48 protein-coding genes and 1 pseudogene (1 of these 49 running past the window's edge) are annotated in these 57671 nt (G+C 39.8%); 24 read left to right on the plus strand and 25 right to left on the minus strand.

Annotation, left to right across the window (positions count from 1 at the left end):
* The 4 genes from N483_RS27280 to N483_RS14310 form a co-directional block, all read left to right on the plus strand.
* Window positions 1-969 (plus strand): hypothetical protein (locus N483_RS27280; protein WP_196764408.1); only part of this gene is annotated, 969 nt, incomplete at its 5' end.
* Window positions 963-1535, plus strand: a complete 573-nt coding sequence (locus tag N483_RS14300; RefSeq protein ID WP_023397482.1) for a hypothetical protein — start codon at window positions 963-965, stop codon at window positions 1533-1535. The genes N483_RS27280 and N483_RS14300, both read left to right, overlap by 7 nt.
* Before the next feature lie 211 nt (window positions 1536-1746).
* Window positions 1747-2718, plus strand: coding sequence for a transposase (locus tag N483_RS14305; RefSeq protein WP_023397483.1), 972 nt, complete (start codon window positions 1747-1749; stop codon window positions 2716-2718).
* Between the two features lie 199 nt (window positions 2719-2917).
* Entirely contained in the window at window positions 2918-3376 is a 459-nt protein-coding gene (locus tag N483_RS14310) for a hypothetical protein (RefSeq protein ID WP_023397484.1), read from the plus strand.
* An 817-nt stretch (window positions 3377-4193) separates the two neighbouring features.
* Here the strand turns inward: N483_RS14310 and N483_RS14320 are convergent.
* The gene (locus tag N483_RS14320) at window positions 4194-6143 is read right to left on the minus strand and encodes a discoidin domain-containing protein (protein WP_023397486.1); all 1950 of its coding nucleotides are present in this window, start codon (window positions 6141-6143) and stop codon (window positions 4194-4196) included.
* A gap of 547 nt (window positions 6144-6690) precedes the next feature.
* Between N483_RS14320 and N483_RS14325 the strand changes: the two genes are divergently transcribed.
* The gene (locus tag N483_RS14325; RefSeq protein ID WP_023397487.1) at window positions 6691-7317 is read left to right on the plus strand and encodes a hypothetical protein; all 627 of its coding nucleotides are present in this window, start codon (window positions 6691-6693) and stop codon (window positions 7315-7317) included.
* Between the two features lie 74 nt (window positions 7318-7391).
* On the opposite strand, the gene N483_RS14330 is transcribed toward N483_RS14325, so the two are convergent.
* Complete coding sequence (locus N483_RS14330) at window positions 7392-7715, minus strand: hypothetical protein (protein WP_023397488.1); 324 nt, start codon at window positions 7713-7715, stop codon at window positions 7392-7394.
* A gap of 260 nt (window positions 7716-7975) precedes the next feature.
* Here N483_RS14330 and N483_RS14335 point away from each other — a divergent pair.
* Window positions 7976-8152, plus strand: a pseudogene (locus tag N483_RS14335) (transposase); the annotation flags it as partial.
* A gap of 450 nt (window positions 8153-8602) precedes the next feature.
* On the plus strand, window positions 8603-9712 hold the full coding sequence (locus N483_RS14340; RefSeq protein WP_023397489.1) for a hypothetical protein: 1110 nt from the start codon (window positions 8603-8605) through the stop codon (window positions 9710-9712).
* Window positions 9713-9788: 76 nt separating this feature from the next.
* Here the strand turns inward: N483_RS14340 and N483_RS14345 are convergent, their stop codons facing one another.
* From N483_RS14345 to N483_RS14355, 3 genes are all read right to left on the minus strand, one after another.
* Window positions 9789-12212 (minus strand): hypothetical protein, encoded by a 2424-nt coding sequence (locus N483_RS14345; RefSeq protein ID WP_023397490.1) that lies wholly within the window; start codon window positions 12210-12212, stop codon window positions 9789-9791.
* A gap of 163 nt (window positions 12213-12375) precedes the next feature.
* The gene (locus N483_RS14350; RefSeq protein WP_155250706.1) at window positions 12376-13602 is read right to left on the minus strand and encodes a hypothetical protein; all 1227 of its coding nucleotides are present in this window, start codon (window positions 13600-13602) and stop codon (window positions 12376-12378) included.
* A 247-nt stretch (window positions 13603-13849) separates the two neighbouring features.
* Window positions 13850-14053, minus strand: a complete 204-nt coding sequence (locus N483_RS14355; RefSeq protein ID WP_023397492.1) for a hypothetical protein — start codon at window positions 14051-14053, stop codon at window positions 13850-13852.
* Window positions 14054-14454: 401 nt separating this feature from the next.
* On the opposite strand from N483_RS14355, the gene N483_RS14360 reads away from it, so the two are divergent.
* Both N483_RS14360 and N483_RS14365 read left to right on the plus strand, forming a co-directional pair.
* Window positions 14455-15333 (plus strand): hypothetical protein, encoded by an 879-nt coding sequence (locus N483_RS14360; RefSeq protein ID WP_023397493.1) that lies wholly within the window; start codon window positions 14455-14457, stop codon window positions 15331-15333.
* A gap of 66 nt (window positions 15334-15399) precedes the next feature.
* Window positions 15400-15645: a hypothetical protein gene (locus tag N483_RS14365; RefSeq protein WP_036975012.1), complete on the plus strand. Its 246-nt coding sequence runs from the start codon at window positions 15400-15402 to the stop codon at window positions 15643-15645.
* A 274-nt stretch (window positions 15646-15919) separates the two neighbouring features.
* Here the strand turns inward: N483_RS14365 and N483_RS27005 are convergent, their stop codons facing one another.
* Window positions 15920-16096 carry a hypothetical protein gene (locus N483_RS27005; protein ID WP_023397494.1) on the minus strand — a complete coding sequence of 59 codons (177 nt, stop codon included), beginning with the start codon at window positions 16094-16096 and terminating at the stop codon, window positions 15920-15922.
* Between the two features lie 507 nt (window positions 16097-16603).
* Between N483_RS27005 and N483_RS14370 the strand changes: the two genes are divergently transcribed.
* Complete coding sequence (locus N483_RS14370) at window positions 16604-16834, plus strand: hypothetical protein (RefSeq protein ID WP_023397495.1); 231 nt, start codon at window positions 16604-16606, stop codon at window positions 16832-16834.
* Window positions 16835-17388: 554 nt separating this feature from the next.
* Here N483_RS14370 and N483_RS14375 read toward each other — a convergent pair.
* Window positions 17389-18327, minus strand: a complete 939-nt coding sequence (locus N483_RS14375) for a hypothetical protein (protein WP_023397496.1) — start codon at window positions 18325-18327, stop codon at window positions 17389-17391.
* Window positions 18328-18622: 295 nt separating this feature from the next.
* Here N483_RS14375 and N483_RS14380 point away from each other — a divergent pair, with 295 nt between their 5' ends.
* Entirely contained in the window at window positions 18623-19312 is a 690-nt protein-coding gene (locus tag N483_RS14380) for a sel1 repeat family protein (RefSeq protein WP_023397497.1), read from the plus strand.
* Window positions 19313-19416: 104 nt separating this feature from the next.
* On the opposite strand, the gene N483_RS14385 is transcribed toward N483_RS14380, so the two are convergent.
* Window positions 19417-20205 carry a hypothetical protein gene (locus N483_RS14385; RefSeq protein ID WP_196764409.1) on the minus strand — a complete coding sequence of 263 codons (789 nt, stop codon included), beginning with the start codon at window positions 20203-20205 and terminating at the stop codon, window positions 19417-19419.
* Between the two features lie 1235 nt (window positions 20206-21440).
* Here N483_RS14385 and N483_RS14395 point away from each other — a divergent pair.
* Window positions 21441-23600 (plus strand): alkaline phosphatase family protein, encoded by a 2160-nt coding sequence (locus tag N483_RS14395; RefSeq protein ID WP_023397501.1) that lies wholly within the window; start codon window positions 21441-21443, stop codon window positions 23598-23600.
* Window positions 23601-23697: 97 nt separating this feature from the next.
* On the opposite strand, the gene N483_RS14400 is transcribed toward N483_RS14395, so the two are convergent.
* From N483_RS14400 to N483_RS14415, 4 genes are read right to left on the minus strand one after another with little or no spacing between them, the layout of a single operon-like run.
* Window positions 23698-26259 carry a hypothetical protein gene (locus N483_RS14400; protein ID WP_023397502.1) on the minus strand — a complete coding sequence of 854 codons (2562 nt, stop codon included), beginning with the start codon at window positions 26257-26259 and terminating at the stop codon, window positions 23698-23700.
* Window positions 26252-26731 (minus strand): response regulator, encoded by a 480-nt coding sequence (locus tag N483_RS14405; protein ID WP_023397503.1) that lies wholly within the window; start codon window positions 26729-26731, stop codon window positions 26252-26254. Before N483_RS14405 ends, N483_RS14400 begins: the two co-directional genes overlap by 8 nt.
* Window positions 26732-26749: 18 nt before the next feature.
* Window positions 26750-29590, minus strand: a complete 2841-nt coding sequence (locus N483_RS14410) for a sensor histidine kinase (RefSeq protein WP_023397504.1) — start codon at window positions 29588-29590, stop codon at window positions 26750-26752.
* Complete coding sequence (locus tag N483_RS14415) at window positions 29591-30892, minus strand: KAP family P-loop NTPase fold protein (RefSeq protein ID WP_023397505.1); 1302 nt, start codon at window positions 30890-30892, stop codon at window positions 29591-29593.
* A 219-nt stretch (window positions 30893-31111) separates the two neighbouring features.
* On the opposite strand from N483_RS14415, the gene N483_RS14420 reads away from it, so the two are divergent.
* The 3 genes from N483_RS14420 (at window position 31112) to N483_RS14430 (ending at window position 35683) form a co-directional block, all read left to right on the plus strand.
* A complete protein-coding gene (locus N483_RS14420; RefSeq protein ID WP_023397506.1) occupies window positions 31112-31558 on the plus strand; it encodes a hypothetical protein in 447 nt (148 codons plus the stop codon).
* A 254-nt stretch (window positions 31559-31812) separates the two neighbouring features.
* Entirely contained in the window at window positions 31813-33963 is a 2151-nt protein-coding gene (locus N483_RS14425) for a PQQ-dependent sugar dehydrogenase (RefSeq protein ID WP_023397507.1), read from the plus strand.
* Window positions 33964-34597: 634 nt separating this feature from the next.
* Entirely contained in the window at window positions 34598-35683 is a 1086-nt protein-coding gene (locus N483_RS14430; protein WP_023397508.1) for a GGDEF domain-containing protein, read from the plus strand.
* Window positions 35684-35847: 164 nt separating this feature from the next.
* Here the strand turns inward: N483_RS14430 and N483_RS14435 are convergent, their stop codons facing one another.
* The 4 genes from N483_RS14435 to N483_RS14450 all read right to left on the minus strand — a co-directional run bounded on the left by N483_RS14435 (window position 35848) and on the right by N483_RS14450 (window position 40703).
* Complete coding sequence (locus N483_RS14435) at window positions 35848-36195, minus strand: response regulator transcription factor (RefSeq protein WP_023397509.1); 348 nt, start codon at window positions 36193-36195, stop codon at window positions 35848-35850.
* An 85-nt stretch (window positions 36196-36280) separates the two neighbouring features.
* On the minus strand, window positions 36281-38434 hold the full coding sequence (locus N483_RS14440; RefSeq protein WP_023397510.1) for a putative bifunctional diguanylate cyclase/phosphodiesterase: 2154 nt from the start codon (window positions 38432-38434) through the stop codon (window positions 36281-36283).
* Window positions 38434-39039, minus strand: a complete 606-nt coding sequence (locus N483_RS14445) for a hypothetical protein (RefSeq protein ID WP_023397511.1) — start codon at window positions 39037-39039, stop codon at window positions 38434-38436. Before N483_RS14445 ends, N483_RS14440 begins: the two co-directional genes overlap by 1 nt.
* A 299-nt stretch (window positions 39040-39338) precedes the next feature.
* Window positions 39339-40703 (minus strand): hypothetical protein, encoded by a 1365-nt coding sequence (locus N483_RS14450; RefSeq protein ID WP_023397512.1) that lies wholly within the window; start codon window positions 40701-40703, stop codon window positions 39339-39341.
* Window positions 40704-41238: 535 nt separating this feature from the next.
* Here N483_RS14450 and N483_RS14455 point away from each other — a divergent pair.
* Complete coding sequence (locus N483_RS14455; RefSeq protein WP_023397514.1) at window positions 41239-41547, plus strand: hypothetical protein; 309 nt, start codon at window positions 41239-41241, stop codon at window positions 41545-41547.
* Between the two features lie 100 nt (window positions 41548-41647).
* On the opposite strand, the gene N483_RS14460 is transcribed toward N483_RS14455, so the two are convergent.
* Window positions 41648-41833 carry a hypothetical protein gene (locus N483_RS14460; protein ID WP_023397515.1) on the minus strand — a complete coding sequence of 62 codons (186 nt, stop codon included), beginning with the start codon at window positions 41831-41833 and terminating at the stop codon, window positions 41648-41650.
* A gap of 300 nt (window positions 41834-42133) precedes the next feature.
* On the opposite strand from N483_RS14460, the gene N483_RS14465 reads away from it, so the two are divergent.
* A complete protein-coding gene (locus N483_RS14465; protein WP_023397516.1) occupies window positions 42134-43093 on the plus strand; it encodes an ABC transporter substrate-binding protein in 960 nt (319 codons plus the stop codon).
* A gap of 20 nt (window positions 43094-43113) precedes the next feature.
* Window positions 43114-43857: a substrate-binding periplasmic protein gene (locus N483_RS14470; protein WP_023397517.1), complete on the plus strand. Its 744-nt coding sequence runs from the start codon at window positions 43114-43116 to the stop codon at window positions 43855-43857.
* A gap of 120 nt (window positions 43858-43977) precedes the next feature.
* Here the strand turns inward: N483_RS14470 and N483_RS14475 are convergent, their stop codons facing one another.
* The 3 genes from N483_RS14475 to N483_RS27285 form a co-directional block, all read right to left on the minus strand.
* On the minus strand, window positions 43978-44184 hold the full coding sequence (locus N483_RS14475) for a hypothetical protein (protein ID WP_023397518.1): 207 nt from the start codon (window positions 44182-44184) through the stop codon (window positions 43978-43980).
* A gap of 428 nt (window positions 44185-44612) precedes the next feature.
* Window positions 44613-45410: a dermatopontin-like protein gene (locus N483_RS14480; protein ID WP_023397519.1), complete on the minus strand. Its 798-nt coding sequence runs from the start codon at window positions 45408-45410 to the stop codon at window positions 44613-44615.
* 514 nt (window positions 45411-45924) lie between these two features.
* On the minus strand, window positions 45925-46062 hold the full coding sequence (locus tag N483_RS27285) for a hypothetical protein (RefSeq protein WP_196764410.1): 138 nt from the start codon (window positions 46060-46062) through the stop codon (window positions 45925-45927).
* 341 nt (window positions 46063-46403) lie between these two features.
* Here N483_RS27285 and N483_RS14485 point away from each other — a divergent pair, with 341 nt between their 5' ends.
* The 6 genes from N483_RS14485 to N483_RS14510 all read left to right on the plus strand — a co-directional run bounded on the left by N483_RS14485 (window position 46404) and on the right by N483_RS14510 (window position 52697).
* Window positions 46404-47378: a DUF1852 domain-containing protein gene (locus N483_RS14485; RefSeq protein ID WP_023397520.1), complete on the plus strand. Its 975-nt coding sequence runs from the start codon at window positions 46404-46406 to the stop codon at window positions 47376-47378.
* A 284-nt stretch (window positions 47379-47662) separates the two neighbouring features.
* Window positions 47663-48871 (plus strand): N-acyl amino acid synthase FeeM domain-containing protein, encoded by a 1209-nt coding sequence (locus N483_RS14490; protein ID WP_023397521.1) that lies wholly within the window; start codon window positions 47663-47665, stop codon window positions 48869-48871.
* Window positions 48868-49752 carry a class I SAM-dependent methyltransferase gene (locus N483_RS14495; RefSeq protein ID WP_023397522.1) on the plus strand — a complete coding sequence of 295 codons (885 nt, stop codon included), beginning with the start codon at window positions 48868-48870 and terminating at the stop codon, window positions 49750-49752. The genes N483_RS14490 and N483_RS14495 overlap by 4 nt, the downstream gene beginning before the upstream one ends.
* A 235-nt stretch (window positions 49753-49987) precedes the next feature.
* Window positions 49988-50437, plus strand: coding sequence for an Lrp/AsnC family transcriptional regulator (locus tag N483_RS14500; RefSeq protein ID WP_023397523.1), 450 nt, complete (start codon window positions 49988-49990; stop codon window positions 50435-50437).
* A 124-nt stretch (window positions 50438-50561) separates the two neighbouring features.
* Window positions 50562-52094 carry a serine hydrolase domain-containing protein gene (locus N483_RS14505; RefSeq protein ID WP_023397524.1) on the plus strand — a complete coding sequence of 511 codons (1533 nt, stop codon included), beginning with the start codon at window positions 50562-50564 and terminating at the stop codon, window positions 52092-52094.
* 270 nt (window positions 52095-52364) lie between these two features.
* Window positions 52365-52697 (plus strand): hypothetical protein, encoded by a 333-nt coding sequence (locus N483_RS14510; protein WP_155250708.1) that lies wholly within the window; start codon window positions 52365-52367, stop codon window positions 52695-52697.
* Between the two features lie 82 nt (window positions 52698-52779).
* On the opposite strand, the gene N483_RS14515 is transcribed toward N483_RS14510, so the two are convergent.
* From N483_RS14515 to N483_RS14535, 5 genes are all read right to left on the minus strand, one after another.
* On the minus strand, window positions 52780-53253 hold the full coding sequence (locus tag N483_RS14515; RefSeq protein WP_023397526.1) for a peroxiredoxin: 474 nt from the start codon (window positions 53251-53253) through the stop codon (window positions 52780-52782).
* A 147-nt stretch (window positions 53254-53400) separates the two neighbouring features.
* Complete coding sequence (asnB, locus tag N483_RS14520; protein ID WP_023397527.1) at window positions 53401-55071, minus strand: asparagine synthase B; 1671 nt, start codon at window positions 55069-55071, stop codon at window positions 53401-53403.
* A 201-nt stretch (window positions 55072-55272) separates the two neighbouring features.
* The gene (gene pcp / locus N483_RS14525) at window positions 55273-55935 is read right to left on the minus strand and encodes a pyroglutamyl-peptidase I (protein ID WP_036975014.1); all 663 of its coding nucleotides are present in this window, start codon (window positions 55933-55935) and stop codon (window positions 55273-55275) included.
* Window positions 55928-56950, minus strand: coding sequence for a DUF979 domain-containing protein (locus tag N483_RS14530; protein WP_023397529.1), 1023 nt, complete (start codon window positions 56948-56950; stop codon window positions 55928-55930). The genes pcp and N483_RS14530 overlap by 8 nt, the downstream gene beginning before the upstream one ends.
* A protein-coding gene (locus N483_RS14535) for a DUF969 domain-containing protein (RefSeq protein WP_023397530.1) crosses the window boundary here: on the minus strand, window positions 56947-57671 show its 3' portion. It continues 7 nt past the right edge of the window; only the last 725 of its 732 coding nucleotides appear in the window; its start codon lies off the right edge, out of view — the gene reads right to left on this strand; its stop codon occupies window positions 56947-56949. The genes N483_RS14530 and N483_RS14535 overlap by 4 nt, the downstream gene beginning before the upstream one ends.

The following is a 57671-nucleotide window of genomic DNA, read 5'->3' on the forward strand; positions in this document are numbered from 1 at the left end:
GTCCTTAATGCCGCTGTTCAGGTTGGGATTGGGATAGCATGTAATGCAGCGGCGCCGGCTTGTTTGGGGATATACAATACTGCGCAAAGCTATGCTGTGACGGGGGATGTTGGTTCTGCGTTAAAGAGTGGTGCTATTGCGGCGGTCTCTGCTTACGCATTCCAGCAGGTAGGACAGCATTTTAAAGCCGAGTTTGGCATTAAGCCAGGGTCTGATTTATCATTCGGAGACTTGGAACTGGGCCAGCAATTGCAATGGGCTGGAAGTCATGCAGTTGTGGGTGGAGTATCTAGTGTCCTGTCAGGTGGTAAATTCGGCCATGGATTTATTTCGGCTGGTTTTACCAAGATGGCTATGGGTAATGCCGGGTTTAATTTGAATAACCGTGCATGGCCAGCAATTGCAGGGCGGACAGCGATAGCAGCGATTGTTGGTGGTACAGCGAGTGCGCTTACTGGTGGTAAGTTCTCAAATGGCGCAAGGACTGCGGCGATGATGCACGTGTTGAATGGGGAGATGCCGAATAGTTTTGTAAATAAACTATCAGAAGAACAAAAGTATACAATTTTTAAGCTGAAAAAAAGGTTAGAAGTTGAATATAGTAGTAAGGATGGTTTTATTGCCAACGTGGGTGATAAGATCGTAATTCAAATTAAAGAAAGTGGACTACAGTTTTCGTGGGAGAATGGACGGCTAGAGCCACTTATTGGCTCTGATTTTGCCAATGAAATAACTGCGTTGGGTTTAAAAAATGGTATTGGCGAGATAGCGCTAGAAGTAGGAAGAAACAGCATCGATTTTAAAGCTAAAGTACAAGTTCCAGGTTTTTTGTTTTTTAACAAAAAAACTGTGGAAGTGTATAGTGCTGATGTTGTAGATAGCCTCTTAAACTCACCGGTCAGAAGAATTTATGATTATGCTAGTGGGCATCCAGAAGTAACTTGCAAGAGGTTAGGAACAGAATGTTAGTGTTAAAAAGTAAAATTATAATTAATAAGGGAATTTTATTAAACGCGGTTTTTATTATATTTTCTCACTTAAGCTTCGCAGTTAATGCTTTTAATTGTGATAATGATGAGTATTCTGTCTTTTCAGAGTTCATTGAAGATTCCAAGTCAATGAACAAATCTATTGTATCAGCAAAAAAGATACTAGATTACTTTTCATATGATGAAGAACTATTTTCTAGATATAAAAAGTATGAAGAACGTGAAAGCATGATGAGTTATCACTTAATTAAATATAGAATTACATTGATTCCATTTGTTTCTTCAGTCAAGAGCGTAAAATCTTGGGGAGTATTAGAGGAAGATGGTGAAAAAAAACAAATAGTCTATAAAGTGGATATGGTAGATAATTTTTCTGGAAATTATAAGTGGATAAAGTTCATAGTGCTTACATTTAACAAGGCTGATTTAAAAATATTAGATATTGGATTTTTAAGAGAAGAAAGTAAAGCTTTAAAGAAAGTGAAGGTTTTTTTTGAATGTAAGAAAAAAAATATAGGTGACACCCATTCTAATTTGAAGAAATAAAAGACACCAATCCAAAGCCCCGGCACTTGCTGGGGTTTTTTCATGTTTGGTCACATACTGCTGGGAATTTCACTTTTGTAAGTTTGTGCAACAGGCTGTTGCACAAATAACAATTCTAGGGCTGAAATACATGTGACACCCAACCAAATTTGGGAATAGTCTAATAAGCCGTCTATGCTTTACTGAACGTTAAAGTATGGATGGCTTTTTTATGGCAATAGCAAGGAAGAGACAAATAAGCTTGGTGGATACCAAGTATTATCACTGTATATCACGATGCGTAAGGCGCGCATTTTTATGCGGAGAGGATAAAGTAACGGGCAAGTCATATGAGCACCGAAGAGGCTGGGTTGAAGAGAAGCTGTTACAACTAGCCAAGGTGTTTTGTATTGATATTTGCGCATATGCAGTGATGAGTAACCATACCCATATTGTTTTGTATGTTGATGATAAAAAAGCAAAACGTCTAAATGATAAAGCTATTTTGATTCGTTGGCATAAACAATTTAAAGGGACTTGGCTGACTCATAAGTTTATCGATGGTGAGACATTAACTAACTCAGAGCGTTGTTTGTTGTCAGAGCTGATAGATAAACATAGAAAGCGCCTAGCTGATATAAGCTGGTTTATGCGCACGCTCAATGAAGATATCGCACGTAAAGCCAATAAAGAAGATGGCTGCACAGGCCGTTTTTGGGAGGGGCGTTTTAAGTCACAAGCCTTGTTAGATGAAGCCGCGTTGGCAGCGTGCTTGGCATATGTTGATTTAAATCCAGTCAGAGCAAAAATGGCAGAGACACCAGAAGAGTCAGACCACACCAGTATTAAAAAGCGTATTGAGACAGCTAAAGAGGGAAAACAACCTAAGGCACTCCTACGATTTGCGGGAAATCCACGAAAACACATGCCAAAAGGCTTACCATTTGAATTTAAATATTATTTAGAACTCGTTGACTTAACGGGGCGATGTATCCGCGAAGACAAACGCGGATTTATCACGGACTCTCAGCCCATTTTAGCGAGGCTTAATATCCAACCAGAGAATTGGTTAAAACTCACTACCAAATTTACCAAGGTGTTTAAAGGCTCAGTAGGGCGGCCTGACGCTAAGCAAAAATACTGCGAGCATTTAAAGTTGAAACGGCGAGGCAGTTTGTCGCAGTGTAGTGAGTTGCTTGCTTAGTCTTTAACACGTATTAAATACCACAAACCAATTGTAACTTTTTAAAAGTTAGGTGGTTAGTCACGTCTTAAATCCCTATAAAAATATAAATCTAAGTAAAATACCGGAGTAATCGACGCGAATTGAGCATTTTTTAGAGGTTTATTTCTGATTTGAAACTAGCAGGGATGTAGTTGTGGTATAAATAGGATTGGGTGTCATGTTAATGTTCAAGGAAACTGAAGGAGGGTTAAAAAGGTTTTATGACGGTGCCAAGTCATTCGGGGAGGATATATGGGTAGTCACAAAACATGCGGGTAAATTTTATTACTATGGAGGGTGTGCAGCAGTTAGCGGTTCAGAGTCATGTATAGCTAACTTCAATTCGGTATATAATGATGCGGGGCGTATTGGAACTGCGCTTTATGAGTATTACAATGACCCTGAACTATATGATTCCACCAACCTTACTATTTCTGCGGGGTTAAATTATGCTGTTAATTCAAGCGGTGCTAAGTTTCAAATATGGGGGAGGTTATCTGCTTCAGGCACGGCATCTCTTTTGGTTAACCCGCTAATGGCTCCTCTTGGCTTGGTAGGCTCTTCTCTCCAAGCATCTCATACATATGGGAGTGAATTGTCGGTAGATAAAATGTTAGATAGTTATTTAGGTCGTTAGATGAATAAAAATTGTAATAATTGTGGAAGTGATCTTGGGTGGTATTCCGCCTTTGCAACTATTTCATTTCCTTGTAGATGTAATAATTGTAACTCACTTAACTATCGTCGATTTCTGATTAGTAAGTGGGTTATTGGAATATTAATATTTTTTGTTCCGATTGGACTGGTTCTTATAGCTACTGGAATCTTTAGTTTATCCATAATGCTGTGGGGTTCTATAATAATTTTTATTTTGTCGTTCTTTACAGAGCTGTTGTTATGTAAGTTTACTTCTGTAAGCGAGATTGAGCGAAAAAAGATTTTTAATTTGAAAAATAAAAATAAAATTGTCGCTTTAGTTGCGCTTGTTCTATTTGTTGTATTAGCGAATATATTGTAACGGAATACATGTGACACCCAACCAAATTTGGGAATAGTCTAATAAGCCGTCTATGCTTTACTGAACGTTAAAGTATGGATGGCTTTTTTTATGGCAATAGCAAGGAAGAGACAAGTTAGCTTGGTGGATACCAAGTATTACGGCCCGAATTCAAGTTCCAAGTGCACCACTCATATTTTCAAGTGAAAGAAAAGTGCCTGTCCAATTTTTTCTTAACTTATTTTTTCTTAACTTTAACCATAACTAACTAAGAGTTATTGGGTTACTCATGTCTAAAATCCTTCGAAAGCTCAAATTTAAGCAACGCCAGAAGCAAATAAAAGCTAATCCAACATGTTTGTGTGATTTGTTTCTGCTTTGAAGTTTGCGGAATGTTACTCATCGCCTATTGATACAGAAATAGAAGGCCGACTCCATTAGCGAGTCGGCCCAATGCTTATTTAACGTAGTACAGTAAAGAGTTTTGTTCCGCACCACTGTATACGCCGTTGTTATATGGCCAGAGGTCAAACTTAACATTATGCTGATAGAGCGATGCGCCATTGCGCGTGTAACCATCACCGCGGCTTGTTGGCTTTGTACTTAAACTGATAAATGAGTAATCAAGACCGGATAGGCTACATCCAGTTCCTTCATGTTGCCATAGTACAGCTGTATCATAGGGGACTTTGGGCTGGCTTAAATCGGCATTTTGTTGCAAAGAAACACAGTTAGCGTTGGTTAATTTAGCTTTACTGATTTGTGAAACCTGATTGTTCTCATCTACAAACATCATACCTGAAGTCATCTGCTTTTGAATATTCTGCCATTGTGCTGCTGGTAATACGCCGCTAGTCGCTTCCGTTACCGGTGAAGTCACAACCAGTTCATTTAGCCCATCCGAGTGGTTTGCTACCAGTGTCCAGCCCCCCCCATTAAGTGTCATTTCACAATGGGCATAGAATGCAGGCTCACCGCCATTTCCATCTGGGTCTATCTGATAAATCCCGGTGGTTGCATTTGGTGTTTGCTGTTTTATTGAAGCGCATGTGGTGCCTTCAATCGGTGTTGGGTCTTCAGGTTCTATGACGGTATCATGTGTTACAAAGCCGCCATAATACTCTAATTCGCCTATGACACGCATGGAGCTCGCACTATTATGTGTAGAGTGAATTTTTAGTCTGATATTCTTCCCGATAGCAGGCTCTGTTAAAGTAATAAGTTGGTTAAGGCCCATTGGGATTGTGAACGTCTCGTGGTCTCTAAAGTGCACATTGTCTTGCGAAACTTGCAGGGTAACTTCTTTTGGTCCCATAGTTTTAGCTCCTTCATAAAGCATAACTCTAAAAGAAGTGATATACGCATTACGCTCAAACGCGACTTGTAGCCAGTGTTCTTGCTCGATTGTAGAGACCCATATCCCACGCCTGATGCGTTTTTGAGCGTCAATGTTTACTTGTTGACCGTTGTTAAAGCCATCAAATGCGCCTGAAGGGCTATCTTTTGAATAAGAGTTACTAGCGGTGTAAGAGGCCTCAGTTAGCCCATTGCTGCCTAGCAATGCAATGTTGCCATATTGCCCAGTTGCTTCTCCAGGGTCAATGGCAAATTGACTACCAGTATCTAGACGAAGGGCCATCGTATCTTTGCCATAGTGAGTAATATCCTGAGCAAACAGCTTATTCTTAACAGTTAGGATATTTATAATTTCAAGTAGATGGTCGGTTTCGGTGTCACGTGATTGCTCCTCTTGTACGAGCAGCTTTCCATTGACGGTTTGAAACCCTTCTTGGTTAATGGCTTGGTGCGTCAACTCATAAGCTTCATTATTGTGTGTGATCCCTGCATTGGTAGGACTATAAACGGCAAGGTAGCCAATCGACTCTTCAGCATGATTGTTTCCCGCCTCTTGCTCATCGAGTGCAACACCGAAGGTTAGCGCTGATGCGCTTGAAACACGTAATGAATAGGCATCGGGGTCATTTTGTGTTTGACCACTGAGTAAAATATGCGGTGTATGGGCAAAGCTTTCGTTAAAAAATTGATGAGTGGAACCGCCAGTCATGGTGAATTCACCAATTTCCCAAAAACTCCCATCTTGAAGCTGGTGGCGTCCTTTTTCCGCAACTAAAAAGGCAACACGCTCTTCACCATGTAGGCCATCTAAATACGGCCACTCTTTAAATTGAACATCAAAGCTTGAATCGGTCACGTTTGAAATTGATACAACACCCGCTTGCGGATCATTCAGAGTGGGTATGGAAGCAAATACAACCGGATCGTTAAATCCATTGACCGGTATAGTAATTTTTTGGTCTGTTATTTTGACGTCTTCGATGAGGGTGAATGGTTGAGCACTAGCGGCTGAGGCAAAAGCCAAAGAGCAAATACCAAGAAGTTTAAACATAGTCATCCTTATTTTTTGTCTTAAGATATTTTCTATTTTTCAGTGCGAATAGTATCGAATAAAGAAGTTTTTTTGAATAGGAAATAATAACTTAACAGGTTGTTTTATATGAATAAATATATTCATATAAAAAGTAATAAAGATGACGCCCAATTCAACTGGGGAATAGTGTAATAAGCCGTCTATGCTTTACTGAACGTTAAAGTATGGATGGCTTTTTTTATAGCAAATAGAGGCAAATTGACTTGAACGAAACCAAGTACTGTCACTGCATTTTAATCAAACCATAACTAATTAAAAGTTATGCGGTTAGCCCTATCTGAAATCCTTCTATAAACGCAAGTTTGGGCAAGTTTCTTTCGCAAAAAAGTAAATATGGGGTTGTTGAATCGTTTTTTTGTCTTGGAATCAAGCTTGGGTCGAATTATGGTATAAATGGGTATCATCACAAAATTTTAAAAGTTCTAATTCCGATGTCTCCTTTTTTCAATTGGACTTATCAAAAGTGAATAAAATGGCTCTGAGGCTGAAGAAATAGGAAAGTGTTATGAAGAAAAAAGCTATTTATCCTATTGGGGTGGCAATCTCGTTTTTGCTTTTAACTTGGTTAAATCAGGGGAAAAGCTGTTTAGATAAAATAGAGGAAGGCCTACCGATACTTTGCAACGATGTTAGTGGTGATTTGCATGTTGTTATAGAGCACAATGGCAAGCAATCAAATGTGCCTTTACCGGTTACTTACCAACTTTATTGGAAGATCAGTCGGGAGAGTGAAACAAGCTATATACTTGAAAGCCGAGATTCTGGTGATTACAGAATAAAGTTAAACAACTTAGGTCAATGGTTTGTGCACCCAGTAGGGGTGGTAAGGTCGGCAGATGGTTTGTTGCAAGTAGGAACTAGAGTAATAGATAAAAAGGAAGATGTGTTTACCCTTGAGGTTTATTCTTTGCTGTCTAAGGAACTATTTCTGACAAAGGTACTATTTAATGTTACTGTGGAAGGAGAGGGCTTAACACACGATGCTACATATAAATGGATAGACAACAATACTATTAATGTTACTTTTGATAGGTGCAGTTTTATAATTAAAGTATTGGAAGAGAGCTTAATATTCCCTCGCGACAAGGAGGGGTGCGGGAATTATAATTTCTTTTTAGAACTTAAAGTATAAATGACATAAATGGAGTGTCCATATATGTCATCGTAAAATTGCTTTTCTTCTTAGGTCGAGATAAAAATAATGTCTTAATCTTTAAGGTAAATACCTGTTATATTGCCGAATGGGTTTGTTTTGCTATTTACACATTTGTCAAACCTAACCTTAACCTTTTTCTTTGCTGTCTGTGCAGCGAGTAAAATTGAGAAAATTGCATCATATTTAGTGTGAGATGGACTCAAATAGTAAACTGAAGTAGAACATCCAATCGCTGGTAAATTTACAAATGTGTCACCTTTGCTATTAAAAATATGTAAGTTTGTAGGCACAGAATAATTTGTTGTCCCTGGAGTGTTCATGTCAGCATAACTAAAGCCAGAAACTAAAATAAGTGACAAAAGTAATTTCTTCATATTATTCCTTAATAATAAAATATATGGGTTAGAGGGTATCTCTGGTTCTGAAGTGTCTATGCCAGAATAACTAAAAAATAAAGCTAAAAAAGTGACAAAAGTAATTTTTATATTGTTACCTAATTATAACCACATGTAGCGACCAACCTATTTTTTCAAGTGGCACAGAACAGAGCTATTTTAATAACGCAAGGTGCTTTTAGTTGAATATAATCCAACTACTGAAGTGTGAAGTGACACAATGAACAAATAGAAGTTACACGGCAGAGTTTAAACAAGTCGCTGTGGCATTGGTAATTGAGAAAGGTTACACCGTATCAAAGGCAGCAGCGTCTTTAGATATCAGAGATAAATTACTTTATAACTGGAAATCTAAATTTGAAGCTCTGCAATCTGGTGCTAGTTTAAGTACCAAAATGCAAATCGAAGACACCTAATTCAATTTGGAAATGATTTAAGAAGCCGTCCATGCTTTAATGACTGTTAAAGCATGGACGGCTTTCTTTATTGAAAATACAAGGAAAAGGCAAGTTAACTTGGTCGATAGCAAGTACTGTCACTGCATCTTACTCAAACCGTAACTAATTAAAAGTTATGCGGTTAGCCTAGTCTGAAATCTTCCGATATGTGCAGCTTTGAACAAATTTATTTCGTAATACAGCAAATATTGTAAAGTTGAATCGTTTGTTTTCGTTTTAAAAATAACCCTAGTCAAGTTGTGGTATAAATGGGGGACTTCTAAAAGTTGGTATAAATCAACATTGTGATACCTAGCCTAAAACAGGCAGATATATTTTTTGGAGGTTAAGTTACAGCTTGAGCGACAGCGTCAAATTGCCGTTCAGGTTTTCGTAAGATAAATCTAATAATGAAAATGGAGATAAATTTTGTTTAAAAAATCTTTAATTGCTGGGCTCGTTGCTCTTTCCTCAATCCCTTTAGCGGTAAAGGCAGAGAGTTTCCCACAAAGGTTTATGGTTTTTTCTTTCGCTGGGCAAACAACTCAAGAGAATGATCTAAAAGTTGGCTATCTATATTTCAAATCAGGTCAAAAAGCACTAATACAATATTACAAATTTTCCCCCAAATATAAGCAACCGCTTTCTGAAAGTCACCCGAATTATGGTAAATCTGAATCATGGCCTCTTAGGAATTATACTCACCCAAACTACGACCATGAGAATAATAAAATAATGGAAGTTAATGGAGAGATATGCACTGATCCAGGCAGATTTAGAGTTCCTAATTACTCAAGCACTCTGAAAGCACCAATAGAGATTGATTACACCTATAGTGATGGAGTACTCAGTTTCAAAGTTGACGGAGTTACGATGACTTGGGAACGTCAGAATTCTGGTGCAAATACAGAAAGGTGGGAGGCAACCACTGGCTACAAAAAATTAAAAGGTTTTGCCTATGGATCAGATCTCGTTTATATGCCTAAGTTATCCATGTCAGAAGAACGAGATACCGACAATAACATAATTCAGAAAAATACTTTTGATTATGCTTACACAGGTCATTGGTGGTTAAATGATGCTAAAGGTTATGGCAATCAGAAGTTACTGGAAAATCAATGGATAGATAGCCCTGAAAATCCACTATTATCCAATATATCACTCGAGAAATACTCAAATACCTTCTTTAATGAGCGGTTTAAAGTTGACAGAAGGGTTATTCCATCTCAACAAAATGTTCATGGTATAACAATTTCAGCCTTGTCAGACAGAACAACACATGCTCAAACAACGTTTGCGATAAATTCAGCATCCATTCCCGCTATTATTTATCAGCATTCAGGGTTTATCTATGAAGGTCCAAATAAGTCTTGTTACCAAACAACAGAAAATTCTGGCCATTTGAGAATGCTCATGGGCGCTTGGGATGCTTCGACTAATGAAATTAAAGCGATGGTTGGGGCTGAGTTTTCATGGGAGGTGGATGGGTTTCCAATCTGGGGAGTAGGTTATCAGGTTGGTTCCTCTTATAACAACTAGACCCCACTTCAAATTCCCACCCGAATGGGTGGGAATTTATTGCTTAATGTACTAGTTAGCGCTTGTCAGGAAGTGATTAATCGCATGCTAAGTTAGAAGATTGTCCTTTATAAAATGACGTGACAAGTCCAAGTAGGCCTTGATAACTGTATGCTTGTTTTTCTGTCTGAGTATGTTTGGCGTCAAAATAAAACATCAATGGCACAGATGCATGACTTGTTTGATCAGACAGGTGACTAAAAGCCTCCAAATAGGCGTTATATTTGTACATATTTTCTTTTTCATAGTATTTTTTGCTTGGGTCTAAGTATTCAGGCTTCTCAACGATTTGACAGATATATCGGTCAGCTTCCATAACCAATCCAACTCGGGAGCCACTGATTTCATGCTGGTAAATCGTTTGGGTACTTACCCAATTCTTGACGCTATTCAATATTAAATCCCATTGCGGTTTATGTTTTTGCAACCAATTATCTCCGGTAACTGATTCGTTATTTTCCCAACCACGTTTGAATACATTCGGTTGCAAAAATACGTAATCGAAAATCGGAGCTTTAAACTGCTTAAAAATAGAGTGGGCTTTCTCCCAATCTTGATGTGGAGTGCTACCCTGTGTCAAAAGCTCCAATGCATTGCTGTGTGTCCGTTTACTGCCACCAAACTCTCCATTCTTATATATCGCGCCACGATGCGGAGCCCAAACAAAGCTCAGGCCTTGCAGCTCAGGATCGGTATCTAATACACGTCTCAAGTGACTTAAATAATTCAGACCCGGGTTACTTCTATCGTCACAAACAAAGTAGTTTTCATCATACATATATATGCCATCAACGTATTGTTTGTGATTGTTATTTTGGCCGAGGTAATGCTGTTTCAACCAGTTAACCCAATCAGTAACCTGCTGTTGTGAGGGGTAAAATCCAGAGGAACCGATAACCGGAGGTGTTGAGACCCATATTTTCATTTTATCTTTGTAGTCAGAGGATTTTATCAGTTCAATGATTTTATTGAGATCTGCTTGAAATGAACTGAAATTCGCGGATAGGGCAGGAAATTGCGTTTCATCAGGTTTAGGTTTACAAATTACTCGGTGAGCATCATAGTTTACCGTTGACGTGTGAAAAGTATTGAAAGAGTAGTATTTATCATTGTCATACTTATTTTTGTCATGGGAGCTTGGTGTAACAATAAGTCTATTGACACCCGCAGCTCCCAATCTGTTGATAATATGACGGTTATCTTGATTATTTGACCAATCTATCAAAGGCCCGACAATATCTTGATTGTTTGTAACTGTATTACTGTTTCCTACGTACAATAAGGTCGACTTAATCTTATTTGTTGTATTAATTGAAAGTGTTTTTGAGTTATTTGCGCTGCATCCACTGTCGTTACAGGCTTTTATTTTAAAAGACAGTGTATTTGCAGCGGTATCACTCAACGTTGAATCGAAGTGTATGGTAGGTGCAGAGACTGTGGCAAAATGCTCAATGCAGGTATCGTCAATACACCTCGCTATGACGTATATTTTCGCATTGGAAGCCCCATGCCATTTGAGCGTAAATGGATGATGGAGAGTAATACCTGACGTCATTGTAGCGTCAAATTGTGGCTTAGTAGGCAAAGGCGGTGGTGGAGCAGTGACATTGACATAAGCTCGATTGCCGTATCCTGTGCAACCGGCAAGATTACAGGCTTTAACCTGATAGCTTCTGGTGCCAGTGTATTGGTGACGAATATTACGATATATAGTGTTGTTTATATTGCGTGTCTCGTTGCAACTAGCTCCTTTACATTCGAGTAAGGTATAACTCGTTGCACCTGACACACTGTCCCATGAAATGTCATAAGGCTGATTTACGTGAACACTTGCAGGCCCTCGGGTATTACTTTCCCTTGTTGGCGGCCCGTAAATATTTATACTCGAACTTGCCCCATAGCTTGCACACCCAGCGTCATTACAGGCTTTGACCATATAGGTCCGAGAGCCGGTATATTGATGGCTGATACTAAACTGCGTCTGTGTTATATATCTTGTTTCATTGCAGTTATTGCCTTTACATTCGCGTAGCGTATAGCTAGTTGCATTGTTCACTGTAGGCCATGATACAGTGTAGCGATGATTAATTGGGGAGCTCGAAGGAACCGAGACAGAAACGCGTTGCCAGGGAGGTCCGTATACGTTGACGCGATGGGTATTACCATATGCGCCACATCCAGATGCATCACATGCCTTTACGGAGTACTCGCGAGTGCCAGTATATGCATGACGCAAAGTAATAGATGTACTTGATAAATTTTTTGTTGTATTACAACTACTCCCCTTACACTCTTTCAATGTATAAGTTAGGCTATTGCTAACTGACGACCAATTAATTGTATAAGTCTTATTTATGGCTGCGTCAGTCGGGCCGTTGATGCGCGGGCTTGCAGTGGGTGCAGCGCTCGCTGAAAACACCGACAATAAGATGAGCATCAAACCAAATGGTTTAAAGTACATAAACTAATTTCCTTGTATAAGTTTAGTTGTTATTTGAAGTGCTAATATTTGAGCTTTGTCGAAATTTCTGGAATAGCTTTAGCAATTTTTAATGGGTGGTCACTAAGTAGAATCTATTTTTATAAATAGATCCTACTTAAATTACTGATGACTCATGCTATTGCTAATAGTAGTGTCGGGTGCATGCGGGAGCTTCGAAAACTTGATTATCAGACCAAGTAATTGACAAACCATTTTCGTTAACACCATCATAAAAATCATTGATGCAATTTGATAGTGCCGGAGTAAAGTTTAGCCATGAAGCCGTTCCTGCATAGAAAGTGAAGTTTTTATTACCTACAAATTGTTGAAAAGTTTTTACGTAATTGGCGTAATAACGCTGAGTTTTTTCCAATGTCTTACCTGGATCAAACTTGGGTAAACTACTGTATACTCGACTATCAAAAGTGTTTTCTAACTCCATTACAACTCCAATCTCAACTCGAGGATTGCGCACACCATTCACACTTTGTGAAGCTACCCAACTTTTAATAGTAGACAAAGCTGTCTTGTCAGGTTCACAAAACTGCTCATCTAGTTTAATGGCTGAATTACACGTTGTCGCTTTGGAATTGTGAATGATATTTGACCTAAAAATCACATTTGGTTGTATATCGATTCTGTCAAATGCGTTAGTGCTTAACCAGCTGCTGATGATACGAGCTTGTGAGCTACCATTTTCTAAGTTGTAATATGGTGCCCACATCAATTTTTTTTGATTGTAAGTAGTGTCAACATAACGGGCTAATGCTTTGACGTAATTGGTCATTTTGCTATTCACATGGGCTGCCTTTAACCCTTCATCATACAAATAAATTCCACTTACATTGTTTTCCCAAAAACTGGTGCCCAGCTTATTCTCTATTGCTAATTTTAGATCTACTAAAAAGGCGTTTACATCAGAGGTCTTGGATGGATAATAATGCAGCTTGTCAATTAAACAGACTTGGCAATTTTTCTGTATGATTGGAGGTGTAGATATCCATACTTTTGTGTTTGGGTTGTTATTATTGATAGTGACTAATGTATTTTCAATATCTAATATATATTGACCATAACTATAGTAAGCGCCTTGATTAAATCGATATGAGGCATAGCTAATATTTTTCTCGCTATATGTTGGAGAGATTATAAACTCCGTTACATTACCTAAACTATTTAAATGAGAAGATGTCAACATTGGCACTTTGTTTCCTGATCCGTCCATGTGACCTACATACCAGATCATTGAGTTTTCTTTCGCCGAAGAGTTTGATGAAATCACCAGCAACAAACAAAGTTGCAACAGTATTTTTTTCATATTCTTTATTTCCTTATTTATCATATACAATTTAAAATTAAGCAAAGCCAAAAGAGCGACTTTGCTTTAATTCGTTTCAATCTAAAAAGAAAATGCCTTAGCTAAAGCTAATTACATCACTTTGTACGCTTTGGCGATTTCTATTTTTGACTGTGCTAGGTAAATTACCTTAGTACGACGATGGTGAACAAAATGCATTTAGCTCATAGTTATGAATTAAAGCCGCTATAGTCGATGTCATCATAAAAAACTTGCAATGCTTATCGTCGACAAACAAGTTATCTACCTTGTCATATACTTAATCCGACTGGCCTAGCACTATGTCAGTATAATGCGGTGTGAAAATACGTAGACTTTTGTCAGAACTCGATTGAGTCTTAATAACAGAGGCTATAAAAAAGGCCACTTGCCCAGCGCTACCATCAGTATCGAATAACACAGGCGCGGCACTACTCGCTGAGCTGAATAAAACAGGTGATGTCAAAAGTGTGGTTAAGTTCATAAATTTGTCTCCGTTTTAGATAACTCCTATTTATGAGCATACACAGATTTAATCTTTTGTGCATCTTTACTTAACAATTTGACCTGCTTTAGTATTTAATAACCAAAAATAGAAGACAACTATTTCAATCTGGGAATGTCTTAAGAGACCATCTCGGAGGCTTCCTACCGCAAATGCTTTAATGAATGTTAAAGGAAGTGGACAGTTATGTATGCCTACTCCCCATAAGTGAAAATTCGAGAAAACCTCCAGCATAAAGAGTTATATATGAGACTGCTGATCTGTGTGTTTGTATTATCGAAAATCATTCGAGTCAAATTGACAAACCTAGTTGGTGTGGGCTTCATTTTGAGACTATTATTTTGAACCAACTCAACAACAATTCTTTAAAGGAATGAAAAATGATTTGTAGGCTTCTTGCTATTACACTGGCCCTTGTTTTTATATCAGGCTGTACAAATGTGCCTGATGAGGCTCAATATAGCGGGGAAAATCCCAAAGATAACTTATATATTATTGAGTTTAATGACAAAGGGGGTGTACATAAACAGTGTTTTGGTGGGTCAAAACCATGTAGATATCTTGAAACATTCCATAAAGGTATCGAATCAAGTCAAATACGAGAAAATGTCATTGTTTTTGCGCACGGTTGGCATCACAATGCGGAGCCTAACGACAAAAATCTTGATACATTTCGCACGTTTATTAACCGGTTAAATGCACGAACTCCTCAGTACACAGGTATTTATTTAGCGTGGCGTGGAGATAGCTCTGATGTTATTTTCACAGATAAGACCGACTTCGAGGCATTGGACTTTTACACTCTCTGGAATAGAAATTCGGTTGCCGCTCATATTGGCAAAAATGGAGCTAACAAATTTTTTGATATGCTAACCAGCTACCAAAAAGAAGGAAAAATTCGTAATATTATAGGTATCGGGCATAGTATGGGGGGAAGGCTAGTATATTTTGCAAATAAAGAACGCATTAAAGAGCCAAATAATAATACCTTCTTTTTATTAATAAACCCTGCATTAACTGACGAAGACATGAAAGAAGTGCTCATGTATGACGTTAAAAAAATCAATAACTTTCCTAGAACAATTGTCGTGCAATCCGAGTCTGATATTCCAATTACATTTGGTTATGATTTAATTCACCCGGGCGATGAATCTGTCGGAGATTCTTGGGCAATCACGCATGATTTAAATGCATGCCAAAACAACAACGACAAATGCCTATCTTGCTTGAAAGCGAAATCAAATGGTGAAAACCCCTAGAGCTTCGACCATACACAGTGTGGATTCAGTCGAAACGAAAAAAAGCAATTTTATCCAGAAAGGTGTTTGATAACAATAAATAACCATAAATGGGCTATTGCAGGTAGACCAAAGAATGGACCCAAACTTCCTAATTGCAGTGACAATTTTGACCAAGGCGTATGGGTTTTATCTGCGGATGATGTATTTAACAAACACAACGGCTTTTTAGGTAATGATGAGTTGCCTAGCTATACAGGGCAGCAATTCGAAGCATTTTTTGAACTGCTATCAAAGATAACTGAGAATAAATCAGCTCCAGCAATAGAGTAGTATGAATAAGAAAAGTGCCATTAAAATATTGAGCAAAGCATAAGCTGGGCAATCTCAAGCTGTATGCGATAAAAAGGAAACAATAACACTCAGGTTAATTTGTTTCCTCTTAACATCCCATATATATGGGAGTTAGAACGTTATTTAGTCAGTTAGATGAATACAAAATGTAATAATTGTGGCGGTGAACTGGGCAGGCTTGCCGCTTTTGCTGCCATTTCATTCCCATATCAATTTCGTAATTTTGATTCACTCAACTAACGCCGTTTTCAGATCAGCAAAATCGGCCGAATCCGCTTGGGTTACAGGTTTGTTGTGGTGCACCCGGAGGGCCTATGTGGCTATGGCATGTCCAGGTTCCACCTCCAGCAACTGCCGGCGTATTGTTGCCTTGTAACACGTGTTTTTCAGACAGCGATTTGAGCTTTTTACTGCTTATTTTTAGTTTCATTATTTTTATCCTTAATTTAATCCGATGTACTGTCAGTACCTGATAACCATAAACTGATAGAGGTTACATTGTCAAATATTGAATACAATATACAATTATTGTATTGTGTTTGGCGTTACGTCAATCTTTAACTTTGTTTGGTAAGTAAAAATACATCGAGGAAAATACCTACTTCCATTTTTCGAAATTAATACCTTCAGTTAGGTGCATTGACACTAATTTTGAGGGGCTACCTTATCACCCACACAAACTTGGGCTAAGAATATGTTTTGCTTTGTTGTATAGAGAGTTATTGGAGTAACTTCTATACCTTTTTATCTTTATCTATTGATTTAATAGGATTTATTTTTAATTTTAGGATGGTTGAAACGTCAATTTTAATAATAAGTAAAAACATTGGACTTATTGTTTTTTGTTGTTATGATTAAGTTTCACTCAATGTGTGGGTGTTTTTTGTTCAGTAAGGGCGACTAATTTGAGTCCAATAAATTAAATAAAGGAATAGCCATGGAAAGAGCCGTTTTATCAAAAGTAATGCTAACTAGCCTTGTTGTCTTATTTTCAGCCAATGTTTTTGCCGGGACTTCTACCTGGATAGGGTATGCTAAAGATTCTGCTGATGCAGCAAATCGAGCGCGAACAGCTAATCCAAATTCTTGGGTGCATAGTTGTAAAAACGTGAGTGAAGCAGCTCCTTGGCTTTATACTTGCACTGTGGTCAGTCGTAGTTACAACTAGACCTGTTTGTGAGCTGTGCTGTATCAACAAAAATTGTAATATGATACGCAGTCTTGCTCAGGCCCCAGCAAGTAATACCGATATATTTAACGAAGGTACATGTAAATACTCATGTTATGTCAAGGTAAGTAGCTACATCGGGGCAGTTTTTACTGCCTCAAAGTTAAATCCTCAAGTCATGTTCCGATGACTAATCACGTGCGGTAACACTTTGCTCGGACATATATCAGGGTATAACTGTAATTCAGTTCCCTAATCAACGTTTTGCCTAAACAGACAAGATTGAAAATACCCTGTTGGTTTTGTACCGTAGTTTTTTGATGGGTTTTTGGCCCTTTATCATGATCGAGCTTTTCAATTAGCAAACGGAATAATGTGATACTTGTTGTTTTACGTATTGGTGGGTAATGGCAGGTAATACTAAGAAGTTAGGTTGAGAATAACGCCTAACTTCTTATAGGTTGCTCAATTTTAATCGTCTCTTCTTTGCTCTTACTAAAAATATAGCAGCTTAAACACGATTTCCTGTGAGCATACAGGCACTTTAAATTTCGTTAATTTAGAAATTTAAAGTCATCGAATGACATTACTAACTCTTCGTCAGAAGTGTCTATACCGTGGCCATAAATACCAGCTTTGAAGTTGTGTTTGCCGTTTGCTGCGCGAGTAGGCAAATGATGAAATAATTGGCCATCTTTAGAGAAGTGTGTCCAAGTACCACCTTCAGGCTTTATTGCCGCCGAAAACTCACCGTTTTGCTCACTCCAAAGTACATGTGAATACGCAACGTACCAACGCCCGACTTCAATAGGAATAATGGTATCAGCAGACCAAGAGGCGATACTGTTTCCTTTGTTGTCGCAGATTCCTGAGTAATGGGTTTTATTACTTGGCTTAGCGCAATGCACTTTGTGCTGTAGTGATATTGCAGGTCGTTCATTTGCTTGTGGATATCTAGCAATAACAAAGCTCATCATAGGTGCAACAGGGTAAGCGGCGTTTGATGGCGGACCATACTGCATAAGAGTTGAATAGCAAATTGACGGCGAGTTCGGTGCTTTTACTCGGCATCCTTTGTTCCAAATTTTGTCTACTTTAAAGCGAAATGTAATTTGGGTGCGTTGCCCGTCAATATTAAGGTAATCTGGGTGAGTATCATATCTATCTGGGGAATAGAACAATTCCGCTCTATGGCAATTAATACCGTAACTTTTGCACTTTGATTCTTCAGCGTGATGACTATAGATCTTTGCGTACCAGTTATTGGTATTTGCATCATACTCTCGTGTTACAAGACCACCATAGTTGTATATTGTGTTTGGATTGTATCCTGTTTCATAATCTTGTACTTTCCAAGGACTATGTTGCACGCTTGGTGATCTTACCTTGTCAAAAGGTGAGTCAAAGCCACCATTTTTAAATGGGATATCTGACGCGTAGCTGGTAAAAGCCAATGTTGAGCCAGCCGTTATTATAAAAATCATTTTAAGCATTGTTTTAAAATTCCTGTTTGTAATTGGTTATCCATTAATCAGTCGGATGTTATCGTAACATTCGGAGGAAGTGAGTCAATGTGAGGTATATGTAAACTTTGTTTGTTATTAGCCAACCAACTTTCATTGATGGGCGCTAAACAAAGACTTCTCATCAAAAAAAACTTAAAATCTTTTTGGTAAAGTGGCGGAGTTAATGCTTTCTTAATCCAATGGTATGGAAAACGCAATTCATTTGTGTATTACATAGATAAACCAAAGAATGAATTAGCCTAGTTTGATTTAGGAATAAGTAATGAAGTTTATAATTTTATTGATTTTAATAGTGACAACATCTGTCAATGCACAGGAAAAAGCTCTTGCGGAAGAATATTATAAAATCGCAGATCAGTATTATAAGAAAAAAGGAAGTAAAGACTTCTCGCCAAAAAAAGCTTACAACCTGTTCCTCAAAGGGGCTGAGTTAGGACATATTCCTTCCAAAAATATGGCATATGTTGTATTCAATGTTTATCCAAAAACGTTGTTACCACATATGGAAGAAGCCGTTCATCACCTTGTCGATGCGGCGAAAGCAAATAACGAAATTGCTCAGTTTAATGTAGGTATGATTTTGACTCAGGGCAGTTATATGGAGAAAAATGTCAATTTGGCCAATAAATGGCTTTATAGTTCAGCTTTGCTCGGCTACAAGATTGCACATGTTTACCACGGAATAAATTTGGTCAATCAGTATATGCCACAAAAAGATGAGTTAAAGCTATCTAAAGAAGGCTATGACGTTGTTGTAGGGGAGTTAAGGCACGCAATAGAATTAAAAAATGTGGAAGGCATTGTACAGCTGGCTCGCTTTGAGTTTGTAGAAACGGGCAACCTTGAAGAGGTAAGAAGGCTTACGCGGTTAGCTGTTGATATCGGGGGAGAGGACGCACTTGCTCTCTTAAAAAACACTGAGTTTTGGGATGTTATCAACGAAGACAAATAAGGTGTGTTGACTTGGGCTAGTAAACCTAAATTGTGGTTACTCAAAGCTAATTATCGGGTTATAAGCTGAGCCAAACGCACTTGACTCAGCACGAATACAGCTTGTTACTTATAAAGCTCTAGTTCGCCTAAACTAAGATAATTGCCTAGGTCATTTGATACATCGAGGCGATAAAACTGGTAATGTGCCTTTGACTCGAGGCAATATTCCGACATGGCTGGGAAATTTGGCTTATCTCCAGAGCCAATAGGTGTCCAAACCTGCTTATCGTTACTGCCATAGAGCTTCCAGCTAGTAGTGACCCAAGTTGTGGCAGAATTGTAACCTTGTGCCAATGCTATTTTAGATACAGCTTCTGCCTGTGGCAATGTAACGTAAATAGACTCTTGCTTTTCTTTGGAGAACCAAACATGACTGTAGCTATAAACTACAACGCCATCATTGAGGTTACTAATATTACCATGGCTGGTAGTTGCAACTTCAAAAGAACTGATATTGACCTTTTCATCAGCTAACTGGCAGGCACGGTTGGGAACAGTTCCATCACCTATGGTTAGTTCAAAGTCACCACTTTGTTCAGTAGCATCGACCCAATGCCCATACCAACCATTGAAGTCTAGTGACGGAGTACCATAATAGGTAGCTTTTATGCTGGCCTCATTGATCACATCAAAAGTAATATATTTGGTACTGTCTGCAGCGTTAATTTGAGGCTGAGTATGGTGAACCTGGTTTCCTGAAATAATACTGCCATGGCTGTCTGTAGCGATAAAGTGCGAGCCACGGAATTCAGGTGTAAATGCTGTCAATCTGTCCTGAGTCAGGACACTATCCCTGATACTGTCTTGCTTTAAGAGCAACTCACTATTTTGTGCAGATGCAAAGCAAGTCACTAGCACCAGTGTACTCAAAAAAAGCTTTGTTTTTATTTTTCAACATATTAACTCCATAAAATTATCCTTGTTACAGGCTTAATTATATGAGCAAACTCAGCCTGAGAAAAAGGCTTTTAAGTTGCTTTTACTTTAAATTTTTATTTTTTTATAAAGTGCATTGCGAATAAATCACAATTTAATCGATTGCTTTAAGGATGTTTTAGGAGCAAATATTATGGTTAAATAGCATCCCTTGTGGTGCTCTCAATTTCGCGTAGTTTGAGAGTGGTTAAACTAAAAAAGTACTTTTTGTATGGCTCATTTACTTGGTTAAAATTTTTAGCTTGGAAAGGGAATAAGTAAAACCTAGTCTATCGGTGGGATATCTAATTTTCACAAAAAAGTGGAGCTTAAATCATATGTTCTACGTTGGGAGTCAAAGTTATACTTTGATGTTGATGTCACTTAACCCAAGTAGTAGCAATGTTGAACAAGTTATGACTTCTAAATTCCAATAAAGATTAGAATATAGAAGTCATAACTTGATAGGTGTTAATTCAACCTTAATGGTTAATCATTAAGGTAAACACCTACTATATTACCAAATGGGTTGCTTGTGCTATTTACACATTTATCAAATTTTGCTCTGACCTTTTTTCCTGTGGTTTGTGCAGTAAGTAGCACTGAAAATATTGCATCATATTTCTTATGTGATGGGCTTAAATAATATACAGAGGTAGAGCACCCAGTTGCTGGTAATTGTACAAATGTATCACTGTTGGTGTTTACAATATGAAGGTTTACTGGCACAGCAGACGTGGTTGTCCCTGGAGTGCTCATACCCGCGTAGCTAAGCCTGACGCTAGTAATAGCGGTAAAAGTAACTTTTTCATTTTATTCCTTACTTATAAGTTTGTCCTGATTATAGGGATATTGCTGTAGTAGTCACGTAAAATAAATAAAAATATGCGGATATTCGTATTACTACTTTTTTAACCATGTAACGGCAACTTAAATACAAGTATCGAAGGCTTAAAATGACAAACTCTAGAGCTTTTTATTGACCTATTGCCTTTTACGAGCTTGAACTTTACAAATTTCATAAAAACGCTCTTGAAAGTATAAGGCGCACAACCAAACCGTGCGTTTTACTAATTCATCTCACTGTCATTTCCAAATAACGATTTTGCAATACATTTCACGTAAATTCTGGACTAGACCAGTTTGGGTCTTTATTAGAAAGGAAATTTACAATGACGACAAAAGACACATGCGGTAAGGGCGTGATAGGCGCCAAGAAAACCGTAGCCAATTTATGTTTAGGGTTATTTGGAGCCATGCTCAGTGGACAGGTGTTGGCGAGTTCTCACTCATTACTAATAGCCATTGATGGACTCAGGGGTGATGGTATAGAAAACGCGATCACACCAAACCTAGATAAGTTAATTTCTGGTACTTGGGCTGAAGGCTATCAAGGGGCTTTCGCTTTTTATGCGCAAACCATGAAAGACGCGGCGCCAAATAGTGGTCCTAACCACGTTGGGATCATGACTGGCGTGACGGCCAAAAAAAGTGGTGTTACTGGCAATTCCGACGTCCATACTGGCAGATATTCACAATATCCACATTATCAAAGCCTGTTAGAACGGCACAATACGAGTCTGAATACTGCTTATTTGGTTACGTGGTCTACAGACATGCAAATAGCAAACGAGGCGGATCTAAAAATTGACTCTAATGATGCTGGTAACATCAATAATGCATTGAAAATAATTAACGGCACGTATGAATCGAACAATTGGTCAAAAGGCACTCGACCAGATTCCATTTTTCTATTTTTGGACGATGTAGATGGTGCAGGGCACGCGTGTTGTTTTACAGCATCAGATACAGGTTATGTGGACGAGATTGCAGATGTTGATCGTCAAATAGGGATTTTGTTGGATGCTATAAAAGCTCGTCCAAATTTTGCAGAAGAAGATTGGCAGATTGTTATGACTTCAGATCACGGTGGCCGAGGATCTTCCCACGGTATTCATGCGGCAGACAATTACACAATCCCATTTTTAGTGGCATCAAAAACCGCAAAGCAAGGCTATCTGAGCGGAATACCGAAAAACTATGATGCCGCTCCAACTGTGCTTGCGCATCATGGTCTGTCAGTGCCAAGCAATATGGATGGCGTGGTTAGGGGTCACAGTGTGCAAGCACAAGCACCTGAGAACATTGAGACTGACTTAATCACATATTTACCGTTTGATGGTAACTATGAGGATAAATCAGGGAATCATGTTCACGCAAAAGTAGGCGGCGGCAACCCAGAAATTAATTCTGGTGGCAAGTTCGGCCAGTTTGTAGCCATTAATGGCTCGCAAGAATACTTGTCTTTAGGCAACCCCGCTGAAATGGATTTTGCATCTGCTCGCGATTTTACCTTGATGACCTGGTATCGGGTTAGTGGAGATCAGCAAGGTGATCCTGTGATCGTAGGTAATAAAAATTGGAATAGTGGCAGTAACCGGGGCACATTGCTACTTGCCAACGAAGGGAATGGTGATGATGTTGGGATAAATATTGCTTCCACGTCAGCTGATAGGAAAGATATTGATCCCATTGACTATACCTTTAATGGCTGGTGGTTATTGGTAGCCACGTTTGACCGTGATGGCAGTGCAACCTTGTACGCAGGGAGCCCTACTGGGCAATTAAATATCATTTCAGGCAGCATTGAAGATGTCGGTGACATTAGCTCTTCTCTTGATTGGAATATCGGGCAAGATGGTACAGGTTCATACAAATATAATTTGAAAGCTGATTTGGATGATTTTGCAGTTTGGGGCCGTGCGCTGACGCTGGATGAGGTGCGTGCTTTGTATAATGGAGGCAGTGGTACAGAAATCAACAAAATCTTGAACAATGAGCCGACGCGTTACTTAAATTCGAACTCAGAAGTAATAGAAGGTCAAAATTATCAAGTCATTATCACGGCGGTTGCAAACGGGCAAACCTGTGGCCTAGAGTGGGATGCAACATTAAAAAGCCGCGAGCGCAACGCGAAGTGGGATTGCGCTGGGCGAGCTGATCCGTTGACATTGCAAGTAAATAAAGTCACAACATCAGGGACGGTGAAGAAAGTGTCAGGCTATTTAGTTGCTCAAGGTGGTAAAGGCGCACTAGAGTGGGATGCAGATAGCGTATCGAATGAGCGAAATGCAAAGTTTGACGAAGGAACACGAGGAGACTATCTCACAGTGACACTGCAGCCCAATGAAAATGGCACCAAGATTTCAGCCATTGCGTACGGTCGCGAGTGCGGTCTTGAGTGGGATGCAACGCTGTCTGGTGGTGAGCGAAATGCTAAATGGGATTGCCACCCACGTGGTGATGCGGTGAGAATTCAATTGATTGATTAACATTATTACCGATTGGCATCATACAGTTTTATTGGTTTTTGTTGAATTAAAAAGCCCCGTGAATACACATTGGGGCTTTTGATTTATGGCTTAGAGATTAAAAAGGCCGATAACGTTTTAAAAACGCCTTTACTTCAGGTAGTGCTGCATATGCCATCACATCAAAGTAACCAAGTGGCGCGGTGCCAGTTTCAATCCAAATTAACTGAGACAACTCACTTTCATGAATTTGCCCTTCTTGGATCATTTTATTTAAAGACCCAGAGGGACTTAGGCGCTCTTCAGCGGTTTTTTCGCTGTTATGGTTACTTGTGGCTTCACCGCTCGGGCTGGTGTTTAACTCTGACCAAAATGACTTTTGTTGACCTATCCAGTCTCTGATATTGACGTTCATTTGATGGTAAAAGCTGTCACTGAGCATTTGCATAGAGTGCAGTAACTGTTTTCTATTTGGCACTTTAAATAACAGTTGGGGACTATTTTTATAGTTATCAGTTATATTTTCTAAATGTAGTTTCCCCCCGGATTGGATCAGGCGAAGTACTTGCAGTAGCGTTGGTAAGTTTTCTGTTGCGGTCAATTTGATCCAATGAGTATTTTTATATTGGTACTCAGTTGCCAAATCGCCATTTAAGGTATTGGCGGTACTGTGAAAATGGCAAAGCAGACCTTCGGCTTGAATCGCTTTGGGGTTCTCAATTAATGTAGAAGATGGGTGCCATGGTAATACCAAATCACAAAGTAACAGCATCATGGCTGTTTTTTCAGAATCTCTGGTATAACGGTCAGGCAGGTAACTCATATTATGAAATAAAATTGCCCTAGCAGCCGGCTTGATCAGATCTCTAATCACGAGCTTTTTACGCTCATCAGATTGGATTTGATTGTGGTCGTGCACATGTTCAATCAATATATAGGCGCTCGAAATACCTTGTTTTTGTAATGGTAGCGTTTCAAAGTGGGAGAGGGATTCAAGCTCCCTTGATTCTATTAACCCTATTTGAGCAAACTCATCGTGGACTTTTTGCCAGTTCATTTCAGTGCTGCTGTCACCATTTTCGAGCATTCCCAGATCATGAAAAAGGGCCGAGATCGCGAATGTTTTTTGAAGATTATCAGCAATTTTCCCTTTGTTAGAGAGCATATATTGACCGAACATGTATACGTCAATAATGTGTTGGCAATGCTGCAATGCAAAGTTGAGTGTCTCCGACGATTGGCTGGTGTGTAAGCTATTTTCAAGTGTCCTAAACAAAGAAATGGGTAAATATAATTCTAAGTTTTCACGGCAGTGCATCTTTATCAGTCTTAACATACTCATAGCTAGGTCAACTGGGAAGCTTCTAAATCTGTAACCGTCAGAAAATATGGTTCTAGCAGACTCAGTAATCACAAAGGCCAAAGCACATTTTTCGGGTTCTATGAACTGATAATCCTTTTTATCTTTTATTTTTTCTAGCACCTGAAAAACTAGCCACAGCATTAAGTAACCCCGCTTTAAAGGCGTTTTTTCGCGCGCTTGAAGCAGTCCTAAATGTTTTAAGTAGATATTTAACCCGTCATAGGTCGTTGTTAAAAGCGCTGGAGTGCTAGGTACATCATTTTTTCCAAGTCGCACTTGCAGCCACATGGCTAGGGGCTTTATATGTTTGTCTGCATTTTTCAGTTTGGACTCAATCTTCTTGCCTTCATCCAGGTCTGTATTTTTCTCTTCATGGTTAGCAAAAAATACAGCAAATAAAGCAACTAGATTTTTATATCGTTTGAGCTTTTGTTCGTCGTGTTCTTCTGTGCTGATAGAGTTGATAAGGTCGACTGTTTGTTTCAGAGTATCGCGGTGCTCTTTTAAGCAAATATCAGCGCCTTTGGTAAAAAAGCGTTCCAGTAAAAGCTGCCGCCAAACGGTTAATAAAATAGGAATACTAATGTCCGCCCAATACTCTATTGGGAAGTCCATACCAGCCCAAACTTTAAGCTTTTTGTTGAGGCTTTCAAATTTTGTTATAGGCCAAGGTACAGATGAGTTGTATTTCGAAAGCGTATAAGTGCGTATTGCGGGTGCGATTTCGGGCCACTTTCGAGCTTTATAAGCTCGCCAAAGAAGATTGGTAATCTCGATATCTGTATTTAACTTATCTTTTAAGTTGTTGGCTATTTCAGCAGCGTTATTTTCATCATAAATTTGTAGCTGTAAACAGGCGGTCAATCGTGGTGATTGGTCGCTGGGATCAGAAGTAAGCAAGCAATTAAGTACAGATAGGTTGCTGTCAACGATAGACTTAGTAACATACCATTTAAAATAAATTGACTGACCGCCCTCTAGCATATGCGTAGAAGCGTCATCCTCAGATGCGCTATTGGCTTGTTTGTATGACTTTTTGAAATAATCAAAGAAGTCGCCTTTGATTGTTTCCAAATGGTATTCATTGGGGTAGAGCTGTTTTGCTTTTCCGCTTATAAACGAATTAATCTTGTTACGGAGTCCTGGCATTGAGAAAGCGACGGTTGTACTTATGATCTGTCCAGATATTACCGAACATAGCACTTTCGCTAGTTGCAACTCAAGATCAGATTTTTCGTAATTTTGCAAAAAATTGTTGTTTAATGCGTGAGTCAACTTTGCTTTTAAATCGTACGTTTTAATCATCTGCTCAGTCATGGTGTTTACCAATTTCTAGGCTACGTGTGAAATTTAATAGCTCAGCTTCTTCAAGGGGTTTGGTTGTGCGTTTGATTCTCCCGTCACAAAGCTGATTAATTGTTTTTTGAACGTCACTGTCGTAAAAACCTGAGATAATAAGTATGGGTGTAGTTGTATTGGACTCTTTTGGTACAGGACAAGTTTTGAGTTTTTCTAGCAGCTCCAGCAGTTGCTGATCCAAATGTACTCGTCGGTTTTTTAGCCAGCAAATAAATAAAGTCCCCATCCAAACCACTAAGTCAGAATCAATGGGCTGGCTGATATCCTTGATTTGCTGATCAAGTAAAATACCATCGTAATAATGTTGATTGAGCAACTTAGCAGCTTCGGGTATGGTCGTTGCCCAATCAAGAGTAAAACCTTCTTCTTCTAGCAACATGGTTTCGAAGAAAAAATTGTCCTTTTCATCATCAATCCACAATAGTCGCATCCTATTCTCCTTAAATTGTTATCCGCGCCAATAATGTAAAAAAGTGGCTTGGGCAGTTACTACCGCCTTATTGTTATCGCTTCTCAATGGTGTGCTTTTTAGGGTGAGTTGACCGTCAGGGTGAGCGTTGATAAGCGATGTAGCCAATGGCAAACCTATACCTTGCCCGCTGATATTTCTGTGCATGTTATCACGCTCGCCAAAACGCATAACTTGCTTTAACTGGTAGTCGCTTAATGCATGACTTACGTTACTTATCTCTATAATTAACTTATATTTAATCGTCGTGACCCTAACAAAAATATTATGGTTTGCAAGGGTGTACTTAACTGCGTTATCCAGTAAATTGCCAATGGCAATGTCCAAGCTTAGTTCATCAAAAGTGAACTGATCTGGTGCAGTATATTCAAATTCAATCTCAGCGCCTTTGTCCGTCGCCCAGTCTCGGTATCTGTCTATCCAGCGCTCAAAACACTCTCTGAGATCTGTTTCTTTTCTATCGAGCTCTATCTGTTGATCCATCAGCACACGTTGAAACTCTTGCCAACTTTTTACTAGAAACTCGTCTCTTTTTAATAACCTAAGCTGTTTTTTAACGGCTTTGTCATCGGGTGTATGCTTGAGGATCAAATGCGCAAAGCCTTTTGCTCTGGACACCAACCCCTGCGAAGGGGCCAAAATAGCATGGCGAAAAACCCCCATATCGGATCGCCATTGAATTCGCATTGCCTCGTGGTAAATCACCTGCGATAGCTCTCTGACTATTCGGTATACTTGCTCCGCTTCCCATTGTGTGAAAGCGCGATTGTGTGATGTAACAACTAAAAAGCCGTGAACAAGCTGGCTACCATGGATAGCGATACGGGTGACCATACTGTGCATACCCAGTGCGATTAATTTGCCATTTGCTCTTTGAAAAGCATTCTTTTTTGGCTTAATAAGAAAATAGTTATTGTCGCTGGGGAATATACGTTCCAAGTATTTAACTGTTTTAATGTAATCGGCAGATGTCATTTGCTGGGTCTGTTTGGAAGAGCCTGACAATATTAGCTGGCCCATTTCATTATTCACCATAAGCTCTACGTGACAGTCTCGTCGGATATAGGTATCGACCAAGTGTTTTGTTCGTTTTATAAGACTGTAATTGAGGTCCTGCCCAGAGAGCTGCATTAACTCGTCCATAACCTCAGGCAACTTTGCAAACAAATGATGCTGCTGAAATTCACACCATTGAATAGCTGTGGCGGCCAGCAGCTTGTCTGCTAGTTGCTGTTGAAATAATCCAATAACTCTGGTTTGAGTAAGAAGTTTTATCATGCCAATCAGAGCAACATCACTTTGAGTAGACTTGATCTTTGGTTCAAAAAATAGGGGATGATATAGCCAAGAACGAATTTGCTTCCAGCCCAACTCATGGCTCAGGCTATCTAATTTGCTTTTGTCAAGACTACGACCAGCATCTTCGTCTGTTTTTGGGATAAGGCAGGCTTCACATTTATTGATTAAATAAGCTGATGTAGATCCTTGCGCAACACCAAAATCGATTAAGTTATGTATGTCATTTCCACTTTGACAGCGCGCTTGTGTTACTTTGCCTGATTTAACCGGTTCATAGAGCAGTGCAGCTTCTGCACCAGTATACTTGCAGAGTTGATCTAGGGTTCTTGAGTGCAAAGATTCGAGGTCTTGTTCTTGGTTTTGTGCGAAATCATGTAACTCGCTGCTGAACTTTTGTACACAATAACTTTGGTAATCTTTGAAGTACTCATAAAATCGCTTACCCGATGCTTGTATAAAGGTCTCAGATTTTTCCCTTGCAGCAGAGCCTCGCCATCTGTGTAATGCATTAAAGTGAGGTTGATAGGCTTTATCAAACACAGCTAACCAGAGTGAACTGTTTTTGATGTATTTGCTGACATCGTTACGTTTTTCGGGCTCCCACATTTTAAAACAGGCACGAAGTAGTAATTCAGATTGCTTAGTTTGAGATATACCCAAGTCTTCAATCAGGAGGTTTTGTATCTCTTCCTGTTCGATTGAATCAATATAAATATCTGAGATCTGTTGTTGTGTTGAGCCGTCGCAGCTCCAATGGCTTATAGTGTACAAACGCTTTTTGTCGGCGTCGTACTCCATTAGGTTAAGAGAGTATGCTTGGATGAATTCACCAATATGCTCTAGTAGTAATGAGAGCGTTTCAAAGAATGTTTTTTTTACTCTTGGTAAGCCAATGAGGTCCTTATATGCATTTTCTGCAACATCTTTGCGTTTGAGTGCCCGAGAATGTTCGTAGGCAATATTGATGTGCGCAAAATCACTTTGATATTTGGCTATATCACAGAGCAAGAACCTGTCTTTAGCATTGTCTTCACCAATGTAAAAGCAGATAAAGCCAATTAACTTTTGCTCTAAGTTATGAAGAGGCCAAAATAGTCTGCATTTATCTTTATTGTTTAACTCGCCACACTCAATGCGTGTGGTAGGAATTGATTCAGGGTCGCCATACCCCGAAGTTTTTACGGGTCTAGTTGCGAGGTCGCCGGTTGTGCAACGCCAGCTATCACTGTGCTTAGCGCGCTCGGCAATGACCCACTTTTGGTGCTCGACCAAACGAGCGGTTAAATGAGGTTCTTGCTCATCGCACAGGTAGCGCCTAGTTGCTTGTGTATCTTGCTTTTCTTTCGCTGCGCATTTGAGTTTGACGTAGGGCCCATTTTTGTTTGAAAAATCAATGCCAAAAATACGCCAATAATCAGCGCCAAGCTTGTAGCATAGGTTATCAGTGAGTTGGCTTAATGTGTCTTCTAGTTTATCTGGACTGAGCAAGGCCCAGACGTCATGTCTATTATCCTCTAGCATTTAAATACCCTTACTACTGATAAATTCATCGAGAACTTTATAGTCTTGAATTCGAGTCTGAAGCCTGTATTCGTATCTGGCGCCGCCTTTGGTTGGGCTTTCGTTAAAAAACTCTCGAATATAGGGCTGTTCTAATAGTTCATCTACTGTTGCGTCTTGATTTTCTGAGCGGACACTATCGTGTTGTAGAGCGTTTTCCACTTGCTCCCAAAAAACGTTAGACTTGGCATGTAAATAGTCCCTGAGAGTCGGCCAGCGGTTGATGGCGGCAAGCCATTCCATAAGAAGTGCCGTGTCAAAGGAGGGGGTGTGGCTTTCCGGCTCATTAGACATAAGCCATTGATAGGTGTTTAAACAGCGTTTTATTAGCCTTAAATTTGCAAAACAAGGCGTTGAAAAAACGTCTTTCCACTTTTCATCAAATCGCAGTCCGCTATCAGGGTTATCTTGATCATCGTGATATCCGCCTTGGCTCAATAGCTCTTGATACAATGTATTATGTGTAGCCAAAGAGAATCGCGGAATTTGCAGCATGATCGGAAAGAGTTTCTCTAAGTACCTTTGGCTATCATAGCTTGAAAGCGATGAAAATTTGCTTCTGATAGCTTGTTGCAAGGTGACCTTGTCCATTGCGACTACAAAGCGACACCCTGTATGTGTATGACTGCTTACCAATAGCCGTATTTGATCTAGTAATTCAACAGCGCTTTGCGGTGAACACCTGTCCAAATCATCAATGATGATAATTGGCTTATTATCTTTCCAAAGGGTATTAATTAACTCTTCAAATTGCTCGGTGAGTAAATCTGTCTGAGTTTTCGAAGGAGGCTGTGTTTTAACTTGGCTAATTGTGTCGAAGTCTTTTTGAATATCAGTCAGGTTACCTTTAATTCCGATGGCACCAAGCATCCCTCTGACACCCAAAGATGCAGCGGTTTTAAGTACAGCCATAAATGCATCTAAGGCTTGCTGATTCACTTTATTCTTTTCTGGCTGGCTGTTCCAAATACAGTGCAGCAGTGCGGTCATTAAGCTGCTTTCTGCTTCATAACGCCAAGCGTCAAGCCAAACAACATTTTTGTCATTGAGCTCTTTTTTTAAGCACATTAATAAACTGGTTTTACCTGATCCCCAGTCACCACTAAGCAAGATGGGCGCTGTGTTGATGAGTTCTGTGTTTTGATGACTTTGCTCAAAGTCATCGAGTTTGTTCAGATTTTCTGCAAGGTAATTTGCGAAGCCTTGCAATTCAGGCCAATTTTCTAAACTTGAAACTGGGGTATCACTAAGAAATCCTTTCATCTCATTACCAAGGGTGAATTCAATGTAAAGCTCATACTCCTAAAATAACATTTTTTTTTCAAGTTTATTTTCTATTTAACAATCAACAGAGTGGCCAAAAATACAGTTTGGATGACTCAACGTAAATAGTGGAGGGTTGATCTCAACGAAGCTTGCTTTTATTCTGGGACGTTTTTGATTTGTGGGGTTTAAAATAATCTACTCCAATAGGGATGCATTATGCATATAAAACATATAAAGCTTTTACTCATTTCTTTGCTCGTTTTAATTAGCCAGCCGTTAAAATCTAGTGAGCTTGGTGTGTCCACTTTAAACCAAAGCTTCGATTCTGTTTCTATTTACGCCTTATTATCTAATCCTGCTAAGTACCATAATAGACATGTGCAGTTTGTTGGATTCTTAAATATTGAACATGAAGGAAATGCTGTCTATGCCAGCAAGTTGGATTTTGATCAAATGATTACGAAAAATGCAATCTGGATAGATGTTACAAGTAAGCGCGGTGAGGGTTTAAGTGACAAATACGTACTAATTAAAGGCACATTCAAAGCAGATGAACAGGGGCACTTTGGTTTATTCTCTGGTGCTATTGAAGGTGTGTTGCGCTTAGAACTTCACAAAAATAGAAAGCAGCTTGAAGCCGAGTTAAAAGCCTCCTCTAAATAATCACTGACAATGGCTCTTCTGCAAGGAGAAGGAAATAAAGATGAGTATGTTTATGGGCAATATTTAACATAATGTTTAGCGGCATGCTGACACAGTGACCGAAGGTCTAACGTGCTGACCAACCGGTCTATTTCTCCTAACGAAGGAAGAGAGTTTCAACAAGAAAATAAAAGACAAAAATTATTCTATAAATCGAAATTAAATTGACTATATTTTGGTCTACTTATCACACCTCATAGTAAAGGTATCATGTCATGTATAGTCTGATCCGATTCATGCTCTGTTGCTGGGTGTTGTTTGTACCCAAGCTATATGCTGCAGATGTCTCAACCACCTTTCCAACTGACCAAACTTCAGGAACCTTTACTTTGGGAACTCAGCCCAAAACAGTTACCTTTAGCGGTGGCGAAGTGAGGATCGCAGGGATTTCCTCATTATATCGAAGTGGTAGTAGGGCATTTATGGTACGCAATACGACGGCAACGATATCGTTTGGTACGCCAGCTGTCGAACTATTATTTTACATTCGCGGGCAATCGACGGGTAACGCGTTTGTTAGACTGTTAGATGCGGATGACAATGAGCTATTAAGAGTTGAAGCAAATAGCAGCGATTGGAGCCAAGTATCGTTGCGCCGAGACAGTGGTATAGCCAAAGTTGAGTTTACCAACAATGCGAGCGATTTAGCTGCCATGGAAGATTTTGAATACACGGCAATGGCAGAGCAAAGCACCGAACCTACTCCCATCACAGATCCCATTCCCGCTATGATTGAGGAGGGGGCGTTGAAGGCAAATTTGATTCCATTGGTATCGGGCACCCTAACTTCACCTGTGACCGGTGCGACGATAAATGGACAAGATAATTTCGTATATATCGTTGATCAAGTGGGTATTTTATACAGTTTAAACCTTAGCAATAATCAGCTGAGTCAAGTTTTAACCGTAACAGATAGACTAGTCGAGATTAACCCTAATTTTGATGAGCGCGGATTTTTAGGAGTCGCATTTCATCCAAACTTTAACAGCAATGGACTACTGTATACCTATACGTCAGAGCCCGCCGCGGGAAGCGTTGATTTTTCTTTCTCTGGTAGCGTAGACCATCACACAGTGATCAATCGCTGGCAGGCGACATTGGATCCGGATATGGGTGTCAATATAAATAGTGATTCTGCGACGGAGATAATGCGTATTGCACAGCCTCAAAGTAACCATAATGGTGGTACTCTTATATTTGATAGTGAAAACATGTTATTGATTTCGCTGGGCGATGGAGGCGCAGCGGATGATCAAGGGAATGGACACAGTGACGGTGGAAATGGTCAAGACACTCAAACACCACTCGGTAAGTTATTACGGATAGATCCCCTCGGCAACAACGCCGAAAATGGCAAATACGGTATTCCAGCGAACAATCCGTTCATTGATAGTAATGATGTACTGGATGAAATATGGGTCATAGGAGTTAGAAATCCGTACCGTATTGTTGCGCATAATGATCAAGTATATGTGTGTGATGTCGGCCAAAATAAAATTGAAGAAGTCACCTTAGTGACTGGCGGAGAAAATTTGGGCTGGCCTTTAAAAGAAGGATCGTTTGCTTTTGACAATAACGGCAGCGACAGTGGATTTGTGTATGATCCCAATCTTGCAAGTTTGCCGTCTGAGCTTGTTGATCCAAATTGGCAATACGATCGAGACGAAGGGGTTGCGGTGATCTGTGGCGCTGTATATGAAGGTAATATTGAAGTATTAAAAGGAAAATTTGTATTTGGAGACTATCGAACACCAGATCTAGATAGAGGCAGACTATTATATACATCGACGTCAGATCTGATCGCCGAAATACCAATCGAAGCGGGCATGGACGGCGAAAAGTTACTTGGATTTGTTAAGCTTAACAGCGGTGACGTGCTGGTATTGACTAATGAAACAGGTACGCCACAGGGGGCAACAGGTAAAGTGCTACGAATCGAAGCGATACCAAACAATGCACCAGTGGCAGAGGTCGCTGAGTCCAATATAACTGTCAATGAAGGCGAGTTGGTTACGCTAAGTGCATCAGGTTCAAGCGATCCTGATGGCGATACATTGTTGTTTGTTTGGACTCAAACATCAGGCGCCACTGTGACTTTGAACAATGGCAACACTGCAACGGCTACATTTACAGCCCCTAATGTCGAACAACAAGCACTGTTAGAGTTTATGGTTGAAGTCTCAGACGGCCATTTAACTCAAAGTCGAGAAGTCAGTGTAACAGTCAACAATATCAGTAATACCAATAGCAACACTGCTACTGGCAGTGACTCGGGCGGTGGTGGTGGTAGCATGTCAGTACTTTTACTATTGCTACTTGTTTGTTTAATTTACTCATATAGTAAGCGTTATAGGGACTATGATTGAGCAAAACCAGTGTCGAACATAGTCGGTTTTGTAATGAATAGATTTTTGACAAGTTTTGAAAGGGTGCTTTATAAGCTAAGCACCCTTTAATATCTGAAGCATTAATTTGTAGCTACCGTGAAATGCGCTGAAACTTTGGATACAGGACATTGACAAGCTACTTCCTTTTTTGAATATAGCTAGAGGGGAGGGAGCGTTGTCGACAAACAACATGTTGCATCCCAAAGCTTACTTCATCAAAATTTGCGGACTCTTCCTTTGAGTGGAGATTGTAATTGTAAGCATTGGCCAGGAGAGCGCTAAAACTAAATGTTCCTTCTGTTATGCCGGTTGATACCAAATTGGCACCTTTAACCGTTATGCTATCTCTCGCCTTAATATTTACTTTGAAAGAATATGAGTTTTGATCAAACGAGTTGAAAGGGCAACTGGCAAGCAAAATCGCTAGTATCGAAATAACTGAAAATGCATTGTTCAACAAACTATTGCACGGTATTTTAGAGATTGTTGTGTATTAAGCAAGGCCCTGAAATTGCCTATTGTTAAGGGGGTTAGTTAAATTTCCGCTATCAAATATGCTCAACCTGGTCATATTCACCTATACTAAGCATGTCCGGCTTTGGTAAATTTCCTTATGTATAAACGTCTTAAGTCTGTGTTTAAGAGGGTTATCAACATTGGTTGTGATGGCGATGACTACAATGCACACAAAATACGAGTGTGTAATACTTTTGCACTTTTATCTTGTTCTATCGTTTTACTCGATGCCTGTCTCTTTGTTTTTTTCTATCAATCCTTAACTGCAGTACTTATGAACATGCTGTTAGTGGTAGCCTGCTGCTCAGCGCTTGTATTGCAATATTATAGGAATCATTACATCGCGGGATTAATGTTATTTCTCAGCGTTATCAGCTTTATTTTTATTCAGGCTTATGGGGTTGTTGGAAATGAAGTCGGTGTTCAAAATACCTTTTTAACCTTGTTACCCATGCCGTGGTTGTTACTAGAAGGAAGTCGAAGAAGCACAAAAATATTGCTGTCTGTGCTTTGTTGTAGCTGTTATTTTTTTATTGAGTACCACCAGCCGATCCAACAGCTAATTGCGCTAGAAGACACCCATAAAGGTGTATTGCAAATCCTGTACGAATTACTTGCAATGCTGGTGTTAATCTTGATCGCCATTACATTTGATAATGACCGCTATAAATTCGAGAAAAAGCTCAAAACAATGGCGACGACAGATGGACTGACAGGGCTCTCTAATCGAACCAAGCTTTTCATCGAGGGAGATAGGGCACTTTGTGCCGTAAAACGGCATAAATTACCATTTTGTGTCGCATTAATGGATATCGATCATTTCAAAAAGGTAAATGACAACTATGGGCACAGTCATGGAGATGCTGCACTTCAAGTCGTCGCAAAGTTATTAGCTGAAAACACACGAGAAAGCGATATCATTGGCCGATATGGAGGCGAGGAATTTGCACTGATTTTACAAGGTACGGATCTGTCATCAGCTATCGATAAGTTGAATTCTATACGTGAAAAGATAGAAGCAGAACCCATTTGCTACGGAAGTGTTTGTATCAATTGTACTGCAAGCTTTGGAGTCACTCAGTTGACTAACCCAGGTCAAAATCTAACGGATTTATTTGACCAAGCTGACTCAGCTTTATATGACTCAAAAGACAAGGGAAGAAATTGTGTGTCTGTTTACTAGCGTATTTACTAAGGTGATCACTAAATTGGGTTTGAGAAACTGATGTTTTAACTTGATTAGAACGATCTCTTTCTACTTGTATTTATCTGAAGATAGTTTGCAACTTCATTTAAGAGATAAAGATCGTTCAAATGATATCACTGTATTTTTTGGTTTTGGTGTTGTCAGTGTAGTAGAAAGTCGAGCAAAGCATTTTTAAAGTGTGGCTTTTCAAGTAACTTTACACCCCATTCTTGGCACTTATCTTTCATAGGCAGCTGTTTATTCGCAGTAAGTAAAGCAATTTTTGCATCAGGGCATTTTTCTTTTGCCTTTACAATGACTTCATCGCCGGTGCCACCGGGCATATTAAAGTCAATGGTGAAAATGTCGTAATCAGTTTCGGTTAGCAGAGTAATTGCATCCGCAGCACACTTAGCTTCATCAATTACTATATCAGGGTACTCTTCTTTCAAGACTTTTTTTATTTGTGCTCGGGCTACTAAGCTATCGTCAACAACCAGTGCTTTCATTTAGGCTCTCCCGTTTTATTTATATTATTTAGTTTAGGATAAATCCCGGCTTTCGTTAGGAAAACGGTTTAAGTTTGCAGTGTTTTTAATCTTCTTCTCCATTTAGCGTGTCGAACCAATTCACAAACTCGTCGACTGGCATAGGCTTGGCAAAGTAGTAGCCTTGTATTACGTCACAGTTTTCAGCAGCTAAGAAATCATTTTGTTGCTGTGTTTCTACGCCTTCTGCAATCAATATAAGTCCGAGGTTTTTGGCAAGACCAATAATGCTTTTACATACCAAAGCGGCTTCTTCATCATCCGGTAAATCAACAATAAAACTTCTGTCTATCTTTAGTGTATGTAAGGGAAAGCGAGTCAGGTATGCTAAGGAAGAATAACCCGTACCAAAATCATCAATCGAAATGACAAAGCCTTTTTCAACCAAGCTGCGCAATAGTGCAATGGTTTTATCGGTTTGTTTCATTAACATGCCTTCGGTTAATTCAAGTTCGAAGTAGCGTGTTTCTAATTGATAGCGCTCAAGCACGGTCATAAAGCGTTGGGTGAAAGTCTCGCTTGAAAATTGCCTGGGTGAAATATTCACACCCATTCGAAAGTGTGGTGGAAGTATTTGCTTATACTCTGCTAAAAATTGACATGCTTGTGTGAGCACGGTATCGAATATTTGTTCAATAAAACCACTGTCTTCAGCGATTGGGATAAAGTCCACGGGTGAAATAAAGCCTTTGGTAGGATGGTACCATCGCACGAGTACCTCTGCTCCGTGCAATATCTTGTTATCTGGTGATAGTTGCGGTTGCAATACGATGGAAAACTGTTGTTCCTTAAGTGCGACCCTTAATTCAGCTTCAAGCTCCAAACGTTTCTTGGCATTCTCATTCATTTTTTCTGAAAAGAACATGTAATTATTGCGAGATGAATCTTTTACAGCATACATTGCGGTATCAGCACATTTGATCAAGTCATATGCTGTTTCGCCATTTTCTGGGTAAGTGGCAATACCTAGACTGCCCGTTACAAAAAGTTGATGGCCGTCAATGTCAAAAGCTGATTCAAAAACGGACACGATTTTTTCGGCAACATGCGCTGCATGCTCTTTATGTTCCAAGTTTTCTAATAAGATGACAAATTCATCTCCACCCAGCCTAGCAACAGTATCTAATTCTCTGATCCCTTCACTGAGGCGGGTAGCGACAAGTTGCAATAATTTGTCACCAGTGTCATGACCTAATGTATCGTTGATTATTTTGAAACGGTCTAGGTCTAAAAATATGATCGCTACATTATTATCAAACCGCCGTGCCCGACCAATGGCAGACTGAATTCTATCCATTAGCAGTGTGCGATTAGGCAGGCTGGTTAATTCATCAAATTTAGCCATGGTTTCGAGTTGTTGCTCATACTGTTTGCGTTCCGTGATATCTCGTAACACAACTACAAAGTGTCGTTGTTCCGACAGCTCAACGGTATTAACTGAAAGCTCTGCAGAGAAGCTACTGTCTTTGCCATGTGGTGTAACCTCCAGTTCTATTGAGTCGGCATATTTTGCCCAAAGAGGCAGCATGGCAGCCATTTGGTTTGCCCCTCCGTTTGCCTCAGACAATGGTTGGTTTTTCTCCTTGAGAAACTGATGCAAATTTATGTTACTGAGTGTGCCTGTAGCGCTATTTAACAATTCATTTGCAGTGTGATTAAACATTTGGATTAAACCGCCAGCATCGACAATGATAATTGCGTCTTTGACACTTTCAAATATGCCTCTAATTCGTTTCTCTTGTGCTTCTATCTGATCGGCCTTGAGGTTGGCCTCGCTGGCGAGTTGATGTAGGGCGGTTTCCCGATTTACGCTTTCCGATATATCTATGATTTCAATCAGGCAAAATTGTCCATCAACATTGATAGGTTTAACCTTAACTACTTGAGAAATTAAAGTTCGCTCTTTTGTTGATTGCTTGTCTCGGTAAAAAGGGAATGGTGCAGGATTCAATTTATTCGATAATATGGCAGCGCGCCTGAGGTTGAGTGCTTTTTCCATAGCTCTGTTCAAACGCGAGGGAAGTTCGGGAAAGACTTCGGTGATAGGCTTACTATCGATGTTGCCTTCGACAATACAATGCGCCTTTATCCAATCATTAATAAAGACAATCTCGCTGCGACAATTAATTACAATCATGCCAACGTCAGTGCGGTTAATTGCCTCAATTAAATACCCCGGTGGGGTGTTACCTTGCGCCATTAAAGTCCCAGTTCAGACAGCATTTGGTTAGTCTTTTCTAAAAACTCTTCGATAACTCGGATGTCTTGTACAAATAAAATATCCCCTCTAACCTGACTATCTTTAATTTCAAAGTGCATACCAACAGACATCACAGTATCACCGGCATAATACTTGTCGACGAGATCTTGAAATGTGCCTGAGTAGGCAGTTGGCATTGCCGTGCTGATTGATACATGCATCATATCGCTGATTGAGGTGATGATAGCATCTAAAATGATACTGGATATTTCTGTAAGAGATTCGACCTCCAAAGCTGTCAGGGTATCTGCACCACTGGTTTCCTTGAGAACTTTTCGAACCAAATTAAGACTATGCTGGGCGGGGAACAGCAATATGCCATTACATTCCATCTCCCCTTTTATTGGCAACACGACTGCTGTGATATTACGACCTGACTCAATTTGAAGTTTGTCAAAAATCGCATTTTTTTCAAACAAGTCAAAGCTTGGGACTGACATTAAAATTTCTTCATTAATCATGTCGTTAAGCTCAACAATTGCCTCACCTAAACCGACGTTGAAAAGTTCTTTTATGTAGTCTATTTGTAATTCTGAAAGCTGCATCCAAATACCTGCTATGCGTGGATATCTTTGATATGCCAATGAGGTAACCTTATATAGCAAGCCTAGCAAACATTTGTACTAATACCAGTCTACTAGATAACAATCAGGTTGGTAATTTAATTTAAATAACCTGAAATTGTCATACAATTATATGGTCAAGTTTAGCTTGGTGGTTGTTAGCTAATTGAAGCTCCTATTAAATAAACTCAAAGGTTGCTAGTGTTCATACTCTGAGGTGTACTAGTACTATTGAGTCAAAAAGCGACAATGTAAAATTATCAAAAAACCACATCTATTTTCTATTTATTTGCTAACCACTTATACCAAGCGTTTTGTTGGGTTTTGGCGTTCATTCTTTGCTGTATCAGGGCATCAATTGAAGTGGAGTTTAGAGCTGCGCTAAATTCAAAATCTTGACTGCTTTGCTCTAAAGTAACGCCATTCTCACGGCCTTTATCTGTCACTTCACAGTGACCATTTTTACAAACTACATCTGGCTCAGGTTTGTTAACGACAGTGTCGGATTTCGTCATGATATAGCGTTCACTTACATTAGCAGGACTGTGAAATTTGCTGAATTCACTTGCAGGTATACTTGGATCAGTTTCTGCGGTTACTTCTACCATATGTTGTAAAAACTGAAAACTGCCTTGATGGGATAAAGCACTTGTACTGGGCTCTGTGATAAATGAAATAAACCCTTTATCAATTGATGAAGCAGAGAGTGCGTCACTTGCAAGTAAGTCAGTGATTGTTGCCTGATCTTTCTGTGTAAACTGCACGGTCAGCTGGTGGCCATGCTCATCGAAATGGCCCTGATTAAAATTGCTCAGTAGTTTACCATCATTGTGTTTTCTATAATTGCCCAGATCGTTGGCAAATTGATGAATAAATTTAAAATCTACGTTATTTTGCTCACCATATTGATACATCTCCGACAGTAAGTTTCTATCTTCTTTGGTTAAGAATTCATAAGGGTGAGTGTTCAAATTAGATAAAGACATGCCATCGACTTTGCTGCGAACATCAGGTTCATGTCCACCAAATAAATCTTCCACCATGAGAGCATAATACTTGTTTGACTGGGCAGAACCTACCGTAGTGTCACGCTCAAGGCGAGTTATGTTAGATGCAAACTGTAATAGTGCTTGTTCTTTGTATTGGTTTGAAACCATTAATTTTCCAAGTGAAGAAAACCCCTCGTAATGGGTATCTAGCGACTGTTTAAACAGTGCTTTTGCGTCAATATCACTGTCCATTTTAACGGCATCTCTCTTAAATTCTGTTTGAACATTCTGATCATGCATATGCCACATTTGATAAGCCGCTAGTTTCTCTGAATCGGAAAAAGTGCCGCTTGGGTCGAGCGCAATGATTTCCAGTTGTTGCTGAGACAACTTTTCAAACTCTCTTTTTGCTGATCCAACAGCTTTCTGGCTGATATGTTTAGTTGTTGGGTTGTTTTGCTGGGTCCAGCTCTGAGTTAATTGGTTTAGTTGCTTTCTATCAATGGCTTGCTGTGCGCCTCTTAGCTTTGATGCTAGCGATGATATCGAAATGTTGTTGTTATGAAAAACTGATTGATGTGTGTTTGTGTGCTTTTGCACATAGGCTTTTGGAGGTAGTGCCGCATTTGCTTTCAATTTAGAACCTGAAATATCCATTTTGTCCGCTCTCTTTGTGGCAAGTTGAACACGCAATTGACTGCGAGTACTAAAGAAGAAGCCATGTCCATTCTCTGGCGTAGTACATTTATCGTATCTAATATGGTAACAAAGTAAGAGGGTTGAAGCTCTTTGTCAAGTTGTGGACTTTATTTTAGAGATAGGTTTATTGGTAGAATAAAGCATTATTTATGGTCTGTTTTCATTCGATATAATCAGTTGCTTTTTTATCAAATATCTCGGCGTTATAAGCCGAATTTTATAGAGTATATTGTGGTTTAAATCGCAACTATTATAATTTCTCATTTGGTTTTTGTTGATCGCTTGTGAGGTCAGTGTTAAAAAATGTTCGCTTTGTCGGCTGTTGTGACAAGTTATTATAATTTCTTATTATTGTTGATAATGCCATTTATAAAGATCCTGTTACGAGTGATATTGTCTTTAAACTTGCCTTAGTAGATAAAGCTGACTATTGAATGAGCTATCAGGAAATAGCTTATACCTGTTAATACGTAATAAAACAAAAGGAGTTATTATGAAAGTTGCAATTATTTTATTATCTAGTTTGCTTGCCTTGTCATCTATAAATGCGAATGCTGCGATGGGATTTGATGAGTTTTTTGAACTTAGTAGGAGTAAATGGTTTGAACCTTGTATGTTTCAGTCAACTTTGAGTTTTTCCGAATATTTGGCACTTTTGGTGGCTGATGGTGCAATTACGCCAGAAGTCGTGCCTTATGCACTTAGCAACGGTTATGTTCCCGAGACTGCTTGGCCTTTTGCACCGGAGATAGTCGTTGATATATGTAAAGCAAGGAGTCGGAACTTTGCCTCTTTGGATTGATAACAAGGGCGACACGCAACTGTAAGCTATTTCAATATAAGGTTGCCTTGTATCTGGCAACCTTTTTGATTGCAATTTATCTTCGACCTAAAGGTGTTTATTAAATGCAGCGATTCTGTGTGTAGCAATCAGCATCCCAAGTCATACAATACTGCTTTTGCTCTGTCCAGCATGCATAGTACGACACGTATCCAGCCCCCGCAACCTGAGGAGTCTGCCCTTGTTTTAGTGTATTGTTGGCACTGTCTAAGCGTTTAAGTGACTTTTTGTTAAAGTGAAGTTTCATATCGCCTCCTTGTTCTCATTTTGGTGAATTTCACCCTGAATCCTATTAGTAATCTATGACGATTTAATTTAACTTTTATTTCACTGTTTAGTAACTGGTGAGTTGTAAAGTACTTGAAAGCTGTGGGAATCAAACTGCTCTAAGCCTAAATCGATACTTAATCAAAATAATTGTATTGCAGATCTTAATTGTCGTGATCACATCTATACTTGAAATAGTGAACTCGTTTGTCTGCCATGAGGGAGAAGCACATAGGCAAACTAATAAGTTTTTGTCGTTTGATAGAGAAGATCGATTTATATGCGCTTTGTTGTCAAATTTACAAATTGGTTATTGTTAGTGTGTGTTGTTTTGTGTTGTGCTCATGCTAATAACAAATCAAATGAAATTTCAATTCCACTGAACAACTGGACTAGCCAGCGAGTATTGTCATACGCAGTTGGCACTATGATTCAAACGTATGGTTACAATGTTATTTACCATGATATGCCTGCCAGTGATCAGTGGGGAGCAATGAAAAAAGGGCTCGTACACTTTCAAATAGAAATTTGGCAACAGTCGATGTCTGGGCAATTCAATAGAATGATAGAAAACAACTATATAGTAGACTTGGGTGTCCACGATGTGGTGGTTCGAGAAGAGTGGTGGTATCCAAAATATGTCGAAGAATTGTGTCCGGGCTTGCCTGACTGGCAGGCGTTAAATCGATGTGCAACGCTCTTTTCCGGTCAATCTGGTTCTTCTAAAGGTGTTTTTTACACGATAGATTGGGACTATCAAGATGCGGATCTTATCCGCGCATTAGGATTACATTTCACCATTGAGCGACTCAGCAATGAAAATGAGCTATGGCGGTTACTTGAGCAAGCTTGGGGAAAAAAAGAGCCTGTGTTGATAATAAACTGGACACCAAACTGGACGGATCTTCATATGCCAGGGCAGTTTGTCCAATTTCCCAAATACGCGCCGGCCTGTGAGGTTGATGCTAGCTGGGGGCAAAACCGCAATTTAGTAAACGATTGCGGAAATCCTCAGAAAGGTTGGTTGAGAAAAGCTGGCTGGACAGGACTGCAAAGCAACTACCCGTGTGTATACAATTTGTTGAGAAAGCTTAACTTCTCAAAAAACATGATAGCTGATGCCTCAGCGCTGGTTATCGTAGATGGACACTCAGAGCAAGAAGCTGCAAGAAAGTGGCTGGAAAAGTATAACCTTGATATAGACCATTGGCTCGAGTCGTCCTGCGTGTCAAAAACGTAAACAACTGAGGCAAAGTATGTATGAAGCATGCTTTAATAGTTATTCTACTGTTTTGCTCAAGTTACGTAGCAGCTTTAGAAGTTGTGTTCGAACACAATCCACCATTTCAAATGGTAGACGAGAGTGGCACAGGGTATGGCCCCGTTTACTATTTCGCTAAAAAGCTCTTAAAAGCGGCAAATCTAAACGCTAAGTTTACGGCCAAACCTTGGGCTAGGATCATGAATAAAGATGCTCAAAGACCAAATGTGATGATCTTGTCGATGTCAAAAACTCCACAAAGAGCCAACCGTTTTATCTGGCTAACATCAGTGTATACAGGGCAACAATATTTTTGGAAAGTTCGGTCTAGAGCTGAGCCTAATAACGGAGTTATTAACGTCGCGATCGAAAGAAATTCTCACAAGATGAAGAGTGTAATTTCTCACTTTCGTGAAGATAACGTGTTGCAAGTTATCAATTCAACACAAGCGTTACAGGCATTAATTAAGGGTCGTGTGAATCGCTTTGTGGGAACGACTTTTGCAGTATCGGGAAAGCTTGCAGATCTAGGTTACGATATGTCGATTTTAGAACGTCTGACTGTGTTTGATGAAGCGGGATTTGAAAGCAAAGGCTTATATTTAACCCTCACGCTTAACACACAAGAGAAATATGTGTCAGCTATCAAAGAGGCACTAGCAAGTTCAGAAATTAAACGTGCGAGACAGGAGTTGTTTACAGGTTTTATTGAAGCCGAAAAAGCTCTATTAGCGCAGCAGTAAATTGAGGGGTTATTATTTGTCCTGATTGTATATCGATGGCTTATTTAACTACAATGGTTTTGGACCAATAGGCGGCATGGTGACTTGTATTAAAATAAAAGTTAAAAACGTATTCTTATCTTAAAAATAGACAATTTTAGGTAATCCACCTTCATCGACACAACGATAATAGGCTGTTTGAACAGAGTGCGGGTTATAGTGCTCTTCGCTCCAAGCGACTTTACCGGTCTTATAACACAAAACATATGCTGTTGTTCTTGCTTCAATTGCAGATGATACGGACATTGCAACAAGCGTTACTAATGCGATGAGCGTTGCCTTTTTCATTTTGAACCTTTGTTATTGTGTTAAATCGCTTTGAAAAGTACTCCGATGCATTCTCATACAAAACGAATGTGTTGTAAATGTAATTGTTAAATATTTTATTGGGTTTGTTATTTTTTGAGTGCGTATGGCAAGGAAGTGTCTTTAAATCGCTTTGAAACATCCCTTTGAGTTATTTTTTGGCATTTCAGTCATAACTTAACTCTCTTCGTAAGCTAATAAGGTTGCAACAACAAATAATTAAGCCGTAAGGCCACTGTGCCTTTTCATTAAAGTTACACTTATCTTTATATAAAATATAAGCAGTGTAAGCGAACCTATCATTTTTAGTAAAATAAATAGCAAACAAAAAAGCCACGCCTAGGATTATTATTTATAATAAAAATTTAGACGTGACTTGAACATTTAAAAAAATAAAGAATAACCGTTTATTACCAGCCGCTGTTTGCACTCATACAGTAAGTGACAGTCGTTTTTCTGTCTTCAGCCCAGTTTACATGTTCGCTTTTCATACCGATTAAAGCGCCACGAGAAGAACCTAAATCCCACGGGCGGTCGAGTGAAGAAGGACCATCTTCTAGACATTGTTCTGGCTCTAATTGCGTGCCGTAAGCAGAACCTTCGTTCATTGCTGCGCAAGCAAATTTGAATCTGCGATCTTCAGCCCAGTTTTCATGCTCAGCATAAACACCAACTAAAAACTCGCCATAGCGGCAAGTGTAATTTACTGCATGATCAAATTCGTTTGCATAGCCAGACCAGCTTACGCGGCCGCGGTATACTTTACTACCAGAAGCGGTTTTAAACTTTGCACATTCAAAGCTAAAACGGCGGTCCTCAGCCCAATTTGCATGGTAGCTAGATACGCGTTGTAAAAACATGTTGCTCGGGCAAGTAAATCTGAATGTTGCGTCAAACGCGTTGACATCAGTAGCGCTGTAACCACTAAAAACAACCAAATTTCCAGACTGAATGTTGAATGATGAACTAGATACTTGTGCGCTTTCTAATTCGAATGTGTTTACGCCGAATTCAGAGACATCATTGTTAGAGTCAATTAACTCGAGTATTTTATCGACATTATCTGATTGGCTAGAAGGGATTTTATATACTTTATTACCTAGCTTATATTCCATGTCTCCAGCACTTTTTAATTCTTCAGAAAATGCGAAAGAAGAAGTGATTAAAGCTGATACCATAGCAGCGCTGAAAAGTAACTTTGTATTCATTTAAATATTCCTTTTAAATTTAAATAACAAATTCGGCTTAGAACTAAGTGTGAAAGAGCCGATTATGATTATATATACTTGGTTCCGATATAGCTTTATATTTCGGAGTCCTATTTATAGGTGTTGAATATTTCAGCTAAATGACGGTTATTTATATTAATTTTAAGGGTGTTGCGCTTAGTGCAATTCGATTCACTAAGGTAGTAATTTAGTTCTGTATGGTAAAAAATTCCCCAAAATAGTGATGTTTTGCTCAGAACGAGCAACCATATTTGGCTAAGTTACGATTTAGGAACAGCTATATTTTTATCGTTATAAAACTTTTCTACGAATAATGTTCTATGTATAAACACGATACTAGTGCAATTCATGAGATAAAAATTTTTAAAATTTTTTGAGGGTGCTTGTGCATTTTAGACTTTGTACTGTTTGGTAGCATCTTTAGAAAAGGCAGCTCTTAGCGCCTAAGGAGGCGGTAAACCAAGATATACATACAATGCCTATCAATTGCAGACTACCCGCCAGTGAATGCTGCAAGAGTTGTCAATAAGCCTTTATTGGCATTTGCTTTTCTTCTAAGTCGTTTTTTTCGTGCCGCTGTATCACATTTTAACCGCAATTGAGGGGCACTGACATCGAATCGAATTCCCATTCCAATTTCTTACGGGAGTAGAGTGGCTAAGAAGCCAGTGATCAATGCGCCCAGTGAAACACTTGTCATGCTCCACGGTGCTAGCTCCCAAGGAGCATTACCATTTTTACTGTTATGAATTTTCTTCACGTTCAATTTGAAATAATAACATTTTTATTTACTTAGCTATCCAAGTATAAATAGTTCATCGAAATCTATAGACGTCTAGATTGCTAAAATAATTTTAGGCTAGTTAGTAATAATTGCTCGAAGAGGTTAATAAGGTCTTGAATTAGGGAAACAAACCTAAGTAGAGCAGGAATTACATTTAGGGTTTACCTAAAACATTTGGATACCAGATCATGAAAAAAGATTTTACATTTACTATCAAGAACCTTCGCCTAGACGAGAACTATCACCCGTCAAATAACACGCGTATTACGACGAACTTTGCAAATTTAGCAAGAGGCGAAAGTCGCCAATCTAACTTGCGCAACGCGTTGCAAATGATTGATAACAGTTTTAACGCGCTTGCGCATTGGGATAATCCGCAGGGTGATCGTTACTCAGTTGAACTAGAAATTATCTCAGTAGATATGGATATTGATGGTAGTGGTGAAACATTTCCGTCAATTGAAGTACTAAAAACCTACATTATTGATAATAAAACAGGCGAGCGCACCGAAGGTATTGTTGGAAATAACTTTTCTTCTTACGTAAGAGACTACGATTTCAGTGTACTACTGTTGGACCATAACAAGGACAAACCGCAATTCAGTGTTCCGGAAAATTTTGGCGAGTTGCACGGAAAACTGTTTAAGTATTTTTTAAACTCAGACACATACAAGCGCAATTTTAGTAAACTACCGGTTATTTGCCTGAGTGTTTCGGATAACAAAACGTACCACAGAACTGAAAACCAACATCCAGTATTAGGTTATGAGTATCAACCGAATGAGTCTTCATTAACCGAGCAATATTTCAAGAAAATGGGCTTGCAGGTACGTTACTTTATGCCACCAAATAGTGTTGCACCGTTTGCATTTTACTTTTTTGGTGATTTGCTAAATGACTACTCAAACCTAGAGCTGATCAGCACAATTAGCACCATGGGGACGTTCCAAAGAATTTATCGTCCAGAAATTTATAATGCTAATGCAGTAGCAGGAGCACGTTACAAGCCAAATTTAAAGAATAAAGACCATTCGCTGACACAAATTGTCTATGACCGCGAAGAGCGTAGCCGTTTAGCAATTGATCAAGGCAAGTTTACCGAAGAGAACTTTATCAAACCCTATCAAAATATTTTGCAGCAGTGGTCGGCGAATTACGCTTAATGTCTAAAAAACCAATAAAAACAGATAGAAAGCATCAGCTTTTGTGCTTTCTATCTGTTTAATGAGATACAGTCGTGAAGTAATTGAATGACCTAGGTGCATCTCACGGCATCGTTGGCTAACTTATATACTAGGATGCACACGCTTTTAGTCCACTCAGTTAGCATGCTCTTTTTTGGCATGCTAAAAACAAAGTCTAACTTTATAATTATTTAGGTTTTGCTGATTGTAATAAAAAAGGGCTACAATCGGACTTTATAATAATTAATAAAAAGTTCCGATCAATGTCTATTAGAGTAAAAGTTGCTTCCACCCCGGTTGAGCTCAACCATGTTTATCAACTCAGATATCAGGTATATGTAGAAGAGTACGCATACATGCAGGCCAACCCGCAACGTATTATTATGGATATGTTTGACGGTATGCCTGATAGTTATAATATCATCGCATATGATGGCGAAACGCCAGTGGGTACCATACGTGTTGTTATAGATGGTGCTCTGCAATTGCCAGCCGACCAAATGTACGACTTTAATCAATACCGTAGCCAACTGATCTTGCAGAATCACTCTCAAAATTTACCTCCGCCGTTATTAGCGAATTCTGGCATGTTTGCTATTGACGCTAATTGGCGAAACCGTCGTGACTTATTTAGAGCGTTATTTAAATTGAGCTGTGATATCGGTGAATCCCGAGGTGTGACAGATATTATTACTACTGCCAATATAGAAACGCTTGCTATATACAAAAGAATGGGTCTAAAAGCACTTGGTGCGAAAATCCAACATGAGCATATTTCGGTTTCTATGATACCTATGCATTGCTCTATGCAGCAGATCACCCAATGGGCTTTCGGTGGGCCAAGAGCTCGTACTAAACTGACAGAGTTATTTTCTGAGAGTTTCGAATATTTACTGGTCAGTGCAGGTACGCCAATCTTTAATGCGTCAGAAGAGAATGCTGAAGAAGCGTACCTGATAAGTAGTGGCGCGATAAGTATTGCAATGGACAGAGCAGATCAACAACAGCAGTTTGACTTAGCTACATTGACCGCAGGTGAACTGTTCGGTGAATCTTGCCTTTTTGATGAACAGGGGCGTACAGTCAATGCCGCTGCTATAGTCAATACCGACCTTCTAGTGCTAAAGAAGGATAATTTTTGGCAAAAGGTAAATAAAGATCCAAGCTATATGAAAACTATCCTTAAAGTTATGGAACAGAAACTACGGGATGTGGGGCGCAGGGCACTTATATATGCCCATGCATCACAAGAAGAAAGACTGGAGTTTTTTTTGGATCAGCTGTCAAAGACAGCCAAGCCTATGTTGAAAAAGCCGCATCAGCGAGTAGTTAGAATGGGAGGACACGCATTCTCGGTCATTTCGGGTGTTGAACGGGATGAAAGTCAAGCATTCCTTGAACAACGAGCACTAACAGGCAATATTGGATTAACAGATAAGAGCATTATTTTCTACAGTGAGGCAAGCTCATGAAAGACAACGAGGCCAGTTCAACCGCTTTTACCGTCGCCCAAGGCATTTTGTTTGCAGCAAAAACCTCAAAATACAGCGATTTGGTAGATGAGCAAGTCATCTCTGTATCTCGCCAAATCTTACAAGGTAGTGAGCAAGGTAAGCATAGACTAAAGCAGCTTGACAGCTGGTGGTTTTGTAAACTTGCCAAAGTCAGAGAGCGCCTGCTACTGCCGGGCATATCACTACATTATGTTTTGCGTAAACGTCATATCGAGCAGTTAACATTAAAAGCCTTATCTGAGGGGGTAACTCAAGTTGTTGTGCTGGGGGCTGGGTTTGATTCACTGTGTTGGCGCTTGCAGCAGGCATTTGTTGACGTTAATTTTATCGAAATTGACCACCCAGCCACGCAGTTGCAAAAAGTGAAAGCGTTAGAAGAAGATACGCTTGATAGCTCGAACATGCACTTTTTGGCTGTAGACTTTGAACGTCAACAGCTAAAAACAGCACTATCTGAATTTAAAGGTTTTAGCCCAGAAAAACGAACACTGTTTATCTGCGAAGGTGTTTTGATGTATTTAAATCAGCAGGACGTAGACACCGTCTTTGAATCAATTCGGGCATTAACTGGAAGCGGTACTCAATTTGTCTTTTCGACACTGGAGCCTAGAGAAAGCTCCAAAAATACAGTTCCCAAGCTACTTTATCGTCACCTTGAAAAACTCGGTGAACCGATTATTTGGGATATCGACAGCAGTCAAATGCAGGCTTATTTACAAAAGCACCAATGTCAGCTTCACTCTATAGCAGGCGGTGCAGAGCTAGTAGAGCAACAGATAAAGGAAAAATTGAATCAAAAAATGTATCAAGGCGAGTATTTTGTTCACTGCTCTTTTTGATTAAGTCGACCGCTGATTTAGTCAGTGGTCAGGTTTTTTCAACGGTTGTATCGCTTACTCTTTGATGGCAGCCCAAAATAGTTTGAGGCGGTGTATTTTTGTTGGTTTCATGCCTATTCTCAGTTCCACAACACCCTAATTAACTCTCTTTTCAGAGTACTTCTTCTTGTGCTCTGGCGAGATGTGTCATTGCTTTGAACGAATGAGTCAGTTTATTCTATTCACGGAGGGAAAAATGAAAATAGATAAGTTTAATCAAATCATATTGCGCGAATTGTCCAAAGATGGTCGCCTGTCAAACGTAGAGCTTGCGGAAAAAATAGGGCTTTCTCCCTCTGCGTGTTTAAGACGTGTTCAAGATCTGGAATCACAAGGGCTGATCAAAGGATATCGTGCGGTGTTGGATTCAGAAAAACTTGGAACAGGATTCATAGCGTATGTTGGTGTTGGACTGAGGGAGCATTCAACCGAGTCTCAAAAATCGTTTGAGCTTGCGATTGAACTGGCCAGTGCAGTAAAAGAGTGTCATAACGTCACCGGTGAGTTTGAATATTTACTGCGAGTAGAAACAACAGACTTAAATGCTTATAAAGCTTTTCATGCCGATGTACTTGGATCTATTCCACAAGTTCGAACTATTACGACGCACGTCGTCATGGAATCGACAAAAGACGAAAGGGCCTAAAACGAGTTCTTAATAAATTGGAGAGTTTGTTCGTCTAATAAATCTAACCATAGTGAAAATCAAAAATTGGAGAGTTTGTTCGTCTAATAAATCTAACCATAGTGAAAATCAAAAAAGGAATTTTATGGCATCTTACCCACGAGTTTTGTTTATAGCTCCATTTGCGTTTTTAATGGCTATAAGTACAAGTAGCAATGCAAATGAAGATAAATCAATAAATGCTAAAGTTCTGATGATGGAAAATGGACTAAGAGATTCAGTCCTCAACAAGTCCAATCCGACAACATGGTCTTTATCTCAGCGTATGGCTCATTTTAATGTACCGGGTGTGTCAATTGCGGTGATAGACAATTACAAAGTTGTCTTTGCTAAGGGTTATGGTGTAAAAGAAGTCGGTACAGTACAACCTGTTGATGAAAATACAGTGTTTTCTGTTGGCTCGTTAAGTAAAGTTGCAACAGCGGCAGCAGCACTCAACTTAACATCCCAAAAACAGATAGAATTGGATACGGACATCAACACCTACCTAAAGCAGTGGCGGGTTCCTGAAAGCCAATTTACAAATAAAGATAAGGTTACTCTGAGAGGGATCTTGTCTCATACGGCGGGGCTTTCTCTATGGGGCTTCCCTGATTTTAACCCTCACGAAGACACACCGACTGTATTAGACACGCTAAAAGGGACAGGACTTTCCCGAACCAAGCCTGTACGCACGTTTTATCAACCAGGAACAAGCTGGCGTTATTCTGGCGGCGGCACCACGATTGTTCAGCTGTTATTTGAAGATGTTTTAAATCAGCCTTTTGAAACAGCCAGCGAAGATTTACTGTTTAAGCCACTTAACATGACTCGTTCTACTTTCGAAAACCCTTTACCCAAAGCATTTGGCAATATTGCAAAAGCACATGATGCATCTGGACGATTAGAAGCAAAACCGCGCGGGTGGCATACCTTTCCAGAAATGGCGGCATCAGGCCTTTGGAGCACACCAAGCGACTATGCTCATTTGATGATCGCACTGATGCAAAGTTATCAAGGCAAACATACTTATCTAGAACACGATTTAGCGCAACAAATGATGACTGAAGTTGGATTCGGCAAGTTTGGATTAGGCCCAAAAATGTCAGGAGCTGGGGAGTTAAGGCGCTTTCGTCACGGAGGCTCAAATCAATCATACAAAGCTTGGATGGAAGGTCATTTAAATCTAGGAACTGGGCTGGTGATATTCACCAATGGGAGTAACGGCGATAACTTGTACGAAGAAATAAGAAGAGCTGTTGCTGATGCATTCGACTGGCCGTTTTACAGACCATTCTATCGCTATGAGCCTGCTATTAACGCTAAGTGGCTTAGCCAATTTACGGGTCCATTCACTGTGTCGAGAGATAAATATACAGCGTTGGAAAGGGGCTTTATCAGTGCAGATGAACCTCGGCCAAAAACAAGGCATTTCTCGCTTAAAAATAACACGCTTTATGTCGGTGAGCGTGCGTTGGCGCCAATAGCCCCCAATCAATTTGTACTTCAAGGTGATGATGCAGAAGAGCAAACCTATGTCGAGTTTATACAAAATACGCAAGGGCGATTCGAGACTGTAATTATAAGAGAGGGTGCTAACAGTGTTGTTGCCAAAAAGGAAATGGCAAAGAAACTTTAATAACCAAACAGGATTTAAGGCGCTAACGCCGTAAACGACTTTGAGTGCTCTGTGTTTTATATCCACAGCTGAACGTTTTTCAGATTTGTTTGATGGGTCCAATCAAATCTGAACAGCATTTATAGTTAAAACCCATAAACTAGTGAGATCCCAGCTCTGCAGGAGTTTGGCCTTAGACCTTTACGCCCTTTTGCTGTCTTGGACACAAATATAAGGGGGCCTATACCTGAACAGGGCAATTTAACCTTTGTGCCAAGCGTAGAAAATTTTGTGCAGTTTCATCAAGACGCTAGATTTAAAAAAGCTAGGCCGATCCGTGATGAAGGGATGGAGTTTTTAACCGATGGAAACCTATTTGAATCTATTGAAGAACAAATAACATTGGATTCAAATTCAGACTACGCATTGATTCTATCTAGCAATCAAATTGCTAAAAGCGCATCATTATTTGAACTAAATCTCAGCCAAAATAGCCCTAGCCAACGATTTAAAGGTCAGTTATTAAGATTGTGCCCTTGGAGTGAAGATACTGAGGGCTTGTTACGTGCAGTTACCAACGAAGCAATAGTATTAAAGATCCGTTTTTTTCCTGAAAGCAGCTAATAACGTAAGCTCGAAGAAATGCTTTAATAAACTCGCTCATAACTGTTGGATAGAATAGTTATGAGCGAAAATACCTTTGTGATTACAGCGCTTCTAAAATTACTTCAGCTTTACTGATCTCAAAAGTTTTTGGTGCTTCAACGTTCAACTGAGTAACTACACCGTTTTCAACGATCATAGCGTAGCGTTGAGAGCGCACACCGCCAAAGCTTGCCGTGTCCATATCTAGGCCCAGCGCTTGAGTGAAACTTGCATCGCCGTCTCCAAGCATTAAAATTTCATCTGCGTTTTGCGCATCACCCCAAGCTTTCATCACAAAAGCGTCATTGACTGAAACACAAATGATGCTGTCGACACCTTTAGCTTTGATTTTGTCTGCCAGTGCAACAAATCCTGGTAAATGTGCTTGCGAGCAAGTTGGTGTGAAAGCACCTGGCACTGCAAAAACAACGACTTTTTTGTTTGCAAAAAGCGCTTCAGACGTATGGTTTTGCATGCCATCAGCTGTTAACTCAGTTAATACCGACTCTGGAATGCTTTGTCCTTGTTCAATCATTGGTTTTTCTCTTTTAGATTAGAATGCTTGCAAGTGTAGTATGTAAAATGGCATATAAAAACCGATAATTATTAGGGTTATTAAAGTGGCCTCAAGATGAGGGTCTGTAGACCACTTTAATCATTACCCTATGATGTTTTTATTATATCACTGCTGTTTATACGCATCGTTGTGCACATTTGCGGCGCGACCCGACGGATCCGCATTGTTTTCAAAACTCTCGTCCCAAGCTAGTGCTTCAGGAGTAGAGCAGGCGACAGACTTTCCATGAGGTACACACTTAGCTGCAGCTTCTCCAGGAAAGTGCTCTTCAAAAATGGTCCGATAGAAATACGCTTCTTTGCTATCCGGGGTGTTAATTGCAAAGCGATAGTGTGCATTGGCCATATCTTGATCAGATACTTGGGCCTCGGCATAGTCACGAAGCGAATCTATCCATGAGTAACCTACACCATCCGAAAACTGTTCTTTTTGACGCCATAAAACATCATCGGGAATGTAACCACTAAACCCTTCACGAATAACATGCTTTTCTATTCGACCGTCTTTACACATTTTGTATTCAGGGTTGGTGCGCATGGCGATATCAACAAACTCTTTATCTAGAAATGGCACTCTTGCCTCAACGCCCCAAGCGGCCATCGATTTGTTCGCACGCAGACAATCAAACATGTGTAATTTAGAGACTTTTCGGTTAAGCTCATCATGAAACTCTTTACTATTTGGGGCCTTATGAAAGTAAAGGTATCCACCAAATAGTTCATCTGCGCCTTCACCGGATAGCACCATCTTGATACCCATAGCTTTGATATACCTTGCCATCAAATACATAGGCGTGGATGCGCGAATGGTTGTAACATCATAGGTCTCTAAGTGATAAACCACTTCTTTCAAGGCATCTAACCCTTGTTGCACTGTAAAATGAATAGGGTGGTGAATTGTGCCTATTTGATCCGCTACTTTTTGTGCAGCTGCTAGATCTGGCGAGCCTTCTAGACCAATTGAAAATGAGTGAAGTTTAGGCCACCAAGCATCACTGGCGTCATTATCTTCGATACGCTTTGCGGCAAATTGTTGGGTTATAGCTGAGATAACTGAGGAATCTAGCCCGCCGGAAAGTAATACGCCATATGGTACATCACACATCAGCTGCCTTTTTACTGCAGCCTCCAAACCATTTTTGACATCAAGGGCGCTTGCTGAGTTGTTTTTCACCGCATCAAAACTTTGCCAATCTCTTTGGTAATATTTGTGATAAGAACCTTCTTTGGAATACAAATAGTGTCCTGGGGGAAACTCCTCGATGTGATTACATATAGGTGTAAGCGCTTTCATTTCACTGGCAACGTAGAAGTTACCGTGCTGATCCCGGCCCGTGTACAAAGGTATAATACCGATATGGTCACGACCGATTAAATAAGCATCTTGTTCTTCGTCATACAGACAAAATGCAAATATGCCATTTAAATCATCTAAAAACTCAGGCCCTTTTTGTTTGTATAAGGCTAAAATGACTTCGCAATCAGACTTTGTTTGAAACTCAAACGGGACTTCCAATTGCTCTGCAAGTGTCTTGTGGTTGTATATTTCACCATTTACTGCAAGTACGTGGGTTTTCTCTGGGTTGTACAAGGGTTGAGCGCCACTGGCAACTCCAACAATAGCGAGTCGCTCATGCACTAAAATTGCTTTTTCGCTAGAGTATACACCGGACCAGTCAGGCCCTCGGTGTCTTAATTTTTTCGACATTTCGATAGCTTGCGCTCGTAACTTATCAGCCGAGCCTTGGATTTCTAAAACACCAAATATTGAACACATAGTACCCTCATTCCTGTTGCGCCCGTTACCTGTTAGCCGTCGGCCACGGGCTAATCACTGTCATAAATATAGTTATTTTTGTATAAAACTAAGTCTATAACTAACAGAAAATTATGATGAAGTCACACGGAAAATACTAAATATCGTTGGGGGGAAGGGAGTAAATTTTGGTGCATTTCTGCACCAAAATATTGCAAGATATTAGTGAGTTGTTCCTGCCGCTATGGCTAAATCCTGATCATGGCTTAAAGCCGAGGCAATCATGGATTTTAGCGCTGCAATGACGGTTGACTCAGCCATACTGGGTGCACCGCTATGGTGCACTGCTTGCTCAGGCAAATATGGAATATGGATAAAGCCACCTTTTAAATTGGCTTTGTGTGTTTCTATGTAATGACATAGACCATACATGACATGATTACATACATAGGTACCGGCAGTATTGGAAATACTCGCTGGGATCTGCGCTTCATGCAGGTCCCAAAGCATATGTTTTATCGGTAACTTTGCAAATACCGCCGCTGGACCGTCTTTAACAACTGGTGTATCGATAGGCTGGTGGCCTGCATTGTCTTTAATTCTTGCATCATTAATGTTTATCGCAATACGTTCAATTGTAATATCGCAGCGACCGCCTGCTTGGCCAACACATAATACGAGGTTTGGTTCATGCAGTGCGATATTGTTGTAAAGTGATTCCAAAGAGGTGTCAAACTCACAAGGAAGTTCTCGCGTTACGATTAAATGACCTTCGATAATAAGGCCTTCTAACTTCTGAACCGCTTGCCATGAAGGGTTAATTGCTTCGCCACCAAAAGGTTCAAATCCAGTGATTAACACGGTAGGGTGATTAGGTTTAGTCATTAAAAATAACCCCATACATTAAAAAGATATTGATGATTAATAGAGCGATCGCAGTTGGTATTTGCACCTTGATCACCTGATATTTGTCTTTTAAATCGAGTAGTGCGGCTGGGATAATATTAAAATTCGCAGCCATTGGCGTCATTAACGTGCCGCAGTAACCGGAGTACATACCAATCGCTACCAGTGGCGCAGGACTGGCGCCATGTCCTTGAATCAAGAATGGTACAGCAATACCCGCTGTCATGACTGGGAAAGCCGCAAACGCGTTGCCCATGACCATAGTAAATAAAGCCATACCGACACAGTAAAGTACAACGAGCATAAAACGGTTATCCGGAGATATAAACAGGGTTACAATATCCTGTATCGCAGTGCCAGTATTTGCCACGATGAAAACGCCGCCCAGCATGGCCAGCATCTGTGGTAAAATTGCTGCCCACCCGATTGAGTCTACAAGGCGTCTAGATTCGCCTATCGCCTGAATAGGGCTACCTGAAGTGAACTTCCATGCAACCAATAAAGCACCGCCACAAGCAAGTGTTAGCGACGCCAAGGTTAAATGGTTTTGGTCAAATAAATAGGTGCCACCAAGATTAAGACCACCTAAAAAAAGTGTACAAATCACAGTTATAACGGGGATAAGTACAGCTGGAATAAACAGCTTATTGCCGATCGTCTGAGCGCTTTTGTCTAGCTCTTCTTCGCTTGGGGTATAGTATGTGCCCATTGAAACCTTGCCCATACCAGCCAACAGGGCGATGGCGATAACGCTGACTCCCACCCACTGATTAGTTAGCGTTTCACCAATGAGCGAAATTGATAGATCACCAAATAAAAATACATTACCAAAGAGCATCCAAAATAGGGCTGTAGTGAGGCGTTTTGGGTGTTGCTTGTCTTGTAGAGTTTTAACAACTAAAAACAGAACCAAAAAGCCGATGAGTAAATAGATATTGTCAATAGAGAGTATTGCAGGTTGTTCTGAGTGTGTAGATTGGCTTACTGCGCTCATGCTAACTCCTCAGTACTAACAGATTTGTTTTGTTGCTGCTTTATCTCAGCAATTTTGTTGCAAATTTTTGCTTCGAGGCGAGCAAGACGGAAAAGGTGTACGATTAATGCAAAAATTGCAGTGGGTATGGCCCAAAGACCAATGTGTAGTGGCTCGATACCTTGGATCCCATTTTCTTTTAAAAATGCATCCATTAATAAAACGGCTCCAAAAGCAATAAATATGTCTTCGCCAAAAAATACGGCAATGTTGTCACATGCGGCTGAATGTGCGCTGATCATGTCTTTGACTTCTTTGGGAAGTTCGCCATGAATATTTGCAGCAGCCCCCAATGCCATGGGGGCTAGCAAGGGCCTAACGGTTTGAGCTTGACCAGCTAAGCTAAGTAGACCCAAGGCTGCCGAAGACTCACGCACCACGAAGTACACGCTAAGAATTCTCGCGGTAGTGGCTCCTTTTATATTGGCAATCCAATTTTTTGCGCGATTTTGCAGTCCGTAGCGCTCCAAAATTGCAATAACAGGCAAAATCAACAAGAAACTAGCCAGTTGTCGGGAGTTCATAAACTTTTCACCAAAGGTGGCTAGCAGTTCAGCAAAGTTCAAGTCAACTGCCCAGCCGGTGATTAATCCTGCCGCAGTGACTACTAATAAAGGGTTAAACCGCAGGGCAAAGCCGACTACGACAACCAATATCCCGGTTAACGGGAGCAAGTTTAGTT

It is taken from the genome of Pseudoalteromonas luteoviolacea NCIMB 1944, assembly GCF_001625565.1.
GTDB lineage: Bacteria > Pseudomonadota > Gammaproteobacteria > Enterobacterales > Alteromonadaceae > Pseudoalteromonas > Pseudoalteromonas luteoviolacea_F.

Excerpts from the sequence above, each read along its gene's own strand:
- N483_RS14300 (WP_023397482.1), top strand. The coding sequence starts at position 963 with ATGTTAGTGTTAAAAAGTAAAATTATAATTAATAAGGGAATTTTATTA.
- N483_RS14305 (WP_023397483.1), top strand. The coding sequence starts at position 1,747 with ATGGCAATAGCAAGGAAGAGACAAATAAGCTTGGTGGATACCAAGTAT.
- N483_RS14310 (WP_023397484.1), top strand. The coding sequence starts at position 2,918 with ATGTTAATGTTCAAGGAAACTGAAGGAGGGTTAAAAAGGTTTTATGAC.
- N483_RS14320 (WP_023397486.1), bottom strand. The coding sequence starts at position 6,143 with ATGTTTAAACTTCTTGGTATTTGCTCTTTGGCTTTTGCCTCAGCCGCT.
- N483_RS14325 (WP_023397487.1), top strand. The coding sequence starts at position 6,691 with ATGAAGAAAAAAGCTATTTATCCTATTGGGGTGGCAATCTCGTTTTTG.
- N483_RS14330 (WP_023397488.1), bottom strand. The coding sequence starts at position 7,715 with ATGAAGAAATTACTTTTGTCACTTATTTTAGTTTCTGGCTTTAGTTAT.
- N483_RS14345 (WP_023397490.1), bottom strand. The coding sequence starts at position 12,212 with ATGTACTTTAAACCATTTGGTTTGATGCTCATCTTATTGTCGGTGTTT.
- N483_RS14355 (WP_023397492.1), bottom strand. The coding sequence starts at position 14,053 with ATGAACTTAACCACACTTTTGACATCACCTGTTTTATTCAGCTCAGCG.
- N483_RS14360 (WP_023397493.1), top strand. The coding sequence starts at position 14,455 with ATGATTTGTAGGCTTCTTGCTATTACACTGGCCCTTGTTTTTATATCA.
- N483_RS27005 (WP_023397494.1), bottom strand. The coding sequence starts at position 16,096 with ATGAAACTAAAAATAAGCAGTAAAAAGCTCAAATCGCTGTCTGAAAAA.
- N483_RS14370 (WP_023397495.1), top strand. The coding sequence starts at position 16,604 with ATGGAAAGAGCCGTTTTATCAAAAGTAATGCTAACTAGCCTTGTTGTC.
- N483_RS14375 (WP_023397496.1), bottom strand. The coding sequence starts at position 18,327 with ATGCTTAAAATGATTTTTATAATAACGGCTGGCTCAACATTGGCTTTT.
- N483_RS14380 (WP_023397497.1), top strand. The coding sequence starts at position 18,623 with ATGAAGTTTATAATTTTATTGATTTTAATAGTGACAACATCTGTCAAT.
- N483_RS14395 (WP_023397501.1), top strand. The coding sequence starts at position 21,441 with ATGACGACAAAAGACACATGCGGTAAGGGCGTGATAGGCGCCAAGAAA.
- N483_RS14400 (WP_023397502.1), bottom strand. The coding sequence starts at position 26,259 with ATGACTGAGCAGATGATTAAAACGTACGATTTAAAAGCAAAGTTGACT.
- N483_RS14405 (WP_023397503.1), bottom strand. The coding sequence starts at position 26,731 with ATGCGACTATTGTGGATTGATGATGAAAAGGACAATTTTTTCTTCGAA.
- N483_RS14410 (WP_023397504.1), bottom strand. The coding sequence starts at position 29,590 with ATGCTAGAGGATAATAGACATGACGTCTGGGCCTTGCTCAGTCCAGAT.
- N483_RS14415 (WP_023397505.1), bottom strand. The coding sequence starts at position 30,892 with ATGAAAGGATTTCTTAGTGATACCCCAGTTTCAAGTTTAGAAAATTGG.
- N483_RS14420 (WP_023397506.1), top strand. The coding sequence starts at position 31,112 with ATGCATATAAAACATATAAAGCTTTTACTCATTTCTTTGCTCGTTTTA.
- N483_RS14425 (WP_023397507.1), top strand. The coding sequence starts at position 31,813 with ATGTATAGTCTGATCCGATTCATGCTCTGTTGCTGGGTGTTGTTTGTA.
- N483_RS14430 (WP_023397508.1), top strand. The coding sequence starts at position 34,598 with ATGTATAAACGTCTTAAGTCTGTGTTTAAGAGGGTTATCAACATTGGT.
- N483_RS14435 (WP_023397509.1), bottom strand. The coding sequence starts at position 36,195 with ATGAAAGCACTGGTTGTTGACGATAGCTTAGTAGCCCGAGCACAAATA.
- N483_RS14440 (WP_023397510.1), bottom strand. The coding sequence starts at position 38,434 with ATGGCGCAAGGTAACACCCCACCGGGGTATTTAATTGAGGCAATTAAC.
- N483_RS14445 (WP_023397511.1), bottom strand. The coding sequence starts at position 39,039 with ATGCAGCTTTCAGAATTACAAATAGACTACATAAAAGAACTTTTCAAC.
- N483_RS14450 (WP_023397512.1), bottom strand. The coding sequence starts at position 40,703 with ATGGATATTTCAGGTTCTAAATTGAAAGCAAATGCGGCACTACCTCCA.
- N483_RS14455 (WP_023397514.1), top strand. The coding sequence starts at position 41,239 with ATGAAAGTTGCAATTATTTTATTATCTAGTTTGCTTGCCTTGTCATCT.
- N483_RS14460 (WP_023397515.1), bottom strand. The coding sequence starts at position 41,833 with ATGAAACTTCACTTTAACAAAAAGTCACTTAAACGCTTAGACAGTGCC.
- N483_RS14465 (WP_023397516.1), top strand. The coding sequence starts at position 42,134 with ATGCGCTTTGTTGTCAAATTTACAAATTGGTTATTGTTAGTGTGTGTT.
- N483_RS14470 (WP_023397517.1), top strand. The coding sequence starts at position 43,114 with ATGAAGCATGCTTTAATAGTTATTCTACTGTTTTGCTCAAGTTACGTA.
- N483_RS14475 (WP_023397518.1), bottom strand. The coding sequence starts at position 44,184 with ATGAAAAAGGCAACGCTCATCGCATTAGTAACGCTTGTTGCAATGTCC.
- N483_RS14480 (WP_023397519.1), bottom strand. The coding sequence starts at position 45,410 with ATGAATACAAAGTTACTTTTCAGCGCTGCTATGGTATCAGCTTTAATC.
- N483_RS27285 (WP_196764410.1), bottom strand. The coding sequence starts at position 46,062 with ATGGGAATTCGATTCGATGTCAGTGCCCCTCAATTGCGGTTAAAATGT.
- N483_RS14485 (WP_023397520.1), top strand. The coding sequence starts at position 46,404 with ATGAAAAAAGATTTTACATTTACTATCAAGAACCTTCGCCTAGACGAG.
- N483_RS14490 (WP_023397521.1), top strand. The coding sequence starts at position 47,663 with ATGTCTATTAGAGTAAAAGTTGCTTCCACCCCGGTTGAGCTCAACCAT.
- N483_RS14495 (WP_023397522.1), top strand. The coding sequence starts at position 48,868 with ATGAAAGACAACGAGGCCAGTTCAACCGCTTTTACCGTCGCCCAAGGC.
- N483_RS14500 (WP_023397523.1), top strand. The coding sequence starts at position 49,988 with ATGAAAATAGATAAGTTTAATCAAATCATATTGCGCGAATTGTCCAAA.
- N483_RS14505 (WP_023397524.1), top strand. The coding sequence starts at position 50,562 with ATGGCATCTTACCCACGAGTTTTGTTTATAGCTCCATTTGCGTTTTTA.
- N483_RS14515 (WP_023397526.1), bottom strand. The coding sequence starts at position 53,253 with ATGATTGAACAAGGACAAAGCATTCCAGAGTCGGTATTAACTGAGTTA.
- asnB (WP_023397527.1), bottom strand. The coding sequence starts at position 55,071 with ATGTGTTCAATATTTGGTGTTTTAGAAATCCAAGGCTCGGCTGATAAG.
- pcp (WP_036975014.1), bottom strand. The coding sequence starts at position 55,935 with ATGACTAAACCTAATCACCCTACCGTGTTAATCACTGGATTTGAACCT.
- N483_RS14530 (WP_023397529.1), bottom strand. The coding sequence starts at position 56,950 with ATGAGCGCAGTAAGCCAATCTACACACTCAGAACAACCTGCAATACTC.